This window comes from Acinetobacter sp. YH16032 (genome assembly GCF_013417345.1).
Taxonomy (GTDB): Bacteria; Pseudomonadota; Gammaproteobacteria; order Pseudomonadales; family Moraxellaceae; genus Acinetobacter.
Map to the genome: position 1 here is coordinate 403,700 of NZ_VPEE01000001.1, position 57,671 is coordinate 461,370.

53 protein-coding genes, 1 pseudogene and 1 riboswitch (1 of these 55 cut by a window edge) are annotated in these 57,671 nt (G+C 39.1%); of the genes and pseudogenes, 36 read left to right on the plus strand and 18 right to left on the minus strand.

What is annotated here, in order from left to right; genetic code table 11:
• Positions 1-235: 235 nt before the first annotated feature.
• The 4 genes from FTV32_RS01935 (at position 236) to uca (ending at position 6,170) form a co-directional block, all read left to right on the plus strand.
• The gene (locus FTV32_RS01935; protein ID WP_180027731.1) at positions 236-796 is read left to right on the plus strand and encodes a hypothetical protein; all 561 of its coding nucleotides are present in this window, start codon (positions 236-238) and stop codon (positions 794-796) included.
• Between the two features lie 220 nt (positions 797-1,016).
• A riboswitch (guanidine-I (ykkC/yxkD leader) is annotated at positions 1,017-1,128 on the plus strand.
• Positions 1,129-1,156: 28 nt separating this feature from the next.
• The gene (locus FTV32_RS01940) at positions 1,157-1,894 is read left to right on the plus strand and encodes an urea amidolyase associated protein UAAP1 (protein WP_180027732.1); all 738 of its coding nucleotides are present in this window, start codon (positions 1,157-1,159) and stop codon (positions 1,892-1,894) included.
• A 15-nt stretch (positions 1,895-1,909) separates the two neighbouring features.
• Positions 1,910-2,563, plus strand: a complete 654-nt coding sequence (locus FTV32_RS01945) for an urea amidolyase associated protein UAAP2 (protein ID WP_180027733.1) — start codon at positions 1,910-1,912, stop codon at positions 2,561-2,563.
• 1 nt (position 2,564) lies between these two features.
• The gene (gene uca / locus FTV32_RS01950) at positions 2,565-6,170 is read left to right on the plus strand and encodes an urea carboxylase (protein ID WP_180027734.1); all 3,606 of its coding nucleotides are present in this window, start codon (positions 2,565-2,567) and stop codon (positions 6,168-6,170) included.
• A gap of 25 nt (positions 6,171-6,195) precedes the next feature.
• On the opposite strand, the gene FTV32_RS01955 is transcribed toward uca, so the two are convergent.
• Entirely contained in the window at positions 6,196-8,058 is a 1,863-nt protein-coding gene (locus tag FTV32_RS01955) for an AAA family ATPase (protein ID WP_180027735.1), read from the minus strand.
• Positions 8,059-8,409: 351 nt separating this feature from the next.
• The gene (locus FTV32_RS01960) at positions 8,410-8,787 is read right to left on the minus strand and encodes a helix-turn-helix domain-containing protein (protein WP_180027736.1); all 378 of its coding nucleotides are present in this window, start codon (positions 8,785-8,787) and stop codon (positions 8,410-8,412) included.
• Positions 8,788-8,915: 128 nt separating this feature from the next.
• On the opposite strand from FTV32_RS01960, the gene FTV32_RS01965 reads away from it, so the two are divergent.
• The 10 genes and pseudogenes from FTV32_RS01965 to FTV32_RS02005 all read left to right on the plus strand — a co-directional run bounded on the left by FTV32_RS01965 (position 8,916) and on the right by FTV32_RS02005 (position 17,715).
• On the plus strand, positions 8,916-9,773 hold the full coding sequence (locus FTV32_RS01965) for an SDR family oxidoreductase (protein WP_180027737.1): 858 nt from the start codon (positions 8,916-8,918) through the stop codon (positions 9,771-9,773).
• Positions 9,774-9,814: 41 nt separating this feature from the next.
• A complete protein-coding gene (locus tag FTV32_RS01970) occupies positions 9,815-10,447 on the plus strand; it encodes an NAD(P)H-dependent oxidoreductase (protein WP_180027738.1) in 633 nt (210 codons plus the stop codon).
• Between the two features lie 254 nt (positions 10,448-10,701).
• Positions 10,702-10,827 (plus strand): hypothetical protein, encoded by a 126-nt coding sequence (locus FTV32_RS17410; RefSeq protein ID WP_257219874.1) that lies wholly within the window; start codon positions 10,702-10,704, stop codon positions 10,825-10,827.
• Positions 10,820-11,263: a CopG family ribbon-helix-helix protein gene (locus tag FTV32_RS01975; protein ID WP_035263841.1), complete on the plus strand. Its 444-nt coding sequence runs from the start codon at positions 10,820-10,822 to the stop codon at positions 11,261-11,263. The genes FTV32_RS17410 and FTV32_RS01975 overlap by 8 nt, the downstream gene beginning before the upstream one ends.
• Before the next feature lie 11 nt (positions 11,264-11,274).
• Complete coding sequence (gene atzF / locus FTV32_RS01980) at positions 11,275-13,083, plus strand: allophanate hydrolase (RefSeq protein WP_180027739.1); 1,809 nt, start codon at positions 11,275-11,277, stop codon at positions 13,081-13,083.
• A complete protein-coding gene (locus FTV32_RS01985; protein ID WP_180027740.1) occupies positions 13,080-14,096 on the plus strand; it encodes an ABC transporter substrate-binding protein in 1,017 nt (338 codons plus the stop codon). The genes atzF and FTV32_RS01985 overlap by 4 nt, the downstream gene beginning before the upstream one ends.
• 304 nt (positions 14,097-14,400) lie before the next feature.
• Positions 14,401-14,614: pseudogene (locus tag FTV32_RS01990) on the plus strand (TIGR03643 family protein).
• A gap of 20 nt (positions 14,615-14,634) precedes the next feature.
• Positions 14,635-15,804 (plus strand): efflux RND transporter periplasmic adaptor subunit, encoded by a 1,170-nt coding sequence (locus tag FTV32_RS01995; RefSeq protein ID WP_180027741.1) that lies wholly within the window; start codon positions 14,635-14,637, stop codon positions 15,802-15,804.
• Between the two features lie 2 nt (positions 15,805-15,806).
• A complete protein-coding gene (locus FTV32_RS02000) occupies positions 15,807-17,018 on the plus strand; it encodes an FtsX-like permease family protein (protein ID WP_180027742.1) in 1,212 nt (403 codons plus the stop codon).
• Complete coding sequence (locus FTV32_RS02005) at positions 17,011-17,715, plus strand: ABC transporter ATP-binding protein (protein WP_180027743.1); 705 nt, start codon at positions 17,011-17,013, stop codon at positions 17,713-17,715. The genes FTV32_RS02000 and FTV32_RS02005 overlap by 8 nt, the downstream gene beginning before the upstream one ends.
• A gap of 91 nt (positions 17,716-17,806) precedes the next feature.
• Here FTV32_RS02005 and FTV32_RS02010 read toward each other — a convergent pair whose 3' ends face one another.
• Positions 17,807-18,700, minus strand: a complete 894-nt coding sequence (locus FTV32_RS02010) for an ABC transporter ATP-binding protein (protein WP_180027744.1) — start codon at positions 18,698-18,700, stop codon at positions 17,807-17,809.
• Positions 18,700-19,644, minus strand: a complete 945-nt coding sequence (locus tag FTV32_RS02015) for an ABC transporter permease (protein ID WP_180027745.1) — start codon at positions 19,642-19,644, stop codon at positions 18,700-18,702. Before FTV32_RS02015 ends, FTV32_RS02010 begins: the two co-directional genes overlap by 1 nt.
• A gap of 240 nt (positions 19,645-19,884) precedes the next feature.
• Between FTV32_RS02015 and FTV32_RS02020 the strand changes: the two genes are divergently transcribed.
• The 5 genes from FTV32_RS02020 to FTV32_RS02040 all read left to right on the plus strand — a co-directional run bounded on the left by FTV32_RS02020 (position 19,885) and on the right by FTV32_RS02040 (position 27,021).
• Entirely contained in the window at positions 19,885-20,322 is a 438-nt protein-coding gene (locus tag FTV32_RS02020; protein WP_180027746.1) for a cation efflux protein, CzcI-like, read from the plus strand.
• A gap of 46 nt (positions 20,323-20,368) precedes the next feature.
• Positions 20,369-21,688: a TolC family protein gene (locus FTV32_RS02025; protein WP_180027747.1), complete on the plus strand. Its 1,320-nt coding sequence runs from the start codon at positions 20,369-20,371 to the stop codon at positions 21,686-21,688.
• 1 nt (position 21,689) lies between these two features.
• Positions 21,690-22,907, plus strand: coding sequence for an efflux RND transporter periplasmic adaptor subunit (locus FTV32_RS02030; protein ID WP_180027748.1), 1,218 nt, complete (start codon positions 21,690-21,692; stop codon positions 22,905-22,907).
• Entirely contained in the window at positions 22,897-26,040 is a 3,144-nt protein-coding gene (locus FTV32_RS02035; protein ID WP_180027749.1) for an efflux RND transporter permease subunit, read from the plus strand. Before FTV32_RS02030 ends, FTV32_RS02035 begins: the two co-directional genes overlap by 11 nt.
• Positions 26,041-26,115: 75 nt before the next feature.
• On the plus strand, positions 26,116-27,021 hold the full coding sequence (locus FTV32_RS02040; RefSeq protein WP_179998159.1) for a cation diffusion facilitator family transporter: 906 nt from the start codon (positions 26,116-26,118) through the stop codon (positions 27,019-27,021).
• A 50-nt stretch (positions 27,022-27,071) separates the two neighbouring features.
• Here FTV32_RS02040 and FTV32_RS02045 read toward each other — a convergent pair whose 3' ends face one another.
• Positions 27,072-28,487 (minus strand): LLM class flavin-dependent oxidoreductase, encoded by a 1,416-nt coding sequence (locus FTV32_RS02045; RefSeq protein WP_180027750.1) that lies wholly within the window; start codon positions 28,485-28,487, stop codon positions 27,072-27,074.
• 207 nt (positions 28,488-28,694) lie between these two features.
• Between FTV32_RS02045 and FTV32_RS02050 the strand changes: the two genes are divergently transcribed.
• Together FTV32_RS02050 and FTV32_RS02055 are read left to right on the plus strand one after the other, a co-directional pair.
• Positions 28,695-29,945 (plus strand): SfnB family sulfur acquisition oxidoreductase, encoded by a 1,251-nt coding sequence (locus tag FTV32_RS02050; protein ID WP_180027751.1) that lies wholly within the window; start codon positions 28,695-28,697, stop codon positions 29,943-29,945.
• 13 nt (positions 29,946-29,958) lie between these two features.
• Positions 29,959-31,221 carry an acyl-CoA dehydrogenase family protein gene (locus FTV32_RS02055; RefSeq protein ID WP_180027752.1) on the plus strand — a complete coding sequence of 421 codons (1,263 nt, stop codon included), beginning with the start codon at positions 29,959-29,961 and terminating at the stop codon, positions 31,219-31,221.
• A 159-nt stretch (positions 31,222-31,380) separates the two neighbouring features.
• Here FTV32_RS02055 and FTV32_RS02060 read toward each other — a convergent pair whose 3' ends face one another.
• Complete coding sequence (locus FTV32_RS02060; protein WP_180027753.1) at positions 31,381-32,700, minus strand: monooxygenase; 1,320 nt, start codon at positions 32,698-32,700, stop codon at positions 31,381-31,383.
• Between the two features lie 196 nt (positions 32,701-32,896).
• On the opposite strand from FTV32_RS02060, the gene FTV32_RS02065 reads away from it, so the two are divergent.
• Entirely contained in the window at positions 32,897-33,106 is a 210-nt protein-coding gene (locus tag FTV32_RS02065; protein ID WP_092766405.1) for a hypothetical protein, read from the plus strand.
• A gap of 74 nt (positions 33,107-33,180) precedes the next feature.
• Here the strand turns inward: FTV32_RS02065 and bioB are convergent, their stop codons facing one another.
• Positions 33,181-34,170 (minus strand): biotin synthase BioB, encoded by a 990-nt coding sequence (bioB, locus tag FTV32_RS02070; RefSeq protein WP_180027754.1) that lies wholly within the window; start codon positions 34,168-34,170, stop codon positions 33,181-33,183.
• A 290-nt stretch (positions 34,171-34,460) separates the two neighbouring features.
• Complete coding sequence (queG, locus tag FTV32_RS02075; protein WP_180027755.1) at positions 34,461-35,564, minus strand: tRNA epoxyqueuosine(34) reductase QueG; 1,104 nt, start codon at positions 35,562-35,564, stop codon at positions 34,461-34,463.
• A gap of 20 nt (positions 35,565-35,584) precedes the next feature.
• Here queG and FTV32_RS02080 point away from each other — a divergent pair, with 20 nt between their 5' ends.
• Positions 35,585-37,096 carry an NAD(P)H-hydrate dehydratase gene (locus tag FTV32_RS02080; protein WP_180027756.1) on the plus strand — a complete coding sequence of 504 codons (1,512 nt, stop codon included), beginning with the start codon at positions 35,585-35,587 and terminating at the stop codon, positions 37,094-37,096.
• 15 nt (positions 37,097-37,111) lie between these two features.
• Positions 37,112-37,390, plus strand: coding sequence for an acylphosphatase (locus tag FTV32_RS02085; protein WP_092766403.1), 279 nt, complete (start codon positions 37,112-37,114; stop codon positions 37,388-37,390).
• A 23-nt stretch (positions 37,391-37,413) separates the two neighbouring features.
• Here the strand turns inward: FTV32_RS02085 and ruvC are convergent, their stop codons facing one another.
• Positions 37,414-37,959: a crossover junction endodeoxyribonuclease RuvC gene (gene ruvC, locus FTV32_RS02090; protein WP_180027757.1), complete on the minus strand. Its 546-nt coding sequence runs from the start codon at positions 37,957-37,959 to the stop codon at positions 37,414-37,416.
• 122 nt (positions 37,960-38,081) lie between these two features.
• On the opposite strand from ruvC, the gene FTV32_RS02095 reads away from it, so the two are divergent.
• A complete protein-coding gene (locus FTV32_RS02095) occupies positions 38,082-38,666 on the plus strand; it encodes an FxsA family protein (protein ID WP_035263802.1) in 585 nt (194 codons plus the stop codon).
• A 106-nt stretch (positions 38,667-38,772) separates the two neighbouring features.
• Positions 38,773-39,414 (plus strand): LysE family transporter, encoded by a 642-nt coding sequence (locus tag FTV32_RS02100; RefSeq protein WP_180027758.1) that lies wholly within the window; start codon positions 38,773-38,775, stop codon positions 39,412-39,414.
• On the opposite strand, the gene FTV32_RS02105 is transcribed toward FTV32_RS02100, so the two are convergent.
• Positions 39,358-39,567: a hypothetical protein gene (locus FTV32_RS02105; protein ID WP_180027759.1), complete on the minus strand. Its 210-nt coding sequence runs from the start codon at positions 39,565-39,567 to the stop codon at positions 39,358-39,360. The genes FTV32_RS02100 and FTV32_RS02105 overlap by 57 nt on opposite strands.
• A gap of 309 nt (positions 39,568-39,876) precedes the next feature.
• On the opposite strand from FTV32_RS02105, the gene FTV32_RS02110 reads away from it, so the two are divergent.
• Positions 39,877-40,119, plus strand: a complete 243-nt coding sequence (locus FTV32_RS02110) for a hypothetical protein (RefSeq protein ID WP_035263796.1) — start codon at positions 39,877-39,879, stop codon at positions 40,117-40,119.
• Positions 40,120-40,164: 45 nt separating this feature from the next.
• On the opposite strand, the gene metK is transcribed toward FTV32_RS02110, so the two are convergent.
• Positions 40,165-41,331 carry a methionine adenosyltransferase gene (gene metK / locus FTV32_RS02115; protein WP_035263794.1) on the minus strand — a complete coding sequence of 389 codons (1,167 nt, stop codon included), beginning with the start codon at positions 41,329-41,331 and terminating at the stop codon, positions 40,165-40,167.
• A 443-nt stretch (positions 41,332-41,774) separates the two neighbouring features.
• Here metK and tkt point away from each other — a divergent pair, with 443 nt between their 5' ends.
• Both tkt and FTV32_RS02125 read left to right on the plus strand, forming a co-directional pair.
• A complete protein-coding gene (gene tkt, locus FTV32_RS02120) occupies positions 41,775-43,763 on the plus strand; it encodes a transketolase (RefSeq protein WP_092766400.1) in 1,989 nt (662 codons plus the stop codon).
• Positions 43,764-43,877: 114 nt separating this feature from the next.
• Positions 43,878-44,093, plus strand: coding sequence for a hypothetical protein (locus FTV32_RS02125; RefSeq protein WP_035263790.1), 216 nt, complete (start codon positions 43,878-43,880; stop codon positions 44,091-44,093).
• A 48-nt stretch (positions 44,094-44,141) separates the two neighbouring features.
• On the opposite strand, the gene FTV32_RS02130 is transcribed toward FTV32_RS02125, so the two are convergent.
• Positions 44,142-44,669, minus strand: a complete 528-nt coding sequence (locus FTV32_RS02130) for a nuclear transport factor 2 family protein (protein ID WP_180027760.1) — start codon at positions 44,667-44,669, stop codon at positions 44,142-44,144.
• Positions 44,670-44,999: 330 nt separating this feature from the next.
• Here FTV32_RS02130 and FTV32_RS02135 point away from each other — a divergent pair, with 330 nt between their 5' ends.
• Together FTV32_RS02135 and FTV32_RS02140 are read left to right on the plus strand one after the other, a co-directional pair.
• Positions 45,000-45,584 carry a YceI family protein gene (locus tag FTV32_RS02135; RefSeq protein WP_180027761.1) on the plus strand — a complete coding sequence of 195 codons (585 nt, stop codon included), beginning with the start codon at positions 45,000-45,002 and terminating at the stop codon, positions 45,582-45,584.
• Between the two features lie 394 nt (positions 45,585-45,978).
• Positions 45,979-46,560 carry a hypothetical protein gene (locus FTV32_RS02140; protein ID WP_179998143.1) on the plus strand — a complete coding sequence of 194 codons (582 nt, stop codon included), beginning with the start codon at positions 45,979-45,981 and terminating at the stop codon, positions 46,558-46,560.
• Between the two features lie 160 nt (positions 46,561-46,720).
• On the opposite strand, the gene FTV32_RS02145 is transcribed toward FTV32_RS02140, so the two are convergent.
• Positions 46,721-47,422 (minus strand): glutamine amidotransferase, encoded by a 702-nt coding sequence (locus FTV32_RS02145; RefSeq protein ID WP_180027762.1) that lies wholly within the window; start codon positions 47,420-47,422, stop codon positions 46,721-46,723.
• 83 nt (positions 47,423-47,505) lie between these two features.
• Positions 47,506-48,078: a TetR/AcrR family transcriptional regulator gene (locus FTV32_RS02150; RefSeq protein ID WP_180027763.1), complete on the minus strand. Its 573-nt coding sequence runs from the start codon at positions 48,076-48,078 to the stop codon at positions 47,506-47,508.
• A gap of 71 nt (positions 48,079-48,149) precedes the next feature.
• On the opposite strand from FTV32_RS02150, the gene FTV32_RS02155 reads away from it, so the two are divergent.
• The 3 genes from FTV32_RS02155 to FTV32_RS02165 all read left to right on the plus strand — a co-directional run bounded on the left by FTV32_RS02155 (position 48,150) and on the right by FTV32_RS02165 (position 50,699).
• On the plus strand, positions 48,150-48,920 hold the full coding sequence (locus FTV32_RS02155; protein ID WP_180027764.1) for an SDR family oxidoreductase: 771 nt from the start codon (positions 48,150-48,152) through the stop codon (positions 48,918-48,920).
• A gap of 22 nt (positions 48,921-48,942) precedes the next feature.
• Positions 48,943-49,545 carry a 2-hydroxychromene-2-carboxylate isomerase gene (locus FTV32_RS02160; RefSeq protein ID WP_180027765.1) on the plus strand — a complete coding sequence of 201 codons (603 nt, stop codon included), beginning with the start codon at positions 48,943-48,945 and terminating at the stop codon, positions 49,543-49,545.
• A gap of 101 nt (positions 49,546-49,646) precedes the next feature.
• Positions 49,647-50,699, plus strand: coding sequence for an NAD(P)-dependent alcohol dehydrogenase (locus FTV32_RS02165; RefSeq protein ID WP_180027766.1), 1,053 nt, complete (start codon positions 49,647-49,649; stop codon positions 50,697-50,699).
• A 59-nt stretch (positions 50,700-50,758) separates the two neighbouring features.
• On the opposite strand, the gene FTV32_RS02170 is transcribed toward FTV32_RS02165, so the two are convergent.
• Positions 50,759-52,270 carry an aldehyde dehydrogenase family protein gene (locus FTV32_RS02170; RefSeq protein WP_180027767.1) on the minus strand — a complete coding sequence of 504 codons (1,512 nt, stop codon included), beginning with the start codon at positions 52,268-52,270 and terminating at the stop codon, positions 50,759-50,761.
• A 204-nt stretch (positions 52,271-52,474) separates the two neighbouring features.
• Between FTV32_RS02170 and FTV32_RS02175 the strand changes: the two genes are divergently transcribed.
• Entirely contained in the window at positions 52,475-53,650 is a 1,176-nt protein-coding gene (locus FTV32_RS02175; protein ID WP_180027768.1) for a transcriptional regulator, read from the plus strand.
• Between the two features lie 204 nt (positions 53,651-53,854).
• On the opposite strand, the gene FTV32_RS02180 is transcribed toward FTV32_RS02175, so the two are convergent.
• From FTV32_RS02180 to FTV32_RS02190, 3 genes are all read right to left on the minus strand, one after another.
• Positions 53,855-55,027, minus strand: a complete 1,173-nt coding sequence (locus tag FTV32_RS02180; protein WP_035263769.1) for an iron-containing alcohol dehydrogenase — start codon at positions 55,025-55,027, stop codon at positions 53,855-53,857.
• A gap of 306 nt (positions 55,028-55,333) precedes the next feature.
• Positions 55,334-56,311 carry an alpha/beta hydrolase gene (locus FTV32_RS02185; RefSeq protein WP_180027769.1) on the minus strand — a complete coding sequence of 326 codons (978 nt, stop codon included), beginning with the start codon at positions 56,309-56,311 and terminating at the stop codon, positions 55,334-55,336.
• 89 nt (positions 56,312-56,400) lie between these two features.
• Positions 56,401-57,180 carry an SDR family NAD(P)-dependent oxidoreductase gene (locus tag FTV32_RS02190; protein ID WP_373683272.1) on the minus strand — a complete coding sequence of 260 codons (780 nt, stop codon included), beginning with the start codon at positions 57,178-57,180 and terminating at the stop codon, positions 56,401-56,403.
• A 228-nt stretch (positions 57,181-57,408) separates the two neighbouring features.
• Between FTV32_RS02190 and FTV32_RS02195 the strand changes: the two genes are divergently transcribed.
• Positions 57,409-57,671, plus strand: the 5' end (the start) of a protein-coding gene (locus FTV32_RS02195; protein ID WP_180027770.1) for a hypothetical protein. 1,780 nt of this gene lie beyond the right edge of the window; the window shows 263 of its 2,043 coding nt (coding positions 1-263); the start codon lies at positions 57,409-57,411; its stop codon lies beyond the right edge, outside the window.

Here is a 57,671-nt window from a genome sequence, read left to right on the forward strand (position 1 = left end):
ATCATTTGTTTGTAGAAAGTAAACGATTTGATCTCAGTCCATTGTCCATTATTTTGGTCATTTATCTAAGTGGTTTTTTTAATTATAAAACTCAATACTTTATAAATTTAAGATTATATCCATGATACAACTCATACCTTCATTTTCAGTCTCAGACTATCTCAGCTTATTTTCGATTATTTGTACGACGCTTATAGGTATCGTCGCTGTCTTTTACGGTTGAAAAACGTATTTTGTGAGTCTGAAAAGTTTTAATGAAAATAAAAATTTATATGAGGCTGCATCTTTTTACATTCGAGAATTTATCTCTGTAAGCCCGAATAAAACAATAGATCCTTTTTTGAAGAAAATTGCCAGTGATCAACTCAATAGCGGTGTCGAGATTCCTTCATTTTTAACCGATATACTTATACGCAAATATGCAGATTACTATTTTTACTTAGTGAAGTCCCTTCGCACTACATGGAAATTTTTTAAAGTTGAAAATGGAGAAATTCAATGTATTTATTCAGAACGGGAATTAGTCTTTAAAGGGTTAGCGTATGGTGCTCTATATACCGTCACCGGTTCCTTAGCTTTTTTTATATTTTCAAATTTTACTTGGTTTTTAGCTCGTTATACCTCAGATAGCGCATTAAACACAGGGATGACTTTAATCATTTTACTTGTATTTCTTTTGTTCGTAGCACTTGGAAGCTTAGTTATGATTTTTAAGTTAATCACTGTGCGTGATATCAATCAGAGTCTAAACCTACTTAAGCAATCAGAAAATAACCGCTCAAAACAAACAAAATAGAATCATGTGTTAGCTTTTTTCTTTGCACAAAAAAATTGCACGCAGGTTAATTTCGGTGCTTACCGAGTATTCTTTACTCCGACTGATTCAACAGGTTTACTTCAATTAAGTTCCGTTCAATACAATCAGCGCTAAGAGAAATGTTATATATCAAGCGATAGTAATACTAAAACACCAAAAAGTATTACTTTGGCACAGCCTTTGCATCTATCTACATCATCATAAAGTGATCTAGGGTTCCGATACATGAAATTTCATGTACGTCTGCGACCGAGAGTTCACGGCTTAAGTTGCAAGCTCAAGCTACACGGAGGGATAAAAGCCCGGGAGGTAAACCGTAGAAGATTGGGGCAGATGCATATGAGCACAATAACTTATCACGAAGATCAAGTCCTTTGGACAGAACGTTTACCGGGTGGACATCACTGGTCAGCACGCATTCAGCGTGGCGCAGTATTACAACTTAAATCCTTAGGCAAAAATGCCAATGTGGCATTGTACTGCGTCAATAGCGAAGACAAACTCGAACGCTACAACATGCCAGACAGCTTAAAAGGGCAACATACGGCATTTTTAAGCACAGGGCATATCCTTGCGTCTGATCTTGGTCGCGCGATGGTTTCCATTGTCAAAGATGACCACGGTTGGAATGATGCATTTTGTGCACCAAGCAATGCACAGCATATTGAACAACAATTTGGTTCAAAAACATTTCAAGATGCACGCAACGACATGTACCGTAACGGCAAAGATTCGTTATTGCTCGAAATGACCAAGTTTGGTTTATCTGCAACAGACCTCAGCAGTACTTTAAATTTGTTTTCTAAAGTTCAACCGGATGACCATGGCAATCTCAGCTATGTGGCATCTGACAATAGCGATCAAGTGATTGAACTGCGCTTTGAAATGGATTGCTTGGTGTTTTTATCCTCTGCACCGCATGCTTTAGATAACAGCACAGAATATGCGCCTGCCGATGTTCAATTGTCTTTATACAAAGCACTTCCTTTAAGCGACAGCGATGTATGTCGTGATTCATGCCCGCAAAATCAGCGTGCATTTCAAAACAATAATCGTTACTACGCACTCAGCGCTTAATTTGGAGGATACAACATGACAGCTTTAGTGAAATTAGAAAAATCAGTTTTAAGCGAAGTTTGTCCTGCCGGTGAAGCATGGATGTGCGAAGTCAAAAAAGGGCAATATTTTCGTATTGTGGATTTAGAAGGCAATCAAGCGGTGGATACGCTCTTTATCTCGGCTTCAAACTCTGAAGAGCGTTATAGCGCAACCGATACTTTAGCCATTAATCAGCAGATTTATTTAGAAAAAGGCACAGCCTTATACACCAACTTTGGCAATAAAATTGCCACTATCAATGATGATAACTGCGGTCGCCATGACACTTTAGGCGGTGCTTGTTCATGTGAAAGTAACACGGTTCGTTATGCACATGACAAATATCCAATGCATAGTTGCCGTAACAATTTCATGATTGCATTGTCTCAGCATCCAATTGCCAAAAAACACGGCTTAAATGTGCGTCACATCGGTCCAAATATTAACTTCTTTATGAATGTACCCGTCACAAGTGAGGGTCATCTAAAGTTTGATGATGGTATTTCGGCACCGGGTAAATATGTGGAAATTAAAGCGGAAATGGATTTGATCGTGCTGATCTCTAACTGCCCACAACTGAATAACCCTTGTAATGCTTACAACCCAACTAAAATTCAATTGATCATCCGTGAAGGCGAGGACGCATAACATGTTTAATAAAGTTTTAATCGCCAACCGTGGTGCAATTGCGTGTCGTGTCATTCGTACCCTAAAAAAATTAGGCATCCAATCGGTTGCAGTCTATTCAGAGGCCGATCGTGATTCACTGCATGTGACTTTAGCGGATGAAGCGGTGTATATCGGTGAGGCACCCGCCAGCCAAAGCTACTTAAACGTTGAAAAAATCTTAGAGGTAGCTAAACAAACCGGCGCACAAGCCATTCATCCGGGTTATGGCTTCTTGTCTGAAAATGCTGAATTCTGTGATCTTTGTGAATCACAAGGCATTGCTTTTATTGGGCCAAATTCAGCACAAATGCGTGCCTTTGGTCTGAAACACACGGCACGTGAACTTGCGATTCAAGCCAAAGTACCGTTACTTCCAGGTAGTCAGTTATTGGCGGATGAGGCTGAAGTACTGCTTGAGGCTAATCGTATTGGCTATCCTGTGATGCTAAAAAGTACCGCAGGTGGCGGTGGGATCGGCATGCGCTTGGTATGGAATGAAGCTGAACTGAAAGATGCCTATGCAACCGTATCCTATTTAGCTCAAGCCAACTTTAAAGATGCCGGTTTGTATCTTGAAAAATTCGTGCAAAATGCTCGTCATATTGAAGTGCAAATTTTTGGTGATGGTCAAGGTCAAGTGATTGCACTCGGTGAGCGTGATTGTTCGGTACAACGTCGTAACCAAAAAGTGATTGAGGAGACCCCAGCACCGCATATCAATGATGAACAGCGTGCCTACATCCAAAATGTTGCCATTCAATTGATGCAGTCGGTGAACTATCGTTCTGCAGGTACGGTTGAATTTGTGATGGATACAGACACCCAAGAATTCTATTTCTTGGAAGTGAATACCCGTCTACAAGTGGAACATGGCGTGACTGAGCAAGTCTTTGGTGTGGACTTGGTCGAATGGATGGTCACCTTGGCCAGCGGTGATTGGACTGCACCTACTGAAAAACTCGAATCAAAAGGGCATTCAATTCAAGTACGTTTATATGCTGAAGACCCAATCAAAAACTTCCAACCAAGTGCCGGTTTACTGACACATGTTGAGTTTGATGCTAATGCCCGTAATGAAACATGGGTAGAAACAGGCTCGAATGTATCGTCATTCTATGACCCGATGATTGCTAAAATCATTGTCACAGCAGGCGATCGTGCTTCTGCGATTCAAGCCATGACGGATACTTTGGCGAAAACTTCAGTTGCAGGGATTGAAACCAATCTTGAATATTTACAAAACATTATCGACTGTGATGTGTTTAAAGCAGGGACACAAACCACACGTTTCTTAAATACTTTTGAATGGAAAACCCAAAAGATTGAAGTGTTACAAGCTGGCATTCAAACTGCTGTGCAAGATGTTACAGGACGTTTGGGCTACTGGGATGTTGGTGTGCCACCATCAGGTGCGATAGATCCATTATCACTCAATGTTGCGAACCAATTGCTTGGCAATGCGTATAACACTGCAGGCTTAGAATGTACGCTACAAGGTCCAACGTTAAAATTCCATTGTGACAGTCAAATTGTGCTTGCCGGTGGCGATATGCCATCAACACTAGATGGCGAAGCTGTGCCAATGTGGCAAACCATCAATGTGCGTAAAGGTCAGATTTTAAAATGTGGCAAAACTACAACAGGTTGCCGCACCTATATCGGCATCAAAGGTGGTCTGAATGTGCCTGAATATCTCGGCTCACAAGCGACTTTTACCTTGGGTCAGTTTGGTGGTCATGCCGGGCGTAACTTACTGATTGGCGATATGCTCCCAATTACAGCATTCACAAGCGATGAAATTAAAGCTCTTGCACCTGAACAAGTGCCTTCATTTAGCCATGAATGGGAAATTGCAGTGATGTATGGCCCACATGGTGCGCCTGATTTCTTTACCAAAAATGACATTGATACTTTCTTTGCCAATACTTTTGAGATTCACTTTAACTCGAGCCGGACCGGTATCCGTTTAATTGGTCCAAAACCGGAATGGGCACGTGAAGATGGTGGTGAAGCTGGTTTGCATCCATCGAATATTCATGACAATGCCTATGCGATTGGTGCTATCGACTTCACGGGTGATATGCCGATTATTCTCGGTCCAGATGGTCCAAGTCTCGGTGGTTTTGTTTGTCCTGCAGTGGTGATTCATTCCGAACTATGGAAACTCGGTCAGCTTAAAGCCGGTGATAAAGTAAAATTTGTCCCTGTGAGCTATCACCAAGCTAAACTCTTAAATGAAAAATATCATGCGCAATTAAAAGCTTCAGATACGCAAGCTGTGGCATTTGATGAGTCATTCTATCCTGAACTCGCAACCTTAAAAAATGCCGTGTTAGATGTATTAAAAGGCGAAAATGGTTCACCTGATGTGGTGTATCGTCCTGCGGGTAACAACTACATGTTGGTGGAATATGGCGAGTTGGTGCTGGATCTAAACTTACGTTTCCGTATTCATGCCCTCATGCAATGGGTCCAAAAGCAAAATATTCAGGGCATTATCGACCTGACACCGGGCATTCGTTCGCTACAAATTCACTTTGACTCATTAAAAATCGATCAACTTGATTTACTGCGTTTATTACAAGTGGCTGAAGCTGAATTGCCTGATGTGACCGAGATGCAAGTCCCATCTCGTACCGTGTATTTACCACTTGCTTGGGAAGATTCACAAACCCAATTGGCAACCGAACGCTATATGCAAACTGTGCGTCCAGATGCACCATGGTGCCCTGACAATATCGAATTTATCCGTCGTATTAATGGCTTGAAAGATAAACAAGCCGTGAAAGACGTGGTATATGACGCAAGTTATTTGGTGATGGGCTTAGGCGATGTGTATTTGGGAGCACCTGTAGCAACACCACTTGATCCACGTCAGCGTTTAGTCACCACCAAATATAACCCAGCACGGACATGGACCCCTGAAAATGCTGTAGGCATTGGCGGTGCCTATATGTGTGTCTATGGCATGGAAGGTCCGGGGGGCTATCAGTTTGTCGGTCGTACCACGCAAATGTGGTCTCGTTACCGTAAAAATGCCGACTTTAAACAAGGCAAACCGTGGTTACTGCGCTTCTTTGACCAAATTAAGTTTTATGAAGTGTCTGAAGAAGAACTGATGCAGATGCGTGAGGACTTTAAAGCTGGGCGCCTAAAACTTCGTATTGAAGAAGGTGTCTTGAACTTAAAAGAGTACAACGACTTCTTAACGGAAAACCAAGCATCCATTTCAGCATTTAAGTCTGTGCAACAAGCCAATTTTGATGCGGAACGTCGTCGCTGGCATGAGGCAGGTCTTGCAGAATATGTGTCTGAAAGCCTGGATGCAGTCGATGATGGTGAAGGGGTTGAAGTACCTGAAGGGGGCTGTGCGGTGGAATCGCATATGCCGGGTTCAATTTGGAAAATTGAATGTCAGTCAGGCGATATTGTGGAAGAAGGCGCTACGCTTGCCGTGATTGAAGCGATGAAGATTGAGATTCCGATTCTTGCGCCTGAGCGTATGAAGGTTGAAGCGATTAGCATTGAAAAAGGGCAAACGGTGAAAACGGGGCAGGTGTTGTTTACGTTGGCGCCTGTGGCTTGATAAGTGCGATATAAAAAAAGACCGCTTAGGCGGTCTTTTTTTCTGGTTCAATTAAACCAAACTTTTCCTCAATTCTATTAATGAATTGAAGGAATTCATTATTTCCCTGTGCATCTGTACAGCTTTCTATAATTTCATCGCATGTTGTTAAATGCCATAGTTTTTCAATCATATTAGTTTGTTTAACAGTCTTAAATGGTAACAATAATGGTTGTAATATTATCTTTTGATCAGAAAAGTCATCAGGTAAGTGATTGACTTCATTGTTAGTTAATCTAAGTATCAGGTTTGGATGCAAGTAGTTTTCACATTCTCTTTTACGTGTTAAATGAAAAATTATATTAGGGTATTTTGCTTTTATAGCTAAATTTTGTTGATGTTTTTGACAGTTTTGACCATCATCATCTGAATCAAAAAAGACAGCCCAAGGTTTTTGAAGTGATTCAATTAACTTATAATTAACCCAATGTTTTAAATTATCACTACCACCACTTATTAAAAGTTGTACATCTAATTCAGCGATATAATCTTTTTGAATTAATCGACTTTCTGCATATTTTGCAAATATGTGTTTTAAAAACACTACATCAGATACACCCTCAACAAAGATATATCCTCGACATTGAGGATTAGAAATATTACCAAAAGGATGAATACCTAAATCTTCACTGATTGATTTTAAAATATCATTGCGATCAGCATGAGCAATTACATGTTGATTTTCCTCATCTTTAGTTATGTATCTTAAACTGGTTAGAGGCATCAAGCCTGCTAAGGCTGGGGTATGAGTAGTTACTAATATTTGAGTTTTGGGCAATATGGATAAATCTAGAAGAGCTTTTATTAGCATCTCCTGATAATCTGGATGTTGTGAGGTTTCAGGTTCTTCAATAGCATAAATAATTGAGCGACCATCTGCCTCTCGAAATTTTTTCTCTGCTTCGGCTCTAAAAAAGTTTAGGAGAATTAATCTTCTTACTCCGCTTCCTCTTTTATTGACAGGAATACCTTGTTCAGAGGCTAAAGCCATTGAAAAAATAGACTCCCATTTAGGTTCTTTTGAAAAATCTGGAATCAAATCTCTCGCTAATGCTGAATCCATTTCTGATAGTTTTTCCAAAGTTCTTCCCGCAACATCTTCAACTTTTGTTTTGATATGCTCCTGAATAGCTTGTAATTGTGGTTGAATTTCAGATAATGCATGTCGAATTGCCAGTTTCATTGGATCTTGGACTTCACTATCTTGGTCACTACTATTGCGGTCTGATTTGAATAAAGCATAAATAGGTAAGAAGTTTTTTAGGGCATCCCAAACATTTTTTGCATCTTCTTTATTTAATGGAATTTCTTTAAGCTGAAAGGTAAGATGTTCTGATTGGAATAAATATTGTCTTAAGGAGGTATTAGATCTTTGGTCTTGAACTTGGGATATATCTAGATTTTTTACCTTAAGCAATGCTTTTAACTCTGCATTTTTCAAAATTATCAAATTATCTAAGCCACTATTATTTGGATAGTTGGCAATCAGACATAAGTCAGTTGATACTTTCTGGCTTATACGAAAAGTTTTTTTTATTTCTAAGTATCCATCTAAATTTAGTAAATGTTCATCTTGTAAAGTTGTGACAGATGTAGCATCAAGTATTATAGAGGTTGGATTATCATCAAAAATACATGTTATTGAAACATTATCATCTTCGGTACAATTGACACATTTATCACTCTTATCCAAAGAAGAGTTCTCAAAGAAAATATCTAGTGCTTCTAAAATAGTCGATTTACCCGCATCATTTTTCCCAATGATTCCTGTTAATTTAGAATCAATATTTATCAGATTTACACCTTGATAACCCCTAAAATTTTCTAATTTAATTGCTATTAATTTCATAATAATAAAATACTTTTGTTAGGATTTTTAGATTAAAAAAAATCAAATTTAAGATAACATTTTGTTTTATATATTAAAAGATAAATTTTATTTTACCAGTTAATGATCTAATAAAAGGTCTCTAAAAAGTTCGATGAACTTAATCCACAAATTGCAGAACAGCTTATTCGTAAGCTCGAGACAATTTTAGACAGTCCCAAAATCCCAAGAAAAATTCAGTGAATCAGTCGATTTGTATAAAGTAAAACTATGATCAGCAGATTATTGTTTGGTTTATCAAGTTATTGATGCAAAAATTGTGGTACTGGTCTTAGACTTAGACCGCCTTGATTCGATCAATAAAAAATATAATTATTTCAAACTCTCTTTATGCTCTTGTCCCCAAACCGCCATTTGCACCATCAACTTTTCTAGGCCACGACCTGATGGCGTCAGATCATACATTGAGGTCATTTTACCCGTAATTTCATCAACAGATTCAATTTTTTCAACAACATTGTTCAATTCAAGTTCTTTAAGCTCTTTAGAAATCATTCTGGGTGTAATGCCTTGCAGCAGACGTTCAATCTCATTAAAACGGCGTGGCTGTTTAATCATGGTTGCAACAATCGCAAGTTTCCATTTGCCATTAATGACGTTCATGGCATTTTTAAGCGCCACAATAAACATCAAATTACATTGGTCATCTTCGCTTAATGTTTCAGCATTCTCTTTCATAAAATCAGCCATCTATCCTCCCATCTCGTCATAAAATTTAATCAAATGAAATCCTAAATTCACTATACAACAGTATAGTGATCTCGTTTTTTAACTCGCCTATAAATTACATCATTGCAAAAATAATCCAAGGTTATTGAATGATTTTAGTTACTGGTGCTACTGGCCATTTAGGGCGAAGTGTAGTGCAACAATTAAAGCAACAGCTACAAAACAATGAATTTGCTGTATTGGCGAGAAACTTAGAAAAAGCCAAACCTTATGTCAACGAACATATTGAAGTGCGTGAAGGAGATTTCAATCAACCTGAAAGTTTGATCAAAGCCTTTCAGGGTATCGACAAGTTACTTCTCATTTCAACGATGGAAATGAATCGCTTTGAACAACATAAGAATGTCATCGATGCTGCGCGTGAAGCAGGTATTCAACATGTGTATTACACAGGTTTATCCATTCAAAATATTGAAAATTCAGCAGTGAAGGATTTGATGATCAGTCATTTTCAAACTGAAGATTACCTCAAAGCAAGCGGACTGAAATATACACTCCTACGCAACACCATGTATGCAGAAGCGATTCCACAAATTATCGGTGAAGGAGTTATCGATACAGGCATCCAGCTCTCTGGAGGTGCGGGGAAAGTACCTTATGTGTTAAGAGCAGAGTTAGGAGAAGCAATAGCAAATGCCTTAATTCAAAATGATCATGAGAATAAGGTCTATGAGTTAGTCGGCAGCCAAACTTATAGCTATCAAGATATTGCTGATGAGCTAAGTCAACTCAAAACAATACCAGTGGAATATCACGATCTCACTGAAGAAGCCTATCAACAGTTGTTAAAAAGAATCGGTTTGCCCGAATTTCTGATCTATCTCACACATGGCACAGTCGTAGATATTAAACATCAACAGTATGAAGTTCAAAGCCAAGATTTAGAAAAACTTTTAGGTCGTCCAAGCCAACCACTCAAATCAATGTTGGCGAGTTTATACGCTTAAAGAATTAAAAATATTTACATTTAAACATTATAGGTAAATACATGAAATTATTAGAAGCTTTACAGTGGCGTTATGCAACCAAACAAATGACTGGTGAAAAACTACCGCAAGAATTAGTCGATCAAACTCTTGAAGCTGCGCGTTTAGCACCGACCTCAGCGGGCTTACAACCGTTCCATATTATCTCGATCAGCAACCAAGAACTTAAAGAAAAAATTTCACCAGTTGCATTGAATCAACCGCAAATTACCCAGTCATCGCATCTTTTGGTATTTACGGCTTGGGATACGATTCCAGACGAGCGTATCGATGAACGCTATAACGCCATGAATCGTGAGCGTCATTTACCTTTAGATACGACCATGGATGTGGTGCAAAACTTAAAGAACCTGTTCTCGACGTTTACTGAAGAGCAGCAATACCACCATACTGCAAAACAGGCTCATATTGGTTTTGGTATGGCAATTGCGGCAGCAGCTGAGTTAGGTGTAGATGCAACGCCAATGGAAGGTTTTGATAAAGACGGTCTGGATGAATTATTAGGTTTAAAAGAAAAAGGCTTAAAGTCTGTGGTGCTATTGGCACTAGGTCGCCGTAATCCAGAAAAAGATTGGTTAATTGGATTGAAGAAATTCCGTATTCCGCGTGAGGAGTTCGTCACTGATATCCAGTAAAGTATTTCATTAGAATAAGAAGACAAAATAATAACCATTCGAGTTGACCGTCTATCTCCAGAAAGGCGGTCTTTTTGCATTTCTGAACATTGAACAAATCAAGTGCACAATTTTGATTCATGCACATTTTTGAATCTTTTCGACGACTTTTTTCCTAGCCCTCTTTTATATATCTCAAGAAAAGTTTTGGCACGTTTTCTGCATTTACTAAGTATTACCAATTCTTTTTTTTGTAATACCTAGAGGTGCTGCAGATGACTACAAATCAATCCAAACAATCGAAGCATCCCATCCTTCAATTCTTCATTGAACTGATGAGTGTCCGTGCCGGTTTACACCTACAACAATCTCAAAAACCTAAGGAGCTCAAACGTGCCTAAACAGAAGCTGGCGCGGATCAGCATCACTTTACCTGAAAATACATTGCAGGCTATGGATCAAAAAATTGTAGATCAACATTATGAAAGCCGATCTCAAGCCATTGTTGACATGATTAACCACCATTTGATCAATGACCTTGTTAGCCGCAATGAAGTCATGGTCGGTACTTTAACCTTATTGTATGACGTCAGTTTAAAGCCATTAAGAACACAACTTATTGATTTACAGCAACAGTTTTTGACTCAGGTGATTAGTTCACTACATATCCAATTAGATGATGACAAAGTCATGCAGGTGATGTTGATGCAAGGGGTCAGCAGTGACCTAAAAGCCATAAGTGAGCAATTTAAAGCATTAAAAGGGGTAATTAAGGGGCATTTAGAGCTGATGGATGCAGTCATGCCACCTATTCCTCAAAATTCGGAACACGTATAAGGAGCACCGTCGTGCAGACATTATGGACTATACAAGATTGGCAACAGGCTTATGCAAATCAAACTATTCAACTGAATGATTTGAAGCGTTATGTTGCTGAATTCTCCAATGATGATCACGCTTGGATTTCAATAGCCAGTGCCGAGCAAATACAGGCGCAGATTGATGCATTAGCCCATCAGGATATCGCTGATCTTCCGTTATATGGTGTGCCATTTGCTGTCAAAGACAATATTGATGTTGCTGGATTCTATACCACTGCGGCGTGTCCAGATGCTGCTTATTTAGCAATGCAAGATGCAACCGTAGTGGCTAAGCTTAAATCTGCTGGTGCAATCGTGGTGGGCAAGACCAATCTAGATCAATTTGCCACGGGATTGGTTGGCGTGCGTTCACCCTATGGGGCTGTAAAAAACAGTTTCAATCTGGATTATATTAGCGGTGGATCAAGCTCTGGCTCAGCGGTTGCAGTAGCAAATGGGTGTGTACCATTCGCCCTCGGTACTGATACAGCAGGTTCTGGCAGAGTTCCCGCGGGTTTCAATAATATTGTCGGACTCAAACCAACCAAAGGCTGGTTTTCAGCAACGGGTTTAATCCCTGCATGTCGAAGTATTGATGTAATCTCAATTTTTGCAACTCAAGTGGATGATGCTTGGACAGTAGCGCAATTGATGCAAGGTTATGATGCGACCGATGCTTATTCAAGACAGCATCCGAGAACAGTTCCGACACAATTTTCGAAGGGGAAGATTGCAATCCCAGATCATTTAGAATTTTATGGTGATACTCAAAGTGAGCAAGCATTTCAAACAGCCATTGCTCGAATGAAATCGCTCGGATTTCAAGTTGAAGAGATTGATTTCACAGTATTTAACCAATTGGCTGCCGCATTATATAACCGCTCATGGGTTGCGGAGCGTACGCATGCAGTCGAACAAAAAGTTCGACGTGAGCAATGTCATCCAGTAATTAAGCAAATTATTGATCAAGCTGATCAATTCAATGCTGTAGACGTGATGCAAGATGAGTATCAGCGTGCAGAATGGGCTAGGCAGATCAATCTTCAATTAGAAAATTATGATGCGTTGATGGTGCCTACCGCACCTACGATTTATCGCATTGCAGATGTTGAAGCAGATCCGATCCAAAAGAATTCGCATATGGGGGCTTATACCAATTTTGTTAATTTTGCTGATTTATCTGCATTGGCACTTCCGAATGTCATCCGTGATGATGGTTTGCCAAGTGGTATCACCTTAATTGCTGGTGCTTGGATGGATCAAGCTTTGGCACACTTCGGTCAGCAATGGCAAGCGACTTCAGGATTAAATTTAGCAACGTCAGAGAAAGGTTATCAAATTCATAAATCAATAGGATCTGAGCACACCGTTAAATTGGCAGTGGTGGGAGCACATCTCACAGGCATGCCGCTGAATTTTCAGTTAACGAGCAGACAAGCCAACTTGGTTAAAAAAACGCGTACTGCGCCGTATTACAAACTATTTGCTTTAAAAAATACTCAGCCACCTAAGCCGGGGCTACAACGAGATACATCAGGTCATTCTATTGAAGTGGAAGTGTGGGATGTACCAAGAGCATTGTTCGGTGACATTGTTGCTGAAGTCCCAGCACCACTTGGTATTGGCAATGTACAACTCATTGATGGAACATGGGTGAAAGGCTTTATATGTGAAAAACATGCTTTAGCAGATGCACTTGATATCAGTCACTTTGGTGGATGGCGTGATTATATTCAAGCCTCAAATTTTACCAATACTAAATTTAAGTGCACGAGCATTGGTGAGGTGGTGCAATGAAAACGATGGTCTGGGGAGTCATTGGAACTGCACTGTTATTCGTGGGTTGTGATAAAACCGCAAAAATTCCAGAACCAAGTCAACATGCTCAAGCCGAAAAATCAATGCAACCGATTCGTATTGGTTACAGTGATTGGCCAGGATGGGTGGCATGGCAAGTTGCTATTGAGAAAGGGTGGTTTAAAGAAGCTGGATTAAACGTAGAGTTTAAATGGTTTGATTATTCAGCCTCTATGAATGCTTTTGCAGCAAACCAATTGGATGCGGTTTCTGTTTCTCATGGGGATAATTTGGTCATCGCCTCAGGTGGAACGCGTGGCATTATGATTTTAGCAACTGATTATTCATCAGGGAATGATGTCATTCTTGCAAAAGAGGGCATTCATAGTGTGGCAGATCTTAAGGGTAAAACGATTGCAGTCGAAAAAGGGCTGGTCGATCATAATTTATTGAATACCGCACTTTCAGATAAAAATATATCAGCCAATGAAATCAAACTGATTAATGCAGCAACCAACGAATTACCCCAAGTGTTTAGCAGCCCAGATGTGGATGCCATCGCTGTATGGCAACCTGTAGCAAATCAAGCTTTAAAAAGCGTAGCTGGGTCCAAAATCATCTATAGTTCTCAAGATAAACCAGGATTGATCTATGATACGTTGACGGTAAATATGACGCATTTATCTAGGCATCAAGCAGAGTGGAAAAAAGTGCTGCAAGTATGGGATCGAACCGTCAAATATATTCAAGATCCTGAGACCAGAAACGATGCTTTGATGATTATGTCTAAGCGTGTTGGTGTTGAACCTGAGCAATATGAACAATTTATTCAAGGCACACATTTGTTGGATCTTGAGGCAAATCAAAAGGTATTTAAACGCTCCTCAACTTTAGCTTCTATTTATGGATCAACTTATCATGTTAATAAGTTTAATCTTGAAAATGGAGTTTATACGGTAAAATTAGATATTGATGGACTGATTTATCCAAAATTGGTTGAATCATTTAAATAAAAAAAGCCCAGTGCAGAGGGGCTTGCACTGGGCACAAAGTTGAACTGAATGATTGGTCGGTAGAGCAACAGAGTTGCCTACCTTGTATGGATTAAGAATAGATAAAAATGGAAAAACTAGGAAACGGATTAAAATTATAAAATCAATCGTTTTATACGATGAATGCGTTAGCGTGTATGAAGTGTCTATAAATCAAAAAAATCACATATTTTTCACGAATGAACAATTAACATCAAGGTTTGATGCGAATGAAAAAGGATCATGTGCGTTGTATACAACAGCTGATATTTCCAGAATTATTGAAATGGCGTGGGAAGATCGGACACCCTTCGAAGCCATTCTGCTGGAATACGGATTAAACGAAAGTGCAGTCATTCGATTGATGCGACAACAATTAAAAAAAAAGTAGTTTTGAAATGTGGTGTAAACGTGTTGCGGGACGGAATACCAAGCATCTTCACAAGCGCTCACCAGATATTTTAAGAGCTTACTGTACTCGACAATATAAACCGAAGTAGGCCTATTGGGAGATAAAGCTTTGCATATTTTAAAACAACGAAAATGGTGGATTCTCATTCTGCTCATTTCGATTGGTGGGATATATTTCATTTTCCGTTGGTGGCAAGGTCCTGTAGTCGAAACTTACCTAATCGAAGCAAAACCACTGATTCAAACAGTGGTTGCTTCAGGTCGTGCTGAAAATGTAGCACGTAGTGAAATTGGGAGTGAAATTTCGGGTGTGGTGATTGAGCGACGCGTGCAAGAAGGTCAACGAATAGCAGCAGGAGAGGTACTGTTAATTATTCAATCTGATGATTTAAAAGCACAAGTCCGTGAAGCAGAAGTTGCGCTAGAGGAATTGCAGAAAATTCGCTATCCACAAGCGCAAGTTGAATTGAAAACGGCAGAATTTCAATTACAACAAGCCAGTCGCGAAGCAAGACGTCGTCAGCAAACGGAACCGGGAGTGCTTTCTGTTGAAGAAAAAGAACAAGCTTTAGAAGCTGAACGCTTAGCCAGAAATCAATTATCTGCGGCAAAACTTAAGGCGAAAAGCCTTGCTCCAGGTCAAGTGGAAGAAAAAACCTTAAGCGAAAGATTAAATGCGCTACGTGCCCAATTGGCAAAAAGTGAAATTCGGGCACAAGTATCGGGTACGATCTTGACGCGTGAAGTCGAAAAAGGGGATGCGATTCAACCTGGAAAGGTGCTCTTTACAGTCGCAGTTGATAGTCCAACGCAAATTAAAGTGGCGGTGGATGAGCAAAATTTACCTTATCTTAAATTGGGTCAAAAAGCGGAAGTGATTGCAGACGCTTATCCAGAGCAAGCATTTCCAGCTGAAGTTAACTTTATTGCACCTAATATTGATCCTCAACGTGGTACGGTTGAAGTTAAATTGGCGGTGAATTCTGTACCCAATTTCTTGAAGCAAGATATGACAGTCTCAGTGAATGTCGAAACAGCACGTCGAAATAAAACCAAAGTAATAGCCAATGACGCGCTTATTGACCCTTCAACCAAGCAAGCTGAAGTTATGGTGATAAGAGAGGGTAAGGTCCAACGTCAATCTGTAAAATTAGGATTGCGTGGAACCACCATGACTGAAATTTTATCAGGGTTGGATCACAATGATCAGGTCGTTATAAAGCCTGATCAAGTAAAACCGGATCAGCGTGTCAGAACTAAGCAGGTACAAGCACTTTGAAGATGAAGCGTTTATGGACCAATTGGCTCATCGCTGTTGGGTTTTTACGCGAGGGTCGCAGTCAAACACTGATGATTATTGGTGGTGTTGCTATTGGTGTTGCCGTTATTGTCTTTATTAGTGCATTAATTCAGGGGCTTCAGTCCAATTTGATTGAGCGTACGTTGGGTACTCAGGCACATATTAGTTTGCATGCACCAGATGAGGTCAATCGCGTCGTTAGAGTGCCTGAGGGCGTGGCACATATCATCCATGAAGATCAAAGGGCTCAAAGACTCAAGTCGATCAATAACTGGCAAGAAGTTCTTGAAAATCTAGACAATATCAAGACGCTCAATGCCGTTTCTCCCATGGTTTCAGGACCTGCACTGGTAAAACGGGGAGAAGCGATTCAGTCAGTTGCGATTATGGGGATTGATTTACCACGTTATCAACGCATAGTACCTTTGCAAGAGTATCTAAAAGCTGGTCAGCTTCGTTTAAAGGCAGATGATGTGCTTATCGGAAGTGAGTTGGCCAAAGATCTTGGTGTGCGCGTAGGCAGTAAAATTCGCGTAGATAACGGTCAAGACATTAACGCCGTTATGAATGTAACGGGTATTTTTGAACTCGGGGTCAAAGAACTAGACTCACGCTATATGTATATCGATCTAAAGCGGGCACAGTCTTTATTGGGTTTGCCGGGTGGGGTTACCATTATTGATCTTCGTATTTCTGATATTTTCTCCGCAGATCAGGTCGCAACTCAAATTCATCGTCTCACTGGATTAAAAGCTGAAAGTTGGATTGAAAGTAATGCGCAATTGATGAATGCGATTTCAGCGCAAAGTCTTTCAACCAATATGATTATTATATTTGTTGGGATATCAGTTGCATTTGCGATCGCCAGCGTACTCTCCATTACAGTGGTACAGCGTACACGTGAGATCGGAATCTTGCGTGCGACAGGTGCGAGCCGAGAACAAATTTTGATGATCTTTCTCATTCAAGGTGCGATTTTCGGCTTACTTGGTTCTATTGTCGGAATCCTGACCAGTTATGCATTGGTTTGGTCATTTAATGAATTTGGCCCAGGATTATTCTACATTCCAATTTCCCCTTATTTGATTGGATCAGCTTTATTACTTGCAACATTGAGCGGTTTAATTGCAGCGGCGATTCCTGCCCGTCGTGCAGCGCGTTTAGATCCTGTGGAGGCAATCCGTCATGTCTAATCATGATGAAGTACTACGTTTAGAGGCTTTGAAAAAGTCTTATAACATTGGACAACCCAATGAAATTGAAGTGCTGCATGGGATTGATTTTGCGATACATCGTCAAGATTTTGCTGCGTTAATTGGACCTTCTGGTTCAGGTAAAAGTACGTTATTAAATATTTTAGGTTTACTCGATCAACCCACCAGTGGTGAAATTTATTTACTTGGTCAACCAACCAGTCAAATGCAAGATCAACAAAGAACTGAATTGCGTGGGAAGAGCATAGGGTTTGTGTTTCAGTTTCATCATTTGATTCAAGCGTTCACCGTTATTGAAAATGTTTTGATGCCTCTAATGTTGGTGCATGGCAAACCCAATCAGCAAGCTTTAGATCGGGCACATGATTTGTTAAAAGCGGTAGGATTGGGTCAATTTGCACAACGAAAAGCCAGCCAACTTTCTGGTGGGCAGCAACAACGAGTCGCAATCGCCAGAGCTTTAATCACACAGCCTGCTTTACTCCTCGCTGATGAACCTACAGGTAATCTAGACAGTCAAACAGCGAGCGAAGTCTTTGAGCTGTTTCGTGAAGTAAACGAGCAACAAAATTGTGCGGTATTGTTAGTGACCCATGATCCACGATTATCGGCTACATGTGATCGAACCATTCAATTGGTAGATGGACGAATTGAACGTGATGAAATGAAGTCGTGATTAATCCAAGGCTGCATTTAAAATAGTGTGGTCAAAAGGATTGATGTTGCATGCTTTATCCTGACCGTTAGTGTGATCAGGATATAGCGCCTTATTTAGAATGACTGACCTTGGTCATTCTTGGAATTTTAGGTAAGTCGGCGAGTGCTGGATCAAGTTCATCTTCTTCAGCATGTACCAAAGCATCTACACGTTGTCTTAAAGATTTAAATTTTTCAGTGAGCATCAATTCATGCTGACGTGGTCTTGGTAGATCAACCTCAATGATTTCCTTAATTTCGCCAGGATTGGCCTTCAATGCCACAATCCGATCGGCCAGTAAAATTGCCTCGTCCATATCGTGTGTCACAAAAATAATCGTGATATCAATATTGGCCCAAAGATCGATCAGATGCTTTTGCATTTTTTGACGCGTATGAGGATCTAAAGCCCCAAAGGGTTCATCCATCAAAAGAATTTTCGGCTGATTCACGAGCGCGCGAGCGATGGCAACGCGTTGTTTCATCCCTCCAGAAAGTTCATGAGGGTATTGCTGCGCAAATTTTTCAAGTCCGATAATGTTGATCCATTCACGGGCTTGCGCCTCAGCTGTAGCATTGCTGGCACCTCGCATGAGTGGACCAAACATGACATTTTCTTTTACCGTTTTCCATGGAAACAGTGTGTAGCCTTGGAAAACCATGCCACGCTCTGGACTCGGTCCTGTGATGGTTTCACCGTCTACCAGTAATTCACCACTGGTATATGGATCAAGACCTGCCACAATACGGCTAAATGTAGATTTACCGCATCCTGAAGGACCAATAACACAGATAAATTCACGTTTATGAATTTTTAAATCTAAAGCATTTAAAATGGTGCGCTCAGTTTTTCCGTGGCTAAACTTTTGGGTGAGATTTTTTGCTTCTAAAATGACGGGACGAGCGTAAATTTTGTCAAAGTAAGCGCGGGCATCAAAATCTGAGGGTTGAAGTGCTGAAGACATTAGCGAACTCCCGTTTTCCATTTAAATAAGTGCTGTCCAAGTTTCATTAAAATCACGTCGCAAATTAGACCAATCAAACCGATAATCAAAATTGCGGCGAAAACATTGTCAAAGTTTTGATAGCGAGCTTGTTGAGTGATGAACCACGTGATACCGGATGTACTTCCTATGAGTTCTGCAACGATTAAATAGGTCCAAGCCCAACCTAAAAGTACACGAAGGTTTCGATAAATTTCTGGGAGTGCAGCAGGGATGACCACATAAAATAAACTTTTGATTTTATTAGTTCCTAAGGTGAATCCAGCTTCAATAAGACTGCGGTCGACCAGACGGGTGGTATTGGCAATAATGAGAATTTGTTGGAACAAGGTACCAATCACAATAATGGCAATTTTAGGTGCGTCATTAATGCCCAAAATCGCAACAGCAAGAGCGCCAAAGGCTGGTGCAGGCAGATAGCGAAAGAACTCTACAAAAGGTTCAGTTAATTGAGAAATTTTATGAGAAAAACCGCAAAGAATACCCAAAGGAATACCGATCAAAGAAGAAATAAAAAATGCGGTAAACACCAGTTTAATGCTGTGCCATAAACTTTCATGAAACCATGGTGCATTCGCTTGAGCGGGTGGTGTTGTAAATGCGGTCACTAAGGCTGTAGCGACTTCATCTGGTGCCGGTAGGTAAATGGGATTGACCAAAATTCCCCGAGGTGGTGGCAGTCCTTGATCGACTGCCAATTGCGCTTCAGCATAATAAACTTCTCTACTGACACGGCTATCGACTTGTAAAAATGTTGTGCTACCAGAATCTGTGATTTGAACTTGGGGATGCCAAATAAAAGGCAAATAACTCACTGCACACCATATTAAAATTGGAATTAAAAACGATCCAAAACCAAGCAAAAATTTATGCTTTTGACTCAATTCTCGTGCAACATAGCTCATCGTTGCCACCTCAGTAATACAAAAAATAAAATTCGTATGATTAGGTTGCAAAATCGATGCCATTTTCGAAGCGTGCTTTAAAAGCGCTAAATTTTTAAGTTTTCATTCATTTTTCTTATGTACATTCTTTCAATATCAAGGTTTCGATCATGAAAATATGATGGAGAATTACAACTCTTCACTTGATTGTGATAAATATCACGTTTTAAATTCAGATAGAAAAGATGAGAGCCTGCTTAAATGAGATCGGCTAAATTTGTGACATTCTTAGCATGTATGTTCATGTTCCAAAGCCTTTGGAATGTGGCGGCAGCTTTTTGTGTTCATGAAAGCGACTCAACATCGACACAAAGTTTTCACTTTGGTCATCATCAACCTGTACTTTGCCAAGCCGATCTTTCAAATCAAAGTCCGAAGTCCCAAACTGAAAAAGACTTAGTGCTTGGCGATGATCAAAGCGTGACGCTAGAAGAAAAAGCGCAAATCGATGTTTTGGATCATCAAGATCATCTGCCGTCGATGTCTCAGTTTATTCTTGCTGTAAACGAGAATTTGCCTTCATCACAACACATCGAAAAGATTTACCAAAATCACTTTCTTTGGATTAATGCTTATCAATCGCCTCATTTAGGTAAAATCCCTCCGCCTCCTGAATTAACCCCGCTATTGGTGGGGTAGCCTAAAAATTTCCCACCACTTATTTTTAAATTAGTGGGAAATTCACATGTCTTTTAAATTAAAACATTCCATTCGATTATGGCTGGTTTTAGGTTCGCTTAGTTTGGGTGCAAATGCTCAAGCGATGACAGTCAATTCGCTTGAACAAGCTCTCGTTCAAGTGTCTCGATATCAACAATCAGAACAGATTTGGCAGCAACGACAACAAATGTCAGAACTTGCAGTCAAGCAAAGTGGACTTTGGCAAAACCCGACCATCAATCTGTCTCGAGATGGTTTTGGTTCGAGTCAAGATCAAGAATTGAGCCTTGGTATTAGTCAGCCGATCGATATTTTTGGTCAAAGACGGATTCAAAAAAATATAGCGCGTTTGGCTGGGCAACAAAATGAATTGCAAGAAAAGTTGTGGGAAGCACAAAGCCAATTAATCGTGAAGTATGCTTGGTCACAGTTTTTAATTTCGCAATCTGAAGCACAAATTCAAAGGTCTCAACTGCAAGTCAGTCGTGAAACTTTAGACAGCGCTAAAAAACGATATCAGGCAGGAAGTATAGCCTTGGTTGAGTATGAACGAGCGCAGATTGAAGCGGCAGAAAATGAACGCAATTATCAGCAAGCCATTTTAAATAAAGAAATTGCAAAACGTAATCTTTCTAATCTCTGGGGAGAAACTGAAGCAGAGGTGAAGGTTGATTCAAATCGGATTTATTGGCCTGACCAAGTTGAACAGAATGTTCAAAATTATATTTCTGCAGGTTATTTAGAAAAGCTTTATGCACTCAATGTTGTACAGGCTAATCAACGAATTGAGCAACTTAAAGTAAAAGCAAAACCAAATCCAAATTTGAATGTAGGGATGACGCGAACAAAAGCGCCCAATGAGACAAACGATACTAATTTATCTGTGGGTGTAGATATCCCGTTCAATATTTTTAATCGTCAGCAATACCAAATTCCGCTTGCCCAACGTCAGCAATCTCTACTTGAGCGTCAACAACAAAGAGAACTCAAACAACAAATTTTAGAGATTGCAAACTCATTTCATCAGGTGCGAGGCTTAAAACTACAGTATGACGCTGTACTGAGACAAAAAGGCTTGTCTGAAAAAGTACAGACGCGCTCTTTGCTCGGTTTTAAAAATGGAAAACTTTCAATCACTGAGGTGCAACAAGCAACGACACAATTACAAAATATTCGGCTCAGTCAAATTCAGCTCTTAAGAGAGGCATGGCAAACCGCACTTGCTGCTGAGGCATTAAGTATTGGTACCAGTTATGAACAAATTAGTCGTTCGGATGCCTATACCCAATTACTCAAAGAGGCTGTGTCACAGTCAGAAAATTTCATCAATATAGGGGCAGAATAAAATGAGATCTATACAACAAGGTAAAATAAACCAAGCATTCCTCATCGCCCTCATTATTGGGGTGACGGTAGTTATCGGGATTTGGATTTTTTTCAAAGATAATAACAAAACAGCAATTGTTGAGAGTGAAGAGCAAGCTGAAACGTCGAATGGCGCAGAAGCTGATCATGCAGAAGAAGGTGAGATTGAACTCACATCTAAACAGCTAGTCGAACATAGTATAAAAATAGAATCAGCTCAATTAGGTGCAATTCCGCGATACACAAACTTGCCTGCAAAATTGATGGTAAATACAGATCAACAAGCGCATATTTCCCCTAATTTTGCTGGTCATGTTGAACAAGTGAATGTAGCACTGGGACAAGAAGTAGGTAAAGGTCAAGTACTTGCAGTATTAAGTGTCCCAGAGCTCATTGACCAACAAGCGAATTTGAGAATGGCGCAATCCAATTTAGATTTGGCACGCCAAGATTTGCAACGTGAACAACGGATGTGGTCGCAGGGGATCTCCGCAAAACAGGATTTGCAACGTGCTGAAAATGCATATCGTCAAGCACAAATCACAGTGCAAAGTGCTAATGCACGTTTACAAGCTTTGGGAGCTTCAGCAGGTTCGAATGGTCGTTTTACCATTCGTTCGCCAATCTCGGGCGTGATCAGCCAAAAAGACATTGTGGTGGGTGAAAATGTGCAACTTGCAGATCAGATTTTCATCATCGAACAATTAAAAGATTTATGGCTCGAATTTGTGTTACCTGCAGATGCGAGTAATCAAATTCGTGCACAACAAAATATTCAATTCAAATCTTTACAATCAGGTCAGACGTATACAGCAGTTGTGCAATCGTTAACGTCGCAAGCAGATGCGCAGACTGGTCGCTTGATTGTTCGCGCTAAAGTTCAAGGAAAGGCAAGTGAGTTAAGACCAAATTTGATGGTAAATGTTGAACTTCAAATTCCCGATGCATCGAATGTATTACGCGTTGCAAAAAATGCAGTGCAACAAATCGAAGGTAAATCAGCAGTATTTATTGTTACAGAACAAAAAAATGGAAAACTCCACTTTAAAGCACAACCCATTGAAGTAGGTGAAATGTCTTCAGATGGTCAATGGGCAGAAATTAAGTCTGGTCTTCAAACGGGGCAAAAATATGTCAATCAAGGCAGCTTCTTACTGAAATCGGAGTTAGAAAAAGGAGAAGCTGACCATGGGCACTAATCATGACATGCCGAAGGCTGAAGGGCTATTTGAGCGAATTATTCAGTTTTCAATTCAACATGCGATTTGGATCATGCTGTTTGCCTGTGCTTGGATTGCTGTTGGAGTTTATAGTTATCAAAAATTGCCAATTGATGCAGTTCCAGACATTACCAATACACAGGTTCAAATTAATACCCAAGCCAATGGATTTACTGCGCTCGAAGTTGAGCAACGCATTACGTATCCAATTGAAAATGCCATGGCGGGGATACCAGATCTTGAATTAACCCGTTCGATCTCTAGGTATGGTTTATCTCAGGTCACCATTGTCTTCAAAGATGGCACAGATATTTACTGGGCACGTCAACAAATCAATCAGCGTGTGCAAGAGGTTCAATCCGAATTACCTGATGATATCGCACCTACCATGTCTCCAGTATCTACGGGACTGGGTGAAATTTATCAATGGGTATTAAAAGCAGACCGAAAGGCTAAAAAGCCTGATGGTGCTTCATACACAGCAATGGATTTACGCGAAATTCAAGATTGGATTGTGCGTCCACAATTGCAACGCGTAAAAGGCGTTGCAGAGGTGAATACTATTGGAGGATTCAATAAAACTTATGTTGTTTCACCAGACTTGAATCGTATGCAGCAATTACAAGTCAGTTTGACGCAACTTCAACAGGTCCTCACTGAGAACAATGAAAATCGTGGAGCAGGATTTATTGAAGATGGAGGTCAACAACTGACAGTACGAGTTCCTGGAACACTGAATACGATACAGGATATTGAAAATACAACGGTGGTTACCTTGAATGGAAATCCTGTCCGTGTTTCAGATATTGCTTCAGTGTCGATCGGACATGATCTTAGAACAGGTGGTGCGACCAATAATGGAGAAGAAACCGTACTCGGCATCGCCATGATGATGATGGGTGAAAACAGCCGTAGTGTTGCACAAGCTGTTAATCAAAAAATTCAAGAAATTCAAACCACACTGCCCGAAGGCGTAAAAATTGAAACTGTTTACGATCGTACCACCTTAGTCGAGAAAGCCATTAAGACAGTTCAAAAGAACTTAGTCGAAGGGGCGATTTTGGTGATTGTGATTTTATTCATTTTCTTGGGAAATATTAGAGCAGCTTTAATTACAGCATGCGTGATTCCACTTTCGATGTTATTTACATTATCAGGTATGGCACAGCAGAAAATTAGTGCCAACCTTATGAGTTTAGGTGCGCTAGATTTTGGAATTATTGTAGATGGGGCGGTGGTAATTGTCGAAAACTGTATTCGCCGATTAGCTCATGCCCAAGAACAGTTAAGACGACCTTTAACCCGTTCAGAGAGATTTAAAGAAGTATTCCTTGCTGCTCGTCAAGCGCGCCGTCCTTTAATTTTTGGTCAAACGATTATTTTAGTGGTGTACTTGCCCATATTTGCTTTAAGTGGTGTTGAAGCAAAAATGTTTCACCCTATGGCACTCACCGTAGTATTAGCTCTTATTGCTGCGATCATTTTATCCATTACTTTTGTTCCTGCTGCAGTGGCTTTATTTGTAAAAGGTGAAGTAAAAGAAACTGAAAGTAGATGGATGTTATGGTTAAAGAAAAAATATCTAAAAGCATTAGATATGACTTATTTATATCGAATGGTCATGTTAACGCTCGCAGTCAGTATTTTAGTTTTAACAGGGTTGTTGGCGACACGTTTAGGAAGTGAATTCGCACCGCAATTAAGCGAAGGTGATTTTGCAATTCAACAAATGCGTTCACCCAGTACCAGCTTAGAAGAATCGTTAAGAATGCAGGAAATGACTGAGAAACTTTTGCTTCAAAATTTTCCAGAAATTAAAAATGTTTTCGCACGAACTGGTACTGCTGAAGTGGCGACAGATGTGATGCCACCCAATATCTCAGATGGATTCATTATGTTGAAACCTCGTCAAGAGTGGCCGAATCCCAAAGAAAGCTTAGATGATTTAAGGTCACGTATTGAAACTTTTTTGGAGACTTTGCCTGGCAACAATAGTGAATTTTCTCAACCCATTGAATTGCGTTTTAATGAGCTCATTTCTGGAGTCCGCAGTGACATAGGTATAAAAATTTTTGGCGATGATATGCAGGTGTTAAACGATGAAGCTGCCAAAATTGCCAGGATTGTGCAAAAAATCAGTGGCAGTACCGCAGTCAAAGTAGAACAGACTTCAGGTTTACCTTTGTTAAATATAGATGTAAATCGTTCTTTAGCAGCGCAATATGGTCTTTCGGTTCGTGAAATACAAAATTTAGTCGCTTCAAGTATCGGTGGTCAACAAGTCGGTGAAATTCTACAAGGCGACCGCCGTTTTGATTTTGTTATTCGACTTACTGATCAAGATCGGACAGTCATGGGGATTGCACAATTACCCATACAACTCCCCAATGGTGGGACAGTAAGACTGGCAGATGTGGCTACAGTGTCAAATATTGATGGTATGAATCAGGTGAGTCGTGAAAATGGCAAGCGTAGGATTATTGTGACGGCAAATGTTGAAGGGCGAGATCTGGGTTCATTTGTCCAAGAGTTGCAATCTAGCCTCACGACATATGCATTACCGAGCGGCTATTGGATTGAGTATGGTGGACAGTTTGAGAATTTGGCATCTGCCAAAGCTAGAATGACTATCGTGATTCCATTGGCTTTGATTACGATTTTTATCCTGCTGATGGCTGTATTCAAAAATATCAGAGAAAGTTTATTGGTCTTCACGGGCGTACCCTTTGCTCTCACGGGTGGAGTCTTATTTTTATGGTTACGTGATATTCCTATCTCAATGTCTGCCGGTATTGGTTTTATCGCTTTATCAGGTGTCGCTGTTCTGAATGGACTGGTTATGTTGACCTTTATTAAGGAGCTAAGAAGTGAATACAGTTTAAAAGATGCTATTTGGCAAGGTGCAGTGTTGCGATTACGTCCTGTGCTGATGACTGCTTTTGTGGCGTCTTTAGGATTTGTTCCAATGGCCCTCGCTACGGGTACGGGTGCTGAAGTACAGCGACCGCTTGCGACAGTGGTTATCGGTGGAATAATTTCGTCCACAATACTGACGCTACTACTTTTACCTGTATTGTATAGGTGGATGAATCAAGCAAAAGCAGAACAATAAATTAAACAATAGCATTATGTATATGAATCAGATCCTCACTTTATTTTAAGTGAGGTTTCTGATGAGGAGTATAAAATGGGTAGTTCGCATAATCATGATCACAGTCATGTGGAAGTCAGTAAAGGCAACGCAAAGAAACTGACTTTTGCACTCGCTTTAACCACGACCTTTCTAATTGTTGAGGTCGTTGCAGCATTCATTACCCAAAGTTTAGCTTTATTGTCTGATGCTGCACATATGTTTACTGATGCTGCCGCTTTAGCCATCGCGTTGGTTGCAATTAAGATTGGTCAAAAACCTGCAGACAACAAGAGAACTTTTGGATATCAACGGTTTGAAATTTTGGCAGCTCTATTTAATGCGGTGATGTTATTTATCGTTGCAATTTATATTTTGATAGAAGCGATTCATCGATTAAGTAATCCTCCTGAAATTCAGAGTGTTGGAATGATGATAGTCGCCGTCATTGGCTTAATCATTAATTTAATTTCGATGAAGATTCTTTTTTCGAGTAGTAAAGATAGCCTCAATGTCAAAGGTGCATATCTAGAAGTATTAAGTGATGCACTTGGTTCTGTAGGTGTGATCATCGGTGCTGTGATTATTTATTTTACAGGCTGGGTACTTATTGACACGATTATCGCAGTCCTGATCGGATTTTGGGTCTTACCACGTGCTTGGATTCTCGCCAAGCAAAGTGTAAATATCCTACTTGAAGGTGTGCCTGATGAGATTGATATTGAAAAGCTCCGTACAGATTTATTATCGCTTGAAGGAGTTAAGGACATTCACCAATTAAAAGTTTGGGCGATCACATCCAAAAAAGTCATGCTCACAGTTCATTTGGTTGCACCGAATGTCGATCCTAAACGTTTACATCAACAAGCTTTTGAAATGTTAAGTCATGATCATCATATTACTGAAATGACCTTGCAGATAGAAGATGATGCATATCACCATGAACTAGAACATCAGCATTAAAAAAAGCCCCCGAAAGGGGCTTTTTTTAGATTTAGAGAATTTAAATGGATCTACACAGATTCAAGTGTTGCGGTTTGGGTTGTGGTGTGCAGCCCATTCGTTGATGACCTACGGTATTGAGCACCACGATGATCATCTGGAAGTAATGGTCCATGACCAAACAACTTTTCTCTAAGCGTCCCCTTGGTGTATTCTGTAGGATAAACACCGCGACGTTGTAACTCAGGAACGACGTATTCGACCACGTCTTCAAAAGATTGATGTGCCAAAATATAAGCCAAATTGAATCCATCAATGCCAGTTTCATCCACCCATTCTTGAAGACGATCGGCAACTGTGCTTGGTGAGCCGACAATCACGGGGCCGTTTCCACCTACACTGGTCCATTTTGCAATTTCTTCAATGGTCCAAACTTTATCTGGATCTGCTTCTACGTAAGATTGCAACATAGACTGAATGGCATTGGTATGAATATATTCAACCTGGTCTGTAGCTTTGAATTGTGAAAAATCTACACCAGACCACCCTGAAGCGAGTGTTAATCCACCATCATAACTTCCGTAAGATTGATACTCTGCAAATTTAGCCTGCGCTTTCTCATCAGTTTCATCGACCACAATCGCAAGCATCGTATAAATTAAAACTGCGTTTGGATCTTTACCTTCCTCAATAAGATTCTGACGAATTCCTTGTGCTAACTTTTTTACAGCAACTTTCGTTGGTGCAGATATAAATACGCACTCTGCATTTTGACTAGCAAATTTCTGTCCACGCTTTGATGCACCTGCTTGGTATAAAACAGGTGTGCGTTGCGGAGAAGGTTCACAGATATGAATACCTGGCACGCTAAAATATTTACCTTCATGTTGGATTGGATGAACTTTGGTATGATCCGCAAAAATACCAGCGGCTTTGTCGCGTCGTACCGCATCATTTTCCCAAGAACCCTCCCAAAGTTTATATAAAACTTCCAGATACTCGTCTGCAATATCATAACGATTGTCGTGACTTACTTGGGTTTTTAAACCTAAGTTTTTGGATCCGCTTTCTAGATATGAAGTCACAATATTCCAACCCGCGCGACCTTTGGTGAGATGATCCAACGTGCTCATACGTCGTGCGAAGGGATAAGGATGTTCGAATGAAATAGAGGTGGTTACGCCAAAGCCTAAATGTTGGGTGACTGCTGCCATTGCTGGAACAATTTGAATTGGATCATTCACAGGAACTTGAACAGCACCATTTAAAGCATGTTGAGCCGATTGATGATACACATCATAAATACCCAAAACATCTGCAAGAAAAATACCGTCAAAAATACCTTTTTCTAATATTTTTGCTAAATCAGTCCAATATTCCAAATCTTTATATTCCGTAGAGCGATCGAGCGGATGACGCCATAAGCCTGGGGACTGATGTGCAATGCAATTCATTTCAAAAGCATTAAATCGTATATGTTTAGTCATAATGAAAATATAAAATAATTAAATGTTTATATTCTGATTATATGAAATATCATACTTATTATTTAATGAGAAAAACTGCAATATTCATAATAAAAAAATAAATGATTTATTTTGTTTGAAATTAGATTAGTAAATAAAATAATCGTATAAAAAATTAAAATAATTAGTGCTAGTTTAATTTTATTCAATTTTTTTGAAGAGAATAAAATGACTGCACAAATAGATATAAGATTGCATGAGGCTGAAATTTCAAAAGAATTCTACCAAATTCATCAGCCAGCGCATGTGATTAAGACAGATGAAGAAGCGATTCAAATCGCACAACAGCTCGCTGAAGATTTTGCAAAGGAAGCCTCCATTCGTGATCATGAACGCCGTTTACCTTTGAGTGAAATTAACAAGTACTCTCAATCAGGGCTTTGGGCAATTAATATTCCAAAGCAATATGGCGGTGCAGGAGCGAGCTACAAGACTCTCGCTGAAGTTGTTAAAACCATTTCTAGCGCTGATCCATCACTAGGTCAAATCGCACAAAATCATTGGGTGTTTCTAGAGCATATCCGTTTAGATGCAACCGAAGAACAAAAACAATTCTTTTTTAAAGCAGTACTGGGTGGAGAGCGTTTGGGGAATGCTTTCTCAGAAAAAGGGTCTAAGACGGTTGCCGATCTCACCACAAAAATAGAATTTGATGCTTCTGGCAATGGGATTGTGAATGGACAAAAATTCTTTGCGACTGGAGCTTTACTGGCACACCGCATTCCAGTTGTTGCGATTGATGCTGAAGGAAAACCATTTGCTGCAATCGTGCCACAAGGGACAGAAGGTGTAAAAATTACCAATGATTGGAGTGGGTTTGGTCAGCGTACAACGGTCAGTGGATCAGTCGAATTAAACAACGTTAAAGTAGATGCAAAATATATCGTTCCAATTTATCAAGCTTTTGTAAGACCGACAGCAGCTGGAGCAATTTCTCAATTTATTCAAGCTGCTGTAGATGCTGGGATTGCACGTGGTGCGATTCAAGAAACGATTCATTACGTTCGTAACTTTGCACGTCCATGGATTGATTCAGGTTTAGATAAAGCAAGTTCAGATCCATATACCATTGCCAATATTGGTGAATTGAAAATTAAGCTGCGTGCTGCTGAAGCCGTTCTGGATTTGGCAGGATTAGCGATTGATTTAGCACTTGCTGAACCGACCGAAGATCATATTAATGAAGCAACATTGCTAGTGGCTGAAGCAAAAGTCTTAACGACTGACATTGCGATTTTAGCAGCGAATAAATTATTTGAGCTTTCTGGCACGCGTTCGACCTTATCAGAATTAAATTTAGATCGTTATTGGCGCAATGCCAGAACACACACTTTGCATGATCCCGTGCGTTGGAAATACAACATTGTAGGAAATTATTTTCTAAATGATGTCCCACCACCACGTCATCCATGGAGCTAAGGAGAAATTTATTATGACTATATTAAATCAGAATGAAGAACTTTCACTTGGTGCCAACTATGAAGAGGTTGCAGCAAAGTTTCGACCGATTTTTAAGCGGATTGCAGAAGGGGCCGTTCAACGAGAAACCGATCGTGATTTGCCTCATGAACAAATTAAATGGTTAAACGATGTAGGCTTTGGTGCATTACGTGTACCAAAAAAATATGGCGGTGCAGGTTTTACCCAACAGCAACTTTTCCAAATCTTAATCGAGTTGGCGACAGCGGATTCAAATATTGTGCAAGCTTTACGTGGACATTTTGCATTTGTCGAAGACCGTTTAGTGGCCCATAAAGATCAATCACAAGCGTTTTGGTTTAAGCGATTTGTAAATGGTGAAATCGCAGGAAACGCTTGGACAGAAGTCGGTAATGTTGAGATAGGCGACGTCATTACCCGAGTGAAACAAAATCAACAAGGCGAATATGAAGTTTCAGGAGAAAAGTTCTATTCTACAGGTACTATTTTTGCCGATTGGATTGATCTTTTTGCCTATGATGAGACCACTGATCAGCATGTGATTGCAGCGGTCTCAACTAAAGCTAATGGAATTAAAGTACATGATGATTGGGATGGATTTGGTCAAAAAACCACTGGAAGCGGGACGCTAAAAATCAACCAAGTGTCGATTGAACGAGATCATATTTACCCGTTTGATCAGCGTTTTAAATATCAAACAGCTTTTTATCAAGTTGTACATCTAGCAACACTGACCGGCATCGCATTTTCTGCGGTGGAGACCTTTAGTGAGGAAGTGCGTAAGCGTACTCGAATCTTTAGCCACGGGAATGCTGATCTTGTCCGTGATGATGCTCAGATTCTACAAGTGATTGGTAAGGCATCTTCCCAAGCATTTGCCAGTCAATCCATTACTTTAAAAACAGCTGCAGCACTGGATGATGCATATTTAAGTCACTTTAATGCTTCATCTGAAAAAGATCATGAGATTAACCAAATTGCGGAACTAGAATCTGCTCAAGGGCAGGTAGTCATTTCAGATCTTGTACTTGATTTAACAACTAAACTATTCAATAGTTTGGGTGCTTCAGCCAGCGCTTCATCGAAGCAGTTAGATCGTTTCTGGCGTAATGCAAGAGTTGTATCCTCACATAATCCGATTATTTATAAGGAGAAAGTGGTGGGTGCTTTTGTCGTGAATCAAACTGAATTGCCATTTGTATGGCAAATTGGTAATAGTCCTTTGGCGAAACACTTGAAAGCTCAAGTGGCTTAATTGATGTAATTTCGATGATGCTGCTAAGAAGGTCCTGTTAAGGACCTTTTTACTAGGTTCTTAAATAAGAGTCTAATAGCCTAAGCGATTTAGATAGATCACTTTAAAAAACACTAAAAAAGACACTAAAGAATAGTGTCTTAACGATTTAAAGCGAGCTTAAGAAGCCTTATCTGTTTGCAGAAGCCCTGATTCATCAACTTTACCGATACGCCATTGATAAGGGGGTAATGCACCATTTACGCTAAAGTCTCCGACAATTCGATCTTTATAAATTCTTGGGTTGTGAGATGCGAGCGTACGAATATTTCGCCAGAAACGATCTAAAGCTAAGTTTTTATCAGTGGCTGATGCTCCTAGAGCATCAAAAATGATGGTCGAAGCATTTAATGCAAGTGTAATGATAATGGTTTGAGATTGAGCAACCTCTAATTCTGCTATGGCATTTTGATCTGCTTCGAGTTGTTCATTATCATTCAACCCAGCTTCAAAAGCACGTTGTATCGCCTGTGTATTTTTTTCAATAATTGCTGCAGTGGTGTAGGCGACACCACGAATTTGACCCACCACTTGTAGGATTTGAGCATCATTACGGACGTAGGAAGCATTGGCATGTGTATAATTTCTTTCACGTTTATAAACCTCAGCTGATACTTCATAGCTTGCTGCTCTTGTAAGCCCTGAAATAATTGCCAATTGAATCAGTTGATAGAATGCTGCTGAATATTTAAAGCGCTGTTGGTCTCCGATGACATCTTGTTGATTCACAACAACATGATTGAACTTAGTAGTACCACTTGCTGTAAGAATTTGACCAAAACCATTCCAGTCATCCACAATCTCAACACCTTCGGCATGTCGAGGGATTAGAATGCTGGCTGATTCTCCATACAAATCAGTAATACCCACATCAATCCAGTCTGCATACAAGCTTCCTGTGGTATAAAATTTTTGTCCATTCAATATCGTGCGTCCCTCAGCATCTTTGGAAAGTCTCGTTTTAAATTCATGAATGGACTCATTTCCACCTTCAGACCATGCGCTTCCAATAATTTGACCTTGAGCTACTCTAGGAAGCCATATAGATTTAAACTGTGGGTCGCGGCTGAGCAGTAAATCTTCCACAAAGCCAAAATGTACGCGAAGTGCCTGAGGTAAATTTGCATCAGCTTCGGCAAGTTCGATTAATAGATTAAATAATTCTGGAATAGTTGCATCAAATCCCCCTTGCGAACTGGGTAAGCGAAGTTTCGTAAAACCGATGTCTTTTAACCATTGAATCTGTTCAAAAGCTAAAATTCGTTTTTTTTCGCGTTCTGATCGCGAAGCTTTGATTTTTTCAAATGTAGGTCTGAATAACGAGGCGAGGCTTTCATAACGTGAAGAAGGTCCTTGTCCCCATACAGCATTAATTTGTGTGGTCAGTGCGCTGGGGCGGTGTTGCAATGCAGTTTGAGGTTTTAAATCAATAATACTCATAATAATCAGTCTTTATTCAAAATTAAAATAAAATAATAGCGCTTATAAAATGTGTGGAAATTGATTTATTGTGATATGTAAATATAATATATTGGATTAAAGGAAATTTAGATATTATCTTAAATAAAGAAAATGATATTCAATAAAATGAATTGAGATATAATAATATTGTGATTGAAAAAAGGATTTAAATTAAATGATTAAAGATTTTAAATCGAATACTTATATTTGTGATGATCATGTCATAGATACGATTTATTGGTTGATGCACCACCAAGATAGTTATGATCGGTTTGAGTTTGATGCATTTAGTCAAAAAATAACGGTACACCATGCCAATGGAACAGATGAAATTAAGCCGGGACAGTATCTTAATGCCAGTTATGGCATATTGATCACATCATAAAAAACCGAAGCAAAGCTTCGCTTAATTAAAAACCGAAGCAAAGCTTCGGTTTTTAATTAAGCGAAGCTTTGAAATTAACTTGCCATTGCATCTATAGTCAGCTCTGATACAGTCGGCTTCGCTTTTTCTGCTTTTAGACCTAACTTATCGAATAACTGCTTATCTTTGCCTTCACCAGCATTAGGTGTCGTTAAAAGCTTTTCACCTGAGAACAAAGAGTTAGCACCTGCCATAAACGCTAAAGCTTGATCAGAATCAGAAAGAGATTCACGACCCGCTGAAAGTCTTATATAACTTTTTGGCATGATAATGCGCGCTACGGCAATAGTGCGAATCCATTCAGTCACATCGAGTTTTTCAACATCTGCTAAGGGTGTGCCTTCGATCGGTACAAGCATGTTGATTGGTACCGATTCTGGATGAATAGCTAAGGTCGCAAGTTCATGTAATAGACCAATACGATCTTGAGTATCTTCACCTAAGCCAACAATTCCACCGCTACACACTTTCATGCCTGCTTGGCGTACAAAGTCTAAAGTATTTAAACGATCATCATAAGTGCGTGTGGTAATCACATTTGGATAGTACTCACGAGAGGTATCTAAATTGTGATTGTAATAATCTAAACCTGCTTCTTTTAAACGTTCCGCTTGAGATTGATTGAGCATCCCTAAGGTCATACAAGTTTCAAGTCCTAGGGCCTTTACCTCACGTACCATTTCAAGTACATAAGGCATATCGCGTTCATGAGGATTTCGCCATGCAGCACCCATACAAAAACGAGATGATCCAGAAGCGAGAGCTTCTTTGGCTTCATGAATTACTTTTTCAACAGCAATTCTTTTTTCGGCTTCAAGTTTAGAATCATAACGTGCAGATTGAGAACAGTATTTACAATCTTCAGGACATTTACCCGTTTTGATCGATAGTAATGTGCTGACCTGAATGGTATTTGCATCAAAGTATTGACGATGCACGCGTTGTGCTTCGAAAACTAAGTCCATGAAGGGTTGTTCATAGAGTTTTTGTATTTCTTCACGCGTCCAATCATTGCGTACTTGCATAATTTATCCATCATTTAAAAAGCTACTTATTTGATCATACTGTAATTTTAATAATGCAAAATCGTAAAATATGACAATAATGACTCAAAAAAATTATCAAATTCGCCAACTCAATAGAAATTAATCATTGTTGAATTAGTTACAAACTTAACTATTTTTAAGCATTTTTCGCCGCAAAATTATTTTTTGGGAACTTGATGCTGAGAACTTGTTGCTAAAGTGTGCTTAAAATTTCAGATCATGCTCAAAACGGTGTTTTTGCGCTGTCAAGTCATCTTGGAAAAGTACAGTTAATTATTTCTTTTTGATTGTTGTTCTTGTACTGCCCAGTCAATATGGATTTGCACAATCTCACTATACTGATTTCTTTTTAGTATCAATTGCTCAATATTGTTTGGATGATACGGTGCATTCCCGATTCCAATCGCAATATTCCGCATAAAGCTTTCATAGCCTGTTCTACGCAGTGGACTGCCTTCTGTGTTTGCTAAGAATGTTGCTTCGTCCCATTGCCATAATTCTATTAAAGAAAGACGATCCAGCCCATGACGGGGATGGAAATCAGCAACCGTTGTGGTTTGTGCGAAACTATTCCAAGGACAAATCAGCTGGCAATCATCACATCCAAATACGCGATTACCTATGCCACGGCGTAGTTCTTCAGGAATCACGCCTTGGTATTCAATGGTCAGATAAGCAATACATTTTCGGGCATCTAATTGATATGGCGCTACAATCGCCTGCGTTGGACAAATATCAATACATGCTGTACATGAGCCGCAATGTGCACTGGCAGGCTCGTCAAAGGGTAATTCAAGAGAACTAAACAGTTCACCGAGTGCAAAAAAGGAACCCGATTTTTTGTGGATGAGCAGGGTATGTTTACCTGTCCAACCCATACCAGCAGATTCAGCGAGTGATTTTTCAAAAATAGGGGCTGAATCGGCGAAAGGTCTTGATTCAAACGGACCGACTTTTTCACGAATAAGGTTTGAAAGTGTTTTTAATTTACCGCGCATGGTTTTATGGTAATCCCGTCCGCGTGCATATCGCGCAATAACGGCAGAATTAGGGAAATCAGGTACTGTTCGAGGTTGAGGTCGTTCAACCAAATAATTCATTCTGACGCAGATAATACTTTTTGTATGGGGAACCAACAGTGTTGGATTAGCACGTTTTTCCAAATTTTCTTCGAGGAACTTCATGTCACCATGAAATCCTTGATCTAAATATGCTTTTAATCGAGGTAATTCATCTTGAGCATCAGGTCGGGCAATGACACAATCAGCGAAGCCCAGTTCCAATGCTTGAGATTTAATCCAAGCTTTAAGCGCATGAGGATCAAATTGCTGTGTTGGAATACGAGCTGGTATAGATGAGAGAGATTGAGTCATAAATAAAAAAAGGAACGATGATGCATCAACAAGTTTATCACAGCAGTGAGATACAAGCTTGGGAACAGCGCTGGTTTGACGATCAAAATAGTGCTTTTGGTCTTATGCAGCAAGTTGCTTGGATGATGGCACAAGAAATCATCACAATTCTTCAAGGTATTGAAAAAAAGAAAATCCGTATCGCAGTCTGCTGCGGCAAAGGAAATAATGCAGGGGATGGTTATCTTGTTACGTACTATTTAGCACAGCACTCTTTATCACGACATTGTTCATTCAACCAAAATCTAGAAATCGATATTTTTTCTTTTTCACAAGTCGATCATCACTCGGCTGACTCCTTGCAGAGTGCTTATAAAATGAGTCAATCCATACCACTTAAGCAGTTCACCGATCTGAACCTGTGTCAGGGTTATGATGTCTATATTGATGCATTGTTTGGAATTGGAATTAATCGTACTTTAAGTGAAGACTGGCAGAGAATTATCCATCATATTAATGAGCAAGACGGCGTCAAAATTGCGATTGATATGCCGAGCGGTTTAGATGCAAATACAGGTCAACCATTACCAATGGCTATTCATGCTCAGCATACGCTTACCGCACTCGCATATAAGGTAGGGCAATTTGTAGGGCGTGCACAGGATTTTATAGGACATCTAAAACTCATTCCCATTTTACCATGTGACTCAGATTTAAAACCTGTGGCCCGATTAAGCCCAGTCAAAACAATTTTGCCGCGACGACACTCTACAGGACATAAAGGAACGTATGGGCATGTGCTCGTGATTGGCGGTCATGCACAAATGGGAGGTGCGGTGATTATGGCGGCTGAAGCTGCATTTGCCGCTGGGGCGGGTAAAGTCACGATCGTGTGTGATGCTAAACATCATTCAGCAATTTTGTCACGATCTCCCAATGTAATGGTGCAGGATATTAATCGTTTCGATCCATCACAACGAAAAAATTTGCTACAGCAAGTCGATTCGATTTGTTTTGGAATGGGGTTGGGACGTGATGATTGGGCAGCTGAGCAATATGATCAATGGATGAGTATTCTGTCCTCTACGAACAAACCGACTGTACTCGATGCTGATGCATTGTGGTTCTTATCTGAAAAGCCCATTCGACTCAATGAGAGAACTTACGCAACGCCACATCCTGGTGAGGCTGCAAAACTTTTACACTCTAGCGTGGCGGAAGTTGAGCATGACCGCATCAAAGCAATTAAACGATTACAAACACTGTATGCTGGTGAATGGGTATTAAAAGGTGCAGGAAGTTTAACGATTGACGCGCAGCAAACCATTTGGATTTGCACCCAAGGTAATCCAGGAATGGGTACAGGTGGAATGGGGGATATCCTTGCAGGAATGATTGCTAGTCTTAAAGGACAATTGTCTAATTCCATTCAACTTCATGAAATTGTTAACTTACATGCCATGGCAGGTGATGTATTGGCTCAACAGGGTGAACGTGGTTTGTTAGCTCAGAATATGGCTCAAGCGATTTATCAAATAGTAAATCTAAAATAAAATTCAGGGATAGATATGCGATATTTAAAATTAACGATACAAGGTCTTGTTCAAGGGGTCGGATTTCGTCGCTGGTTTATGGAACAAGCCTTAAAGTTGCATTTAACTGGTTACGTTAAAAATATGGATAATGGGGATGTGGAAGCTATCATTGTTGGCACATATAAAGATGTAAATGACATGATCAAACTGGCCATGGCAGGGCCTCATAATAGTAAAGTTAAGCAAATCTTCTATGAAGACTTAATTGACATCAAAGAGCGTGATTTCGATAACTTTCAAATTCGCCAATAAGTGCATTGAGTGTCGAGAGACTTTTAACGTCGACGATTACTGCTGCGGCTTCGTCCACGTGCCATTCCACCTAAAGCATTTAAGACAGCCAATTTACTCATACTGCCAGAGGCATGTGCATGGCAAATTGCTGCGGCAAGTGCATCTGCAGCATCGGCTTGTGGTTTAATACTTAAATTAAGTATGCGCATAACCATCATTTGAACCTGTTCTTTATCAGCAGCGCCATAGCCAACAACAGATTGTTTAATTTGACGCGCAGTATATTCAGCCACTTGTAGATCTAAATTGACCAATGCCGCTATAGCTGCACCGCGTGCTTGACCAAGTTTTAAGGCAGAGTCAGGATTGACCGCCATAAATACCTGTTCCACAGCAGCTTCGGTAGGACCATGAAATTTAACGATTCTTTCAATGCCTGAAAAAATTCGTTTTAGACGCTCAGGCATGTCAGGTGTTTCAGTGCGAATTGTTCCAGCATCAACAAAAGTGAGTTTTTGCCCCTCTTTTTGAATAATACCGTAACCTGTTAGACGTGAACCAGGATCAATTCCGATAATTAATGACATTCCATGACTTTAAAAATAAAATAATGCCCATATTGTTACATAAGCGTATGAAAAAAGCTTGATACAGATTGAGCAGATGATTACGACCCTATATTTAAATTTTTGAGATTAGATTACATTTCATGAAATTAGCTCTTATTGTTTTAATCGGTATAGTCCTTGAAATCTTCGTATGGGTCGGTGTGGGTGATCTAGTCGGAAGTATGTGGTATGTATTCTTCTGGTTTATTGCTGCATTCTTTATTGGTTTAAATATGGTTCGTTCTCATGCATCAGGTTTAATGCCACAGATGCAGCAAATGCAACAAGGTCATATGAGTGCTGATCCGAATTTGACCAATAACTTACCTAAAATTATTGCGGGTATTTTCCTTTTGATTCCGGGGTTAATTTCCGATCTATTCGCCTTACTTATTCTAATTCCACCTGTTCAAACAGCATTTAAAGCGGTGATGATGAAAACCATGATGAAGCGTCAGCAAGCCATGATGGAAAAAATGATGGGTGGTATGATGGGAGATATGGGCGGCATGGGTGGTCAAGCAAATGGTCAGAATCCATTTGCAGATTTAATGCGCCAAATGCAAGAAATGCAAAGCCAGCAGCACGGTCGTGGTTCAAATGACTCTACTATCATTGATGGTGAAGCAAGAGAAATTACACCTGAAGCAAAGAAAATTGAAATGAAAGACGTTAATCAAAAGTAAATTGCGCATGTTCAAAACCAGATGTAATGTCTGGTTTTTTTATTTTTGTATCTCGATTTTCCTAAAAAACAGTATAATTCAAACAATTTTTATTCATTTTTGATTTATGTCTCTATTACTTACCATCTGTGTCCTACATCTTGTTGCTCAATTGAGTCCTGGACCTGATATTTTGTTGATTGCCAAATGCGCAGCGTCAACCACAAACGCAAACACGTTGAAAGTTATTTTAGGTATTTCTATTGGAATTTTATTTTGGGTGATTTTAACTTTATCAGGTTTTGCACTTTTGATTGCCCAATTCCCATGGATTCAACAAGTCTTAATGTTAGTCGGTGGTTTATTTTTGGCAAAAATGGGCTGGGCGATGCTAAAGGGTGGTTGGCAAACCTATAAGTCTTTTAAACTTCATGCAATTGATGAAAATCAGTCACCTCTAAAAGCTGAAAAATATTTTTTGATGGGGTTGTTTACAAACCTATCCAATCCTAAAACACTGATTTATTTTAGTAGTGTATTTTCACTTGCCTTAACCGCTTCAGCACCAGAGATGTTGAAAATACAACTTGCAGTCATTATTCCGATTCAAACGTTTTTAACCTTTACGTTTTTGATGGTCGTTTTAGCGCGCCCCAAAATTAAACAGCTCTACCAGCGTTCAGGGCATTACATAGATATGGCATCGGGTGGTCTATTTTTGATCTTTGCAGTCTGGTTGTGGATCGATGCGCTTATTTTGCTTAACTGAATCCTGATCTAACTCTTCTGTTTGAGTCAGAACGAGCGTGTCTTGCTGATAACGTCTTGGTCGCAAAGTTGCTTCAGTATTTTCAGAACCTTGATAAGAGCGACTTCTGTTTGCTCTTTCTCTCAAGCCGCCTTTCTTAATTAATTGAACCATTGTCATATCATCATTTTTTCACTACGTTTATTTTACTTCAATTTATGATTTCCATGCGGATATGATGGGCGAGTGCGTGAATAAAATATGCATAATCTCTAGAAGAAAAAAGAATGATAGAGCAGGTTGTCAAAAAAAAATTCACATAGATATCTGATAATACAAGATATTGAATGAAGTCATAGATGGTTGCTGTTTTATAGCTACATCATGAGGTTGATTATTAGTGAAGGCTTATATAGTATAAATATTAGCCTCTAAGGTGATGTAGATAAAAATAAAAAAGACAGTCAAATCGGGAGGATGAGTATGCTGTATCAGTATCATTGTGCGTGTTGCGACAAGGTGGTTGCTTCGACAGACAAAGTGTGTTCTGAATGCGGTTCACAAAATATCAGAACACCTTATGGTTTTTGGATATTTTGTATTATTGCGTGTTTAGCCGCAGCCATTGTGTTTAAAGTGGCCCATTTATATTTACAAGATAACCAAAATGTTCCTGTGAAGCAGTCCTTTTTGGACACGCTTCATCAAAGTGATAAAGCAAATTGAATCTATAAAAAAGCCCACATTGATGTGGGCTTTTTTATTTGGAAATTACAAACCAGCTGATGCTTTAAGCGCTTCAACTTTGTCTGTCTTTTCCCAAGTGAATGCAGTATCAGAACCTTCACGACCAAAGTGACCATATGCAGCAGTTTGCTTATACATCGGTTGAATGAGATTCAACATACGTGTAATACCATATGGACGTAAATCGAAATGCTCACGTACCAATGCAATAATCAATTCTTCAGAAACCTTAGCAGTATTGAATGTATTGATTGAGATAGATGTTGGTTCAGCAACACCAATCGCATAAGACACTTGAATTTCACATTTATCGGCTAAACCAGCGGCAACAATATTTTTTGCAACATATCGACCAGCATAAGCAGCAGAGCGGTCTACTTTAGATGGATCTTTACCAGAGAAAGCACCACCACCGTGACGAGCCATACCACCATATGTATCTACAATGATTTTACGACCTGTTAAACCACAGTCACCGACTGGACCACCAATCACAAACATACCCGTAGGGTTGATATGGAATTTGGTATCCGCATGGAACATATCTGCTGGAATCACTTTTTTCACGATTTCTTCAATGACAGCTTCTTTTAAATCAGTCTGTGAAATCTCAGGATCGTGTTGAGTCGATAATACGACCGCATCTAAACGAACAGGTACGCCATTTTCATATGCAAAAGTCACTTGGCTTTTCGCATCTGGACGTAACCATGGCAGACTTCCGTTACGACGAAGTTCTGCTTGTTTTTCCATAAGACGGTGCGCATACGAAATAGGAGCAGGCATTAAAACATCTGTTTCGCGACTTGCGTAGCCAAACATTAAGCCCTGATCGCCAGCACCTTGATCTTCAGGTTTTTGACGATCTACACCTTGAGCAATTTCAGGAGATTGTTTGCCAATCATGTTGATAACAGCACAAGTTGAACCATCGAAACCTAAATCAGAATGATGGTATCCAATGCCATTTACGGTTTGGCGTACAATTGCTTCAAAGTCTACATTTGCAGTTGTTGTGATTTCACCTGCAAGAACAACAGCACCTGTTTTTACAAGCGTTTCACAAGCAACCCGCGCATATGGGTCTTCTTTTAAGATTGCATCCAAAATAGCATCACTGATTTGGTCAGCCATTTTATCTGGATGGCCTTCGCTTACAGATTCTGAAGTAAATACAGCGTACTCGCGCATAAGTCCTATCACAGTTATTTCTAAAGACGCAATATGGTACATCGACTTAACGTTAAGGACTAGCTTAACCTGACTAAAAAGCATGAATTTATGTCATTTTTGTGTTTTTTTAATTGATATCATCATCTGTTAAATTGATAAGTGAAAACTTTTGTATAAGACTTATTCTTTTTAAGACTGAACTGAAATAAAAAACAGCTTAAGTTGCTTCGAAAGAATGTGAATATATGATTCAACATCAGTACTTTAAAAATAGGCCACGCGACCAAAAAATATTGGATTGAATTGAATATTGATAAAACCGACTCGCTTTGTATGAATTTTTTCGCTTTAGGGCTGAAATATACGTTTCTGGGCTTTACGCTGTTTGATTTTTTTAAGACAATACACCCAGTTTTTGAATTTTATTCATTTCCCATCTTTAATTTATCGGACACTGATCTATGACAACCCCGCTGAATGAACGTCGCATTGCTAACGCAATTCGTGTACTTGCAATGGATGCTGTGCAAAAAGCAAATTCTGGACATCCAGGTGCACCAATGGGGATGGCTGATATTGCTGATGTTGTATGGCGTGAATTCTTAAATCACAATCCGACAAACCCTCAGTGGGCTAACCGTGACCGTTTTGTATTATCAAATGGTCATGGCTCAATGCTTCAATATGCATTATTACATTTGACTGGCTATGATCTTTCAATTGAAGATTTAAAAGCATTCCGTCAATTGCATTCTAAAACACCGGGTCACCCAGAATTAGGTTATGCACCTGGTATCGAAACAACCACTGGTCCATTGGGTCAGGGTATCGCGAATGCTGTTGGTTTTGCTTTGGCTGAAAAAACCTTAGCAGCGCAATTCAACAAAGAAGACATTAAAGTCGTTGATCATTTCACTTACTGTTTCTTAGGTGACGGCTGTTTAATGGAAGGTGTTTCTCATGAAGCATGTTCATTGGCAGGTACTTTGGGTCTAGGTAAATTAATTGCTTACTATGACGACAATGGTATTTCAATTGATGGTGAAGTAGAAGGTTGGTTCTCTGACGATACAGAACAACGCTTCTTAGCTTATGGCTGGCAAGTATTGAAAGTTGATGGTCACGATGCAGATGCATTACGTGCGGCAACTTTAGAAGCGAAAGCTGAAACGAAGAAACCAACAATCATTATCTGTAAAACGATTATTGGTTTAGGTTCACCAAACAAACAAGGTAAAGAAGATTGCCACGGTGCACCGCTGGGTAATGACGAAATCGCCTTAACACGTGAAGCGTTGGGTTGGACTGAAGGTCCATTCGAAATTCCTGCTGATGTTTATGCAGCGTGGGACGCGAAAGAAAAAGGTCAACAAGCAGAAGCCGCTTGGAACGAAGTATTTGCACAATATGAAGCAAAATATCCAACTGAAGCGGCTGATCTTAAACGTCGTTTAAGCGGTGAATTACCTGCTGACTTCGTTGCAAAAGCGGATGCATATATTGCTGAAGTAAATGCACAAGCTGAAACGATTGCAACTCGTAAAGCAAGCCAAAATGCAATCCAAGCATTTGCCCCAATGCTGTCTGAAATCTTAGGCGGTTCTGCTGACTTAGCAGGTTCTAACTTAACACTTTGGAAAGGTGCACAAGGCGTTCAAGACAATGCTGCAGGTAACTACGTACACTATGGCGTGCGTGAGTTCGGTATGACTGCAATTGCAAACGGTGTAGCACTTCACGGTGGTTTCATTCCTTACGTAGCAACATTCTTGATGTTTATGGAATATGCTCGTAATGCAGTACGTATGTCTGCACTGATGAAACAACGTGTGATTCATGTTTACACACACGATTCTATTGGTTTGGGTGAAGATGGTCCTACGCATCAACCAATTGAACAAATCGCATCTTTACGTGGTACACCAAACCTCAACACATGGCGTCCATGTGACACAGTTGAAGCGGCAATTTCTTGGAAATCTGCTTTAACTCGTAGTGAAGGTCCAACAGCGTTGATTTTCTCTCGTCAAAACTTAGCTTTCCAAACCCGTACAGAAGCACAAATTGCCGATGTTGCAAAAGGTGGCTATGTATTGGCTGAAGAAAAAGGTGAATTGAAAGCGATCATCATTGCAACAGGTTCAGAAGTTGCATTGGCAATGGAAGCTTATGCACAGCTTGAAGGTGTGCGTGTTGTGTCTATGCCATGTGCTGAAGAATTTGTTAAGCAAGATGCGGCTTATCGTGAGGCAGTTCTTCCATCTAACATTCGTGCACGTGTTGCTGTAGAAGCAGCACATGTAGATTACTGGTGGAAATTTGTAGGTCTTGATGGTCGTGTGATTGGTATGACTACGTATGGTGAATCTGCACCAGCGAAAGATTTGTTCCAACACTTCGGTATTACGACTGAAGCAGTTGTCGCAGCAGTGAAAGAAATTACTGCTTAATTCTTAGAATTAAGTGTTTTAAAAGGCGTCCCAACTGTGGGGCGTCTTTTTATTTTTATGTATCTATATAGATACATTCATTCCCTAGATTTCAGATTGGAAGTGAGTAGCGCAATGAGTTTGTATGAGCAAATTAGTGATGAAATTACTTTAATGGATGCGGGTGAGCAAAAGTGGATTGGTGAAGACTTACCACTTGAAGCGATGGTAGCAGTAGAATTATTGCTACAAGATATGGCTGAAGAGAAAATCATTAAAGTACGTCGAAAAAATCGTGAAAAAACTTCAGGATTAAAACAGATTGATCGTATTCTGATTGAAAAGCTTTAACAGTCATAAAAAAGCCTCTTATGAGGCTTTTTTAATAGCCTATTTTTATTAATTAGCCGTAGTTTCAGACACGGTAAAATTTAATTTTGGATCAGCATTTTGTTGAATTGCCCATTCACCACTTACTCTGAAAGATGCAGCTGAAGCGTAAGTATCTTCCATAAACTGGAAATACACGATTAAGCCATCTTTAACTATTGCTTTAATTGAAAATGGTGAAGTAAAAGTGCGCTTAGCGTGAACAGATGTATAGGTAAATTGTCCGAATACAGCCACTGTTTCATCTTCAGCTAAAATATCTGTGATTTGAAAATCATCGATCGTCCAATAAGTTCCGACATTAGAAAAAGTATATATATAGACATCACGACCTGTAGAAGTACCAGCCCAAGGTTCAATTTGTTTAAGTTCAGGATTGTTGAAATTTAGCGAAGTATAAATGGCATCTTCAGCCACTAACTTTTCTGAAGCAATCGCTACTCTTGATTTATCAGTATTATATAAAAAAGCCAATACGACATCTTTAGGTGCTTTAGTTTTAAGCGCTTTATCAATCGCTTGTTGTTGTTCACTCATCATTATTCTCCAGTTCAAAGTGGTAATTTTAGTATTATAAATGAGACAAAATATTAGTATATTGTATAAATGTTTAATTTAATCTCATATTTAAGATATGTGTTGATGTTAACTGCTTATTAGGAGAAAACTTAAAGATGAAAAACATGATCTATACACAAGTGATAGTCATAATCTGATCAAATTGATTTGATAAAAGTGACACCTTCTTAAGGTGCGTTCTAATCTTGCAACAAACTGTTCTATCTGTACTGATGCAAGAATTTCAGAATGCTATACATTATTCACTATCCATTTCATAAATGTTTTAAAAAATTTGAGGAAAAATTGATGAACTTTAAAACAATAGCGTTAAGTGCCGTAGTGCTTTCTGTAGCAACAGTTTCATTTGCTAAACCAGTTGAGTATAAAATTGATCCAACTCATACAGCGACAGTATTTACTTGGGATCATTTTGGCTTTTCTACACCATCAGGTAATTTTAGCGATATCCAAGGAACGATCAAAGTAGACAATGAAAAGCCTGCGAATTCAGCGGTGAATGTCACAATTCCACTTTCAAGTATCAATACAAATGTCAAAGCATTAGATGAACATTTATTGAAACCAGATTTCTTTGATGCTGAAAAATATCCGAATATCACTTTTAAAAGTACTAAAGTTCAACCAAATGGTAAGAACAAGTATAAGATCACAGGTGATCTAACGATTAAAAATGTTACTAAGCCTGTCGTACTAGATGCTGTTTTGAATAAACAAGCTGAACATCCTATGACGAAAGCGCAGTCTATTGGTTTCAATGCAACGACTTCATTTGACCGTTCTGCATTCGGTGTAGGCGCATATGTGCCTAATGTAGGCGATAAAATCACGGTGAATATTACAACTGAAGCTTCAGTAGATAATAAAAAATAATAAAATCAATTTGTTAAGTGATAAATAAGCCGCCTAAATGGGCGGTTTATTATTTTCTTATGAGGCCAAAAGCTTCTCTTTTTAATGCTCTACCCGTAATTATCGAAAGTAAGATGAACCAAATCTACAACAAGAATTTTATCTAAATAGCTTAAGTCATTGGCGTGGCTCAAGCTTTAGAATCAATGTCACATACGATTTTACACGGGAGATAATAACCATACTAAGAAGTTTGTAGATCAATTCATTAAACGTGATATACGCTTGCAGAGATAGGAGTAGAAATATTTAAAAAAGTCATGGATATTGTATGGTTTTAAAAAAATTGCATTTATTTAAAATAAATTTAGATTTATGATTTGGACTGATTATAATTATTTAGTTTATTTTAAATATGTATTTGCAAATATTTGAAAAAGCCATTGAGCTTATTACACCATCATACAATCGAAAAAAATATCTTGAGCGCCACTTACGTCTTAAATCTTTTTTTGAAGAACGAGAAAGGATTAAAAATCTTAATGAAAGCGAGGAAGTTAAAACGCTTCTGCTAAATTCAGCAATTTCTGCACTTACTGGAGCAAAAAACGTTGATATAAAAGAGCTGGAATATTTCTTAGATAAATTTAATGCAATGGAGTTTGAGTTACTTTATTGGACTTTTGTATGGAATAGAGCAGGTTATCAGGTATTAAAAAACTCTAGAGGTGAAATCATTAGACTAAAGGTATCAAAAAAAGGAAAAATAAAAGTTTTAGTAATGAATTTACTAGTTTTATTTTCTATGAGTTTTGCTCCCATAATGTTTTACTTTAAAAAAGATGAATATTGGAGATTGTTTAATTCTTTAGGTGCATCACAGATAGTTCCTGAAATAATTTATGGAGTTATATGTGTGATATGTGGACTCACCATAGTCAAACTTCTTAACGATTGGGTACATTGGAAAAATTTGAACAAAATTTTAGACACTTGATATCAAAAAAATATTAACTGCTGAAAGCGGTTTCTCACTCTATCAAATTCGATTGAATGGGATGCAACGGAGTGGATGCTCATAACTAATGGTGGATTGATTGGCATAGCACAATTCAATATCCTGATCTACAGTTGGGTTGAAGGCTATCAAATCAAAATCATTTAATCTGTTCAATAAAACGGCTTAAGATTGAACCTGCCACAGATTCTAGCTTTTCAGCATAACGATGGTTATCTGCACGTAATTGAGTAATATTTATACTGGCTTTACGCAATTCGCAAGTATGACCAATCAACCATTTCTCTAGACTATCTGAGGTCACTTCAGGATGGAACTGGAGTGCTAAAATATTAGATCCAACTTGAAAAGCCTGATTTTTATAAATTTGAGTGCTCGCCAGAAGTTTCGATTGCGAGGGAAGATCAAAGGTATCACCATGCCAATGCAAAACTGGCACACCATTTAAAGAATTTAGAACGTTGTCTTGCTCATTTATAATATCTACCGTACTCCAGCCAATTTCTTTGGTGTGGCCAGCATATACTGCACCGCCCAAGGCTTTAGAAATGAGTTGAGCACCTAGACAGATGCCAAGCGTAGGGCGTTGAAGTTTTAATCTTTCTTTAAGTAAGTCTATTTCTGTTTGTAGGAAAGGGTAATCTTCTGTCTCATAAACACCAATCGGTCCACCCAAAATAATGGTCAGACCTTCGTACTTTAAGGCTACTGAAAGATCATCCACACCTGCATCAAAATATCTGACCCGATAACCCAGTTGATATAGTGTCTCCTCAAAAGAACCTAGATCTTCAAAGGCTAAATGCTGTATTGCATATACTGTTTCAGGAAGCTTTCTCATGATGTTACGTTCTTAAAAGAATGATGAGGAAATTATAGAGCTTTTGGAACTAAGGTTTCGTCCATAAAACAATATAAAACGATTTATTTCGCAATCCCATTTTTTAATAATGTTTTGAGCATAGCTAGACTAGAATTGATAATATCTTTTTTTAAGCGTTCATCTTGAACTCCACGCGCTAATAGTACGGAGCCCACCATTTGACAGAGTATTGCCCAAGCGAAATCAGGTTCTGGAGCATGCTGCGCAAATAGTTTGTAACCACGCTGAAGTTCTTTTTCAAAACATTGTTTAATGTCAGCATCAGCGCGTGAAACTTCAGCAGCAAGTGAGGGTAAAACACAGCCTTTTTCTGGGTGTTGAACGTGTAATAGAGAAAGATATCGGTTCATTTCAAAATCTAACCAAGATTCTGGATCTTGATGAGGATTCATTTCCCACTGTTGAATACTTGCTCCGATTTCAGATTCGATTAAGGCTTTAAATAAGTCGTTTTTTGAAGAAAAGTGAGAATAGAAAGCACCGCTGGTCATATTTGCAGCGTGCATAAAACCATCAACTCCAGTATTGTTAAAACCTTGTTTTTTTGCGAGTTCACCACTGGTTTTTAAAATTTCGCGACGTTTTTCTTCTTTGTATCCTGCTTTATATCTCATATTGAATATTCAATAACCATTGACTGTGCCTCAAAACTATAACATAGTGATCGTTATTTAATGGAGCGATGATGAACGATCAGCAGTCAGAAATTAATCATTCAGAAGAAAAATCAACACATAACAAGATCGCACTGATCATTGGTGCAGGAGATGCCACAGGCAGTGAGATCGCAAAACGCTTTGCACGAGGTGGGTATACTGCTTGTATGACTCGACGCAATGCAGACAAGCTTGAACCTGTCATCCGTGAGATTGAAGCACACGGTGGTAAAGCTTATGGATTTGCTTCAGATGCAAGAAAAGAAGATCAAGTAATTCAACTGATTGACACAATTGAACGTGACATCGGTCAGATTGAAGTATTGGTTTTTAATATTGGAGCAAATGTGCCGTGTAGCATTCTAGAAGAAACAGCACGTAAATATTTTAAAATCTGGGAAATGGCTTGTTTTAGCGCTTTTTTAAATGGTCGTGAAGTCGCTAAACGTATGGTCGCAAGGCAGCGCGGCACTATCATTTTTACTGGTGCAACAGCAAGTATTCGTGGTTCATCATATTTCAGCGCTTTTGCTGGCGCTAAACATGCGTTAAGAGCCTTAGCCCAAAGTATGGCGAAAGAGTTAGGACCTCATTATATTCATGTTGCGCATGTCATTATTGATGGGGCGATTGATACTGATTTTATTAAAGATACTTTCCCTCATTTGTATGAAAAAAAACAGCATGACGGTATTTTGAATCCTCAACATATAGCTGATAACTACTGGCATATTGCTCATCAACCACGAGATGCTTGGACACATGAATTGGATTTGCGTCCATGGTCTGAACAGTGGTAATCATATTTAATAAGGATAAGACATGACTACACAACAACAAAAAGTTGAATTTTATTTCGATCTTGGCAGTCCATTTAGTTATTTGGCTTTTTATAAGCTACAAGAAATCACCAAAAAATATAATGCAGTGATTGATTACACACCAATTTTATTGGGTGGAGTTTTTAAATCGACTGGTAACAAGAGTCCAATTGAGGTGCCAGCTAAAGGGATCTATTCAATGCAAGACTTAAATCGTTGGTCAGATTATTATCAGATTCCGATGCAAATGAATCCATATTTTCCAATGAATACATTGACTTTAATGCGTATATTAACGGGAGTCAAAATCTATCATGATGAATATTTTGAAGTGATTTTGACCAAGCTTTTTGATGCGATGTTTAGAAAGCCCTTGAGTTTAGCCGATCCAGAAGTTCTGATAAATTTATTTCAAGGTGATGCAATCGACGGTCAGCAACTTTTGGATTTAAGCCAAGATCAGGTAGTAAAACAAAAATTGATTGATGAAACAAACAATGCCGTACAAAGAGGAGTATTCGGAGCACCTACATTTTTTGTACGGGAAAATATGTATTGGGGACAAGATCGCTTGCATTTTGTAGAGCGCGAATTACAAAAATAAGTGAAAAAGAAATTAAATTGAGACTCAGCTAAATTTATTAAAAATATTGATGTGATATAACGAATAAGAGAGTACTAAATTAACAGCTTGAGGGAGTCACGATGACCCATAATGTTTTAGCTTACGCAGCGCTTGATTCTAAAAGTCCATTGGTTCCATATACGTTTCAGCAACGTCAAGCTCGCCCCGATGATGTCATTATTGATATTGAATACTGCGGTGTATGTCATTCTGACTTACATCAAGCGCGTAATGATTGGGGTTTTAGTCGTTACCCAATTGTACCTGGTCATGAAGTAATTGGTCGTGTAAAAAGCATCGGAACATCTGTAACGAAGTTTAAGGTCGGAGATCTGGTCGGAATCGGGTGTATGGTAGATTCATGTCGTACTTGTTCAGCTTGTCACCAAGGTTTGGAGCAATATTGTGAAGCTGGCAATACACAAACGTATGGTAGTTTAGATCGTCATGATCAAACACCTACTTATGGTGGCTACGCACAAACGATCATTGCGAGCCAAGATTTTGTATTGAAAGTACCTGAAAATTTAGATACTCAATCCATTGCACCCATCTTATGTGCAGGGATCACGACATGGTCGCCGTTAAAACATTGGAATGTCGGTAAAGGCTCTAAAGTGGCTGTTGTTGGACTCGGTGGTTTAGGTCATATGGCGATTAAACTTGCTCATGCGCTTGATGCAGAAGTGACTTTATTTACACGATCAGCAAATAAAGAACAGGATGCACGTGATTTAGGTGCAGATCATGTCGTGTTATCAACAGATCCAACACAAATGAAATCAGTGAAAAATCAGTTTGATTTAATTATTGATACTGTGCCTTATGATCATGATCTAAAGCCTTATATTCCGACACTTGCATTGAGTGGGACACTGGTATTGGTAGGCTATCTCGGTGAATTTAGCAGTAATTCAGTGCCCATGATTATGGGAAGAAAATCAATCGCTGGATCGGTGATTGGTGGGATTCAAGAAACTCAAGAACTACTTGATTTTTGTGGTCAGCACAATATCGTGTCGGATGTAGAAGTCATTGATATGCAAAATATTAATGAGGCATTTGAGCGAATGCTTCAAAGTGATGTGAAATATCGTTTTGTGATTGATATGAAAAGTCTACATGCCAGCTAATCCATTAAGCTCCTGTAGCAGAAAAGAAGCGGCAATCTGCCGCTTCTTTAGCTTTTGTTTTAGAAGAAACCCATTGGTTTAGTAGAGTAACTTACCAATAAATTTTTAGTTTGTTGGTAATGATCCAGCATCATTTTATGATTTTCACGACCAATCCCTGATTTTTTATAACCGCCAAAAGCAGCATGAGCAGGGTAGATATGGTAGCAATTTGTCCAGACTCGACCTGATTGAATTGCACGTCCTGCACGATATGAAGTATGCGCTGATCGAGACCAAACACCAGCACCTAATCCATAAATGGTGTCATTGGCAATTTTGATAGCATCGTCGAAATCTTTAAATGTTGTCACAGCCAAAACTGGTCCAAAAATTTCTTCTTGGAATGTTTTCATGCTGTTATTGCCTTTGAAAATCGTCGGCTCAATATAAAAACCTTGTCCAATTTCTTCACGTGCTTGACCACCTGTAAGAATTTGAGCACCTTCTTCACGACCTGTCGCAATACAACCTAAAATTTTATCTTGTTGCTCTTGCGAGGCTTGAGCACCAATCATGGTTTCTGTATCAAGTGGATGTCCTGTTTTAATTCGCTTCACGCGTTCTACAGCCATCTCTAAGAATTTATCTGCAATACTTTCCTGGACTAAAGCGCGTGATGGACAAGTACAGATTTCTCCCTGATTCAGCGCAAACATGGCAAAACCTTCAAGTGCTTTATCTAGATATTCATCATCCTTATCCATGATGTCTTCGAAGAAAATATTTGGAGATTTGCCCCCAAGTTCTAATGTCACTGGAATAATATTTTCAGTGGCATATTGCATAATTAATTGACCGACCGCAGTTGAGCCGGTAAATGCAATTTTTGAAATACGTGGATTTGTGGCAAGAGGGCGTCCTACTTCAACACCATAACCATTGACGATATTCAGCACACCTGGTGGTAAAATATCTTGTATCAGTTCAACTAAAACTAGAATACTGACAGGAGTTTGCTCAGCTGGTTTTAAGACAATACAGTTCCCCGCTGCTAATGCAGGCGCAAGTTTCCACGCCGCCATTAAAATCGGAAAGTTCCAAGGAATAATCTGCCCAACGACACCCAACGGCTCATGAAAATGGTAAGCGATAGTATCTTCATCAATTTCTGAAATACCACCTTCTTGTGCGCGGATACAGCCAGCAAAATAGCGGAAATGGTCAATACACAGTGGAATATCTGCAGCTAAAGTTTCACGGATAGGTTTACCATTGTCCCATGTTTCTGCCACAGCAAGTAATTCTAGATTTTCTTCTAAGCGATCTGCTATTTTTAATAAAATGTTAGAGCGAGTTGTTGCAGACGTTTTGTTCCATTCAGTTTTAGCGGCATGAGCTGCGTCCAAAGCGAGTTCAATATCCTCTACTGAAGAACGGGGAACTCGAGTAAAGACTTTCCCATCTACGGGAGAAAGATTATCAAAATACTCACCTTTTACTGGAGGAACCCATTTCCCACCAATGAAATTTTCGTATTGTGCTTTAAATTGAACTTTAGAATCTGGTTGATTGGGATCAGCGTAGCGCATAGTGTCCATCCTTTGGTTGTGCTGTAAAGTTATGGAAAATATCTTCGTCTTTGGTATTAGATATCTTCTATTATTGATGAGTTAACATAACCACTATAAGGTTGGAAAAAGGTTGGAATGATGAAGGTTTACAACTGATCAACAAATACTATAACTATAATAAGTACAACACATGCATATTGGGAAATGTTGAGATAATAAGGAATGAACTCAATGCAGACTCTAATCAAGCAAAGACAACAAATAGAAACACTTAGAGAGAAAATCAGTCTTTCAACTGTACAGGCGAAACAACTTGGTCAGCATATTTTAAAGTCTTGGCAAAGATCGAAGTTGGCAGAAATTCCGAAAGAGCGAATGGTAGCGCCGTTGATCACAACGAGTACTGTTGAAAGTAACAGCCTAAATCAAGCATTGAAAATATGTGAACAAGAGTTAAAACATGTTGCACAACAATCATCTATGGTACTTGCGGTAGGCGATATCAACAGCACCATTATTTGGACGGAAGCTAGTCAACAAATGCGTAAGGCTGCAGAACGTGTTCACTTTATTGAAGGCGGTCAATGGCGGGAGGAAGTGGTTGGAACCAATGCCTTAGCATTAACCTTGAAAACTGAAAAATCAAGTTGTGTGTTTTCAAATGAACACTATATGGAGTCTATTCATGATTGGGTGTGCTATGCAGCACCAATTGTTGATCCATTTTCGAAGCAACTCATTGGTGTATTAGATTTATCAACGACATGGGATCATCACAATAGTTTTGGACTACTCGCAGCAGAACGTTGTGCATCTTTAATACAATCAGCATTACTGAATTATCAACGCCAACATTTATTCATTCGTACCTTTGGAATTCCTCAAGTCATATTTAACGGACGTACCTTGGTGGTTACCCCTAGACAGATTGAAATTTTGACAATATTGGCATTATGTCCTCAAGGGCTTAGCTTAGATTCGCTTCATCAAGCTTTGTATGGGGAGCGAAAGGTAAGCATGGGAACTTTAAAAGCTGAAATGTCCCAGCTTCGAGATTTATTGGGTGGAATGTTAGGCTCAAGACCCTATAAATTACTGGCGCATATTGAGGCTGATTTCCTCCAAATCGAAAATGCTTTAGACGTTGGATTTATTGATAAAGCTTTACAGCAGGTCAATGGTGTAATGCTCGCAAAAACTGAAAGCCCATTCTTATGTTCTTGGCGAAATTGTCTAGATTCGCGTCTAAGCGAAGCAATTTTTAACTATTCTGATGTTGAAGTGCTTTTAAAATACATTGCACGAAATCCTGATGCAGTTGATGCAATGGAGCGTTTAATGGAGTTATCACCGCAAGATCATTCAACGCAACAACTTTTACAGCACTATCATAATTGAGCCGAATTAAAGTAAAACACAACGACCTAAAGCATATTCTTCGTATTGTTAACGTATTTTATTCTCATTTTTTTATACCTACAAAATTTTAAAGCCGCTGTTCCTGATGTAATGTACTACCGAATTCGATTGTGAACCAAAGAATAAAAAAAAGAGAATCTGAAGTGTATCCAGATTCTCTTTTAGATCTAGCAACTCAAAAATTTACATTGCAGCTTTAAAAATGTTGATGACTTGTTGGAGATCTGCTTTACGTGGGTTAGTGAGCATGCAGGCATCTTTTTGTGCATTTTGAGCCATCACTTCTAAATCTTCCTCTTTAACCGAAAGCTCTTTTAATCCTGTTGGAATGCCAATGGATTGAGAGAGGATTTTGATCGCATCAATTGCTGCATATGCAGCTTCATTAATGGTTAATCCTTCAATATTTACACCCATTAATTCAGCTATTTTGGCATAACGATCAGGGCAGGCAATTAAGTTGAACTCACAGACATGAGGGAGCAAAATCGCGTTACATACACCATGCGGAAGATTATAAAAACCGCCTAATTGGTGAGCCATGGCATGTACATAACCTAAAGAGGCGTTATTAAATGCCATGCCTGCCAAATATTGTGCATAACTCATTGCATCACGTGCTTCAATATTCTCACCATTAGCAACCGCAGGACTCAGCCATTGACTGATCATACTGATGGCTTTTTCAGCACAGGCATCTGTAATTGGATTCGCTGCTGTTGAAACATAGGCTTCGACGGCATGAGTAAGCGCATCCATACCTGTTGCAGCTGTCAACGCTGCAGGTTTTGCGATCATTAGTTTAGGATCATCTATGGCAATGAGTGGAGTGCAACGCCAATCGACGATTGCCATTTTTACATGAGTTTCTGTATTGGTAATAATACAGAAACGCGTCATTTCCGAAGCAGTTCCTGCAGTTGTGTTGATTGCAATAAGAGGTGTCATCGGAACGGTACTTTTATCGATTCCTTCATAGTCGCGAATGTGCCCACCACCTGCAGTCACTAAACCAATACCTTTAGCACAATCGTGTGAAGAGCCACCACCTAAAGAAATAATAAAATCACAAGCATTATTATTGTAGGCTTCCACACCATCATGGACATTAATATCAGTCGGATTAGGCTCAGCACCAGCAAATATGTAGCTCTCCACTTGCGCTTCTTTTAAATAGCCAGCGATGATATCTGCGACACCAAATTTGTATAAACCTGCATCAGTCACAATCAGTGCTTTTTTAGCCCCTAAATTTTGAGCTTTGCTTCCAACTTCTTTAGCACTACCTGGTCCGAAAAGTGAAACACAAGGGATATAAAAACCGTTTGTTTGGTCTGCAATATTTTTAAAAGCCATGGTGAGATTCCTTTTACCATTTATTGTTGTGTTCGGTGATATTTACCGTGTTTGCAGTATTGGACACTCTTGCGATGATGTGTACCTACCAAATACCAACCCAATTTCTCCATGGCTCAAAACAAGAAACAGCAAGCAAGAAATAATATTTCAAATGGGTGAAAAGGAGATTGGTAGCAAAGGTCTGTGAAGAGATGGGGAGGTTGAAGAATAGAAATATTGTATGACCAAGAGAAAGTCCATTCAGCTTGATCAATACACATTAACAATCAAGACCAGTAAAATGAGGTCTTAGATGAACAGAATTTAGAGATTTTTTGAAGCAAGCCAAGCGAAGAGTTGGTCATATACTTGTTGACGAACCAGTTTTTTTGAAAGAACCAAATCATGCAGACCATCGTTAATTGTCATTACAGTGACCTGACCTTGTAATGCTTTTGCATATTTTTCGATAGTTTTTACATCTAAAATCACATCAGAGGTCTGAGCATCAATGTTATATTTCTTGGGATTGGTCGTGCGACTTGAGTGCATAACAAGAAGCGGAACTGAAATTTTAGGACCAGATTGGATTTTCTGTTGTGCTTTCACAACAGCACCGATAAAACTCAAATACACTTTGGTGTAGGTTTTAGGTTTAAGCTTGAGATCAAAACTCCATTCGCCATTTAAATTTTCGTGCAAACTCTTCACGTAAAATTTATTTAATTCACTTGGTAATTGCATCAACGGAAATTGCTGAGCTAATTTTGCAATCATTGGAAGCGCATATTTTTTTTTCAAGACATTCATATTGAAATCATAAAAGGGGCTGTTGGCCCAGATTGCTTTAATCAATGGATGATCAGGGTGTCGAATTGAAAAATAAGTGGCAGTTAAACCGCCTGTAGAATGACCGCATAATAATACCGATTCATTTCCCTCACTTTGAATTGTATTCAATGCGGCATGAATATCTTCATCATATTCGGTTAGGGCTTTCACAAAATAAGGTTTTTGATGCGGAAGTAGTGATCTACCATATTTTCTAAGGTCAATGGCGTAAAAATGAAAACCTTGGGCATTAAATTTTTTCGCCATTTCTTGTTGGAAGAAATAATCAATAAAGCCATGGATATACAGCACAGCTTTAGTTGATGGAATATCTGATGGACGACGTACTAATGTTGCAATAACCTCACCATCATAATCAGGCGAAAATTTGAAAATATGTTGCTCAAATTTTTCACCTAAAATGTCGGGTTGGTAGTGTAGCGTTGTCTCAGCACTATTTTTTTCGATCATCTATTGATTCATTCCCTGATTCAAAACTGTTTAGGTTGATTATAAATATTCTTTTAAAAGTTGTTCTGTCTCGTCAAACAATCGCTGAGCTAAACTACGATTTTTCGCATGTGCAGATTGAAAAGCTGGTGTTTGCAAACTTTTGTATTGACCTGTTTTCTTAGACCATTCAGGTGATAACGCAATTTGATGATAAGATTTGCTGGTTTGTTGGGTGAGATTAAGAACAATTTTAAAGCGCGATATTGATAGTTAGGAAGCTCGCGATAAATTTCGGAATCCACACCACCTGGATGAATTGCATTACTGGTGATAGATGTGCCTCTGAGCTTTTCAGCTAAGGCATGACTAAATAGTAAATTTGCTAATTTACTATTTCCATAGCTGAGTACACCGTTATACTTTTTAACAGAATGAAATTTAAATTGATGTGTGTCAATTTTACCCAGAACATGCATCATGGATGCAAGATGAATGATACGGCCTGAAGGCGCGTTTTGAAGTAAAGGTAACAATTGTATTGTCCACACAAAATGTCCTAGATAATTGACACCTATTTGTTTTTCAAAACCATTAGCCGTTTCTTCTAATTTAGGCGTCATCAGACCTGCATTGTTGACCAAGATATCAATCTGTGAATATTTTTCTTTTAAAGTTTGTGCTGCAGATTTGACTTGATTTAAATCATTTAAATCTAATTCTACAATATCAATTTGACCATGACCTTTGGTGCTGATTTCTGCTTTAGCTTTCTGAGCTTTATCCAAATTACGACAAGCAAGCACGACGTGATGACCATCTTCAACAAATTTTTTTGCTGTCGCTAATCCAATTCCTGTATTTGCACCTGTAATCACCACTGTTTTCATTATTGTCTCTAAAGTTCTTAGTATGAGATTGTTTTAATACAGTCAGAGCAGTGAGTCAAACCTACTTTCAAGAAATTTTCATATAATTGCTGCATGATACGAACTGCTAATGTGACTCATACAAAAGTTACAGAATCTGAATAGCACAACTCATTTTAAGATAGAATAATGTGGTATATCGTTGTTATTTTTAAAAATCTTCCAGTCTTTCATATTTAGGCAAACTGTATGCTGGCGTGTCCTCCGCAAAATCCAAAGCAACGTCATCAATATACTGCACAGGCATTAATTGATCATTGCGATACACTCAAAGCCGTATTTCAGGATCAGTGGTTATATCTATGGACGATTACGCCTGAAAATTTATTCGTAATTGATCAGGAAAATAATAGCTTAGTGATCGCAGATGGACTGCTCACAGTTGAGTGTATCGATGATTATAAAATTCAATTTTATACATCTCGCGCAAATATCGAGATTCAAAAAATTGC

Excerpts from the sequence above, each read along its gene's own strand:
- FTV32_RS02105 (WP_180027759.1), bottom strand. The coding sequence starts at position 39,567 with ATGGTTCAATTAATTAAGAAAGGCGGCTTGAGAGAAAGAGCAAACAGA.
- FTV32_RS02010 (WP_180027744.1), bottom strand. The coding sequence starts at position 18,700 with ATGTCTTCAGCACTTCAACCCTCAGATTTTGATGCCCGCGCTTACTTT.
- FTV32_RS02035 (WP_180027749.1), top strand. The coding sequence starts at position 22,897 with ATGGGCACTAATCATGACATGCCGAAGGCTGAAGGGCTATTTGAGCGA.
- FTV32_RS01985 (WP_180027740.1), top strand. The coding sequence starts at position 13,080 with ATGAAAACGATGGTCTGGGGAGTCATTGGAACTGCACTGTTATTCGTG.
- FTV32_RS02085 (WP_092766403.1), top strand. The coding sequence starts at position 37,112 with ATGCGATATTTAAAATTAACGATACAAGGTCTTGTTCAAGGGGTCGGA.
- FTV32_RS02095 (WP_035263802.1), top strand. The coding sequence starts at position 38,082 with ATGAAATTAGCTCTTATTGTTTTAATCGGTATAGTCCTTGAAATCTTC.
- FTV32_RS02025 (WP_180027747.1), top strand. The coding sequence starts at position 20,369 with ATGTCTTTTAAATTAAAACATTCCATTCGATTATGGCTGGTTTTAGGT.
- FTV32_RS02015 (WP_180027745.1), bottom strand. The coding sequence starts at position 19,644 with ATGAGCTATGTTGCACGAGAATTGAGTCAAAAGCATAAATTTTTGCTT.
- FTV32_RS02150 (WP_180027763.1), bottom strand. The coding sequence starts at position 48,078 with ATGAGATATAAAGCAGGATACAAAGAAGAAAAACGTCGCGAAATTTTA.
- FTV32_RS01960 (WP_180027736.1), bottom strand. The coding sequence starts at position 8,787 with ATGGCTGATTTTATGAAAGAGAATGCTGAAACATTAAGCGAAGATGAC.
- FTV32_RS02175 (WP_180027768.1), top strand. The coding sequence starts at position 52,475 with ATGAACTCAATGCAGACTCTAATCAAGCAAAGACAACAAATAGAAACA.
- FTV32_RS02050 (WP_180027751.1), top strand. The coding sequence starts at position 28,695 with ATGACTGCACAAATAGATATAAGATTGCATGAGGCTGAAATTTCAAAA.
- FTV32_RS02180 (WP_035263769.1), bottom strand. The coding sequence starts at position 55,027 with ATGGCTTTTAAAAATATTGCAGACCAAACAAACGGTTTTTATATCCCT.
- FTV32_RS17410 (WP_257219874.1), top strand. The coding sequence starts at position 10,702 with ATGACTACAAATCAATCCAAACAATCGAAGCATCCCATCCTTCAATTC.
- FTV32_RS02160 (WP_180027765.1), top strand. The coding sequence starts at position 48,943 with ATGACTACACAACAACAAAAAGTTGAATTTTATTTCGATCTTGGCAGT.
- FTV32_RS02030 (WP_180027748.1), top strand. The coding sequence starts at position 21,690 with ATGAGATCTATACAACAAGGTAAAATAAACCAAGCATTCCTCATCGCC.
- FTV32_RS02080 (WP_180027756.1), top strand. The coding sequence starts at position 35,585 with ATGCATCAACAAGTTTATCACAGCAGTGAGATACAAGCTTGGGAACAG.
- FTV32_RS02140 (WP_179998143.1), top strand. The coding sequence starts at position 45,979 with ATGTATTTGCAAATATTTGAAAAAGCCATTGAGCTTATTACACCATCA.
- FTV32_RS02065 (WP_092766405.1), top strand. The coding sequence starts at position 32,897 with ATGATTAAAGATTTTAAATCGAATACTTATATTTGTGATGATCATGTC.
- FTV32_RS02185 (WP_180027769.1), bottom strand. The coding sequence starts at position 56,311 with ATGATCGAAAAAAATAGTGCTGAGACAACGCTACACTACCAACCCGAC.
- FTV32_RS02005 (WP_180027743.1), top strand. The coding sequence starts at position 17,011 with ATGTCTAATCATGATGAAGTACTACGTTTAGAGGCTTTGAAAAAGTCT.
- FTV32_RS02045 (WP_180027750.1), bottom strand. The coding sequence starts at position 28,487 with ATGACTAAACATATACGATTTAATGCTTTTGAAATGAATTGCATTGCA.
- FTV32_RS01940 (WP_180027732.1), top strand. The coding sequence starts at position 1,157 with ATGAGCACAATAACTTATCACGAAGATCAAGTCCTTTGGACAGAACGT.
- FTV32_RS02135 (WP_180027761.1), top strand. The coding sequence starts at position 45,000 with ATGAACTTTAAAACAATAGCGTTAAGTGCCGTAGTGCTTTCTGTAGCA.
- FTV32_RS02125 (WP_035263790.1), top strand. The coding sequence starts at position 43,878 with ATGAGTTTGTATGAGCAAATTAGTGATGAAATTACTTTAATGGATGCG.
- FTV32_RS02130 (WP_180027760.1), bottom strand. The coding sequence starts at position 44,669 with ATGAGTGAACAACAACAAGCGATTGATAAAGCGCTTAAAACTAAAGCA.
- FTV32_RS02155 (WP_180027764.1), top strand. The coding sequence starts at position 48,150 with ATGAACGATCAGCAGTCAGAAATTAATCATTCAGAAGAAAAATCAACA.
- uca (WP_180027734.1), top strand. The coding sequence starts at position 2,565 with ATGTTTAATAAAGTTTTAATCGCCAACCGTGGTGCAATTGCGTGTCGT.
- bioB (WP_180027754.1), bottom strand. The coding sequence starts at position 34,170 with ATGCAAGTACGCAATGATTGGACGCGTGAAGAAATACAAAAACTCTAT.
- FTV32_RS02100 (WP_180027758.1), top strand. The coding sequence starts at position 38,773 with ATGTCTCTATTACTTACCATCTGTGTCCTACATCTTGTTGCTCAATTG.
- FTV32_RS02055 (WP_180027752.1), top strand. The coding sequence starts at position 29,959 with ATGACTATATTAAATCAGAATGAAGAACTTTCACTTGGTGCCAACTAT.
- FTV32_RS02190 (WP_373683272.1), bottom strand. The coding sequence starts at position 57,180 with ATGAAAACAGTGGTGATTACAGGTGCAAATACAGGAATTGGATTAGCG.
- FTV32_RS02060 (WP_180027753.1), bottom strand. The coding sequence starts at position 32,700 with ATGAGTATTATTGATTTAAAACCTCAAACTGCATTGCAACACCGCCCC.
- FTV32_RS02000 (WP_180027742.1), top strand. The coding sequence starts at position 15,807 with ATGAAGCGTTTATGGACCAATTGGCTCATCGCTGTTGGGTTTTTACGC.
- tkt (WP_092766400.1), top strand. The coding sequence starts at position 41,775 with ATGACAACCCCGCTGAATGAACGTCGCATTGCTAACGCAATTCGTGTA.
- FTV32_RS02165 (WP_180027766.1), top strand. The coding sequence starts at position 49,647 with ATGACCCATAATGTTTTAGCTTACGCAGCGCTTGATTCTAAAAGTCCA.
- FTV32_RS01965 (WP_180027737.1), top strand. The coding sequence starts at position 8,916 with ATGATTTTAGTTACTGGTGCTACTGGCCATTTAGGGCGAAGTGTAGTG.
- ruvC (WP_180027757.1), bottom strand. The coding sequence starts at position 37,959 with ATGTCATTAATTATCGGAATTGATCCTGGTTCACGTCTAACAGGTTAC.
- FTV32_RS02170 (WP_180027767.1), bottom strand. The coding sequence starts at position 52,270 with ATGCGCTACGCTGATCCCAATCAACCAGATTCTAAAGTTCAATTTAAA.
- metK (WP_035263794.1), bottom strand. The coding sequence starts at position 41,331 with ATGCGCGAGTACGCTGTATTTACTTCAGAATCTGTAAGCGAAGGCCAT.
- FTV32_RS02040 (WP_179998159.1), top strand. The coding sequence starts at position 26,116 with ATGGGTAGTTCGCATAATCATGATCACAGTCATGTGGAAGTCAGTAAA.
- FTV32_RS01955 (WP_180027735.1), bottom strand. The coding sequence starts at position 8,058 with ATGAAATTAATAGCAATTAAATTAGAAAATTTTAGGGGTTATCAAGGT.
- queG (WP_180027755.1), bottom strand. The coding sequence starts at position 35,564 with ATGACTCAATCTCTCTCATCTATACCAGCTCGTATTCCAACACAGCAA.
- FTV32_RS02110 (WP_035263796.1), top strand. The coding sequence starts at position 39,877 with ATGCTGTATCAGTATCATTGTGCGTGTTGCGACAAGGTGGTTGCTTCG.
- FTV32_RS02145 (WP_180027762.1), bottom strand. The coding sequence starts at position 47,422 with ATGAGAAAGCTTCCTGAAACAGTATATGCAATACAGCATTTAGCCTTT.
- FTV32_RS01945 (WP_180027733.1), top strand. The coding sequence starts at position 1,910 with ATGACAGCTTTAGTGAAATTAGAAAAATCAGTTTTAAGCGAAGTTTGT.
- FTV32_RS01970 (WP_180027738.1), top strand. The coding sequence starts at position 9,815 with ATGAAATTATTAGAAGCTTTACAGTGGCGTTATGCAACCAAACAAATG.
- FTV32_RS02020 (WP_180027746.1), top strand. The coding sequence starts at position 19,885 with ATGAGATCGGCTAAATTTGTGACATTCTTAGCATGTATGTTCATGTTC.